Consider the following 57,671-nt stretch of genomic DNA (forward strand, 5'->3'; position numbering starts at 1 on the left):
AGATTTTCTCCGTCGAGATCGGCATCGTCTCGCTGATCGACGCCCACCGGCAATGGTACAAATCCTGCATGGGCCTTGCCGCCGAAGAGGTGCCGCGCGAAGACACGTTCTGCCGCTATGTCATTGATATCGAAGAACCTATCGTCGTCCAGGATGCCACGAAGGACTCGCGGTTTTCGGAGCATCCGGCCGTCACCGGCGAAAGCCATATCCGCTTTTACGCAGGCGTACCCTTGCGCACCAGGGCTGGGCATGTGATCGGCACAGTCTGCGCCATCGATCGGCGGCCGCGGTCGTTCGGCAATCGCGATCTGACCATCCTGACCGGGCTCGCCGGTGTCTCGATGGACCGTATTACCCTGTTGCAGTCTGCAGCGACCGATAGCCTGACCGAGGCGCTGACCCGGCGCGCCTTCAAGCAGGAAGCGGATCAGCTGATCTCGCTGGCGCTGCGCCACCAGCATGACATCGCCTGCATCGTCCTCGATGTCGATGATTTCAAGTCGGTCAATGACACGCATGGTCACGCAGCGGGTGACGAGGTTCTGAAGAACGTTGCAGCGACCTGCAAGGGCGCGCTGAGGGCGGGCGATCTGCTGGGCCGTCTCGGCGGCGAAGAGTTTGCCATCCTGCTGCCGCATGTGGACCGGGAAGGGGCGCTGGCGGTTGCCGAAAAGGTGAGGGCGCTAATCGCCGCGCAAACTGTCAGGGCCGGGGACCATAAGCTCAACGTCACCGCAAGCTTCGGTGTTTCGGCGCTGTCGATCATCGGCAAGGATATCGAGACGCTGCTCGCCCAGGCGGACGCGGCCATGTACAAGGCCAAGCATACGGGCCGCAACCGCTGTGTTTCCTGGAGTTCGCTGCAGGCGGATCAGGCGGTTGGCACACGGCGGCGCGTCCTGAAGGCAGGATCGATCGTTTTCAACGACCGCCGCTCGACCATCGACTGCACCGTCAAATCGCTCGGCAGCGACAGCGCCGGTCTTACCGTGTCCAACTCCGCCGGCATCCCCACCGAATTTCTCCTGTCGATCAAGGGCGAGGGGTTCGAGACGCGGTGCCAGGTGATCGCCCAGGACCGGCAAAACCTCGAAGTCTCCTTCCGGTAATCGATGCCATCTGACCGGCCGGATTGACATACAGGCCCTGTCTGTTTTATCTGGCCGCATGACCAGTCTGCCGATCAACGCTCTTTCCTGCATGATGATGCCGCTCTCCATCCGAGAAGCGGACCCTTTTGCGTGATCTGAGATAATTTTCGCCAGACGCCCAAGCCGCTTCATCCGAGGCGGCTTTTTTTGTGGAACCGCCTCCCCAGACCATCCAGAGGAGTTCCGCCCATGATCCAGCCCGCCAAATCCGCACCGGTGCGCTACGTCACCACCGCCATCCCGTTCGTCAATGCCGCTCCACATCTGGGGTTTGCGCTCGAGGTGATCCATGCCGATACGCTCGCCCGGTTTTATCGAGAGCGGGGAGATGATGTCCGGCTGCTGGCCGGAACCGATGAGAACAGCATCAAGAATGTTCGCGCGGCCGAAGGGGCAGGAGAGCCGGTCGCCGATCTCGTCGCACGCAATGCCGCCCGGTTCCAGGCTCTGCCGGAAAGCCTCGATCTCTCCTACGATGATTTCATCCGCACCAGCGTCGATCCCCGCCACACCCCGGGGGTCACGAAACTCTGGCAGGCCTGTTGCGATAGTGGGGATATCTACAAGCGCTCCTATACCGGTCTTTACTGCGTCGGCTGCGAACAATTCTACAAGCCGGACGAACTGGTGGATGGCCGCTGCCCCGAACATGATGCGCCGCTGGAAGAAATCGAGGAAGAGAATTGGTTCTTCCGGCTGTCGAAATACACAGACCGGCTGCGCGATCTTTACCGGCAGGGAGCGATCCGGGTCGTGCCGCATGCGAGACAGAACGAGATTTCCGCCCTGATCGAGCGCGGCCTGGAGGACTTCAGCATTTCGCGCACCGCAGAGCGGGCGCGCGGCTGGGGCATCCCGGTTCCGGGCGATCCCGGCCAGGTGATCTATGTCTGGTTCGATGCGCTCGCCAACTACATCACCGCCCTTGGCTATGGCACGGATGAGACGCTGCTTTCGCAGTATTGGACAAATGCCAAGGCCCGTGAACATGTCATCGGCAAGGGCATTACCCGGTTTCACGCGGTCTACTGGCCAGCCATTCTGCTCTCGGCCGGCCTGCCTTTGCCCACCCGCATCCTCGTTCACGGCTATCTGACGACGGAAGGCCGCAAGATCAGCAAGTCGCTCGGAAACGCCGTCGATCCCACCGTCCATGCGAGGCGCTTCGGGGCGGATGCCCTGCGCTATTTTCTGCTCCGCCATATCCGCACCACGGAAGACGGCGATTTTTCGATCGAACGTTTTGAAACTGCCTACAAATCCGAACTGGCGGGACAACTCGGAAACCTCGTTCACCGCACGCTGAGCATGATCGAGCGTTCCTGCGGCGGCATCCTGTCACAGCCTTCGCAGGAATTTGCCGAAAACGACACGCTGATCCGCCAGGCCCACAGCCTTGAGGAAGTCGTCACCGCCCATCTCAATGCCTATGCCTTCGACCGCGCGCTGGATGCGATCTGGAAACTGGTGGCCGCGGCCAACAAATATGTCGCCGATCAGCAGCCATGGGCGCATGCAAAGGCGGTGGCGGCAGCCCGGACGGAGGATGAACGGCAGGCGGCTGTTATCCGCCTCAACGGCAGCCTCTACAGCGTCGCCTGGACGCTGCAGATCATCGCCGAAGCACTCACTCCGTTCATGCCCCTCACTGGCGCGGAGCTGCTGCGAAAGCTGGGATTGGAAGCGGCAGATGACGGTCAGCGGCCAGAACTTGCCGGAGCGAGGATCGCAGCCGGTGCTCCGTTGTTTCCGATGGATTCGTGACGGGCATGGTGCCAAGACGAGCCGCATGGATGGTCGTCGCGAAGGGCGTCATCCATTCGGCCCCATCGTCTCCTACGTAACCCGGTCAAAAAGCAGGACGCCGGCTTGCGAGATGATTTCGGTCGCGTAACAGTGAAGATCTTCGTCCGGGACGCGATGATCGCAGCACTCTCCAACGTGATGCTTATCGAATGTCGCAGTGGCCGCATGCGTATCTCTGCCTCGCACGGCCGGGGATAATTGGTTTGCTGGAATGCAACAATTTCGGGACTTTACGCAGGACTTCTCCCCAATTCATCCCCGCAAATCCCCGGTCTGAAAACCCGTGCCATACTCACGTCGTCCCATCACGGATACACCGGAAAGCGTTGCCGGCGAGATGGGGCCGGTGCCCGGACGGTTTGGCGAAACGCGCGCAAAATCCCCGGGGCTGCGTGAAAGGTGGTTCTCCTTCGGTTCGCAAATGAACCGGGCGTGCCGGGTGGTCACACCGTTCTTGGACGGTCCAGGGCCAAACCCCGCCGGATTGAAAGGCTTGGCGGATAAGCGGCCGGGCTGGGGCATTGGAGGCTTTCCTGTCAGAGAGGAAAGCGCAGAAGAACCTGAGAAGCGCGGCAAAAGACACTGAAACGGGGCACATCGCGTGTCACCTACTTCTACTTACCTGAGGCACCCGATGTGCCCCGGCCGATCCTGCCGACCCCAAAGCCGGCAGACATTGCAGATGCTNGGGGCACATCGCGTGTCACCTACTTCTACTTACCTGAGGCACCCGATGTGCCCCGGCCGATCCTGCCGACCCCAAAGCCGGCAGACATTGCAGATGCTCCAAGCCACGGGCGAAAAGCTGCCGCGTGACTGAAAAACCGTGTCCATCGTTCCGCACTTCCATCCTCAAAAAGGAGACGACCATGCTGCCGATCTGCGGGCCTGAAGAAATACCGCTCCATCCCGTTCTGTTCGAGGCGCTGTGCCGCGCCACCGCAAAGAGGATGGATATCCCCTCCATCTGTCGCGTCCGTCGCTGCAGCCGCCAGGAGGAATGCACGGGTAAGCTGAAACCGCGCGAAATCCCGCCTTGTTTCCGCGGTCCTGGGGATGTCAATGTGCTCTTGCCTTCCTGCATAGCCGGTGCCGACGATGCCTGGTTCCGCGCGTTCGTCCTTGAGTGAATCCTGTGCCGGGAAGATTATTTCGGCCGCGTCCGCCCGCCCGAGGCGGTTCGCAGCCTGCTTGCCCTTGACGAGCAGTGGCCGGTCTCCATCTATGTCGAGGAGCAGGAGGAAACACCGGCCGCTGCAAGCCCTCGCATGAATGTAACGCGCGATCTGCTCGATGCGATGCATGCCTGCGTGGAACGGCGGCATGCGACACCGGTGAAAAAGGCGGATCTCTAGGAGGAGACTGACATGCCCTATGTCGATGGATTTATCGTTGCCGTCCCGAAGGACAATATCGAGGCCTACAAGGAATTGGCCCGCACAGCGGGTACTGTCTGGAAGGAATATGGAGCGCTCTCCTATGTCGAATGCATCGGCGACGATGTGCCGTATGGAGAGCTCACCTCCTTTCCCCGTGCCGTTCAGGCGGCCGATGACGAGGTGGTGATCTTTTCCTGGATTACCTATCCCTCACGCGAGGAGCGCGACGAGATCAACAAGAAGGTCATGGCCGATCCGCGCCTCAGCATGGACAATTTTTCCATGCCGTTCGATGGCAAGCGGATGATCTATGGAGGCTTCAAAAGTTTTCTGGAACTGTAACGCAGCAAACCGGCAACCCCTCAACCCGCGCGATGCTGCGGCATGGAAAGGATTTTATGCCCCAGACCATCATCAGCCTGCCGACGCGCGGCGCCGGCCTCTACGAGTTTACCGGCGAGGCGCAGGATTTCGTGCGGCGCGCCGGTGTGGAGGAGGGGCTGTTGACCGTGTTCGTGCGCCACACGTCCTGCTCGCTGCTGATCCAGGAAAATGCCGATCCGGATGTTAGGCGCGATCTCACCCAGTTCTTCAAGCGCCTTGTGCCGCCGTCCAGCGATTCGTCGATGGCCTGGATTATCCACACCGCCGAGGGCCCGGACGATATGCCGGCCCATATCAAGGCGGCGCTGACGCAGGTGTCGATCGGCATTCCCGTCGGGCAGGGCCGCCTGATGCTCGGCACCTGGCAGGGCCTTTATCTGTTCGAACACCGCGACCGCCCCCACCGCCGCGAGGTGGTGCTGCATCTGAGCGGATGAAAGCGGTGAAGATGTTGCAATTCCGGGAACAAAAACAGCCGTTTGGGCGTTGCATGGTTTCGATTAAGGCGGGGATCGCACCGCTCATACAGGCAAAGGGAAGAGACATTGACCGACGCGCAGACCATTGCCAGCCGCTTCATGCAGGCCCTCAATGAACGGGACTTCGAGACGATCGGCACATTTCTCGACGAGGACGTGGCGCTCGATACCCTGACGGGCCAGCGCACCATCGGGGCGGGTCCGTTGCGTATGGGGGTGATGACCTATTTCCGCCATTTCGACGAAAGTTTCAGCGACATGGTGCTGATGCACGATGCTCTTGGCCAGCGTGTCGCCGTCGATGCCACTGCGCGCGGCCATTACCGCGAAACGATGCCGGGTTTCCCGCAAGCCAGCGGCCAGTCCTATTCGATCCCGAGCGTCTTCGTGTTCGAGTTCGATAATGGCGCCGTCACTCGGCTCAGCCATTATCGCAATATCCGCGTCTTTGAAGAGATGCTCGCCCGCTAAGGCTGCTTTGCGCCTTCTTCCTGCCATTTCAACACGTTCTTGCTTCGGCTGAACCCCGGATGAACGGCAGATTCGGGTTCCGTTCAGCCGCGCCGGATTAGGGTCTCGTCAATGCCCGGAACAACAGGCGGGCGGACGTCTTACGGTTTTAGACCCATAAGGAGAAACAGTCATGAAACAGATTTTTGCAAAGCTGGCCCTTGCCGGCATGATCGGTCTGACCGGCTTTGGTGCCACCCTCGCACCGGCTGCCGCCGACACCCTGACGCTTGGCATTCATTCCGGCGGTGTCGTCGATGTGCAGTACCGTGATCACGGCCGCTACGGCGACGAGCGTGATTGGGATCGCGATCGCCGCTATCGCCCAGGCTGGGGCCATGAGCGCCGTGGCCGCTGCGACCCCTGGCTTGCCAAGGAAAAGGCCCGTGATTTCGGCATGCGCCGCGCCCGTGTGGTCGACGTTTCGCCCCGCCGGGTTATCGTTGAAGGCATGCGCCGCGGCAATTACCGCAGCATCGTTTTCGCCAATGCCCGCGGTTGCCCGGTGATTGGCCGCTAACCACAGCCGGTCGCTCCAATTCTTTCCGTCATGTCTCCCCCGGCCGGCGGAAAGTTTCACCCCTCGCGGTTTTCCGCGGGGGTGTTTTTGTTTTGGGGGCGAAAACCTTATCTCTTGTTTTCCAAACTATGTGCATAAAAAAACCCCGCCGGAGCGGGGTTCGATTGTCCACGGGCCTTGGCGATACGTTATTATTGCTTGATCGCGAAGGTGACGTTGACGGTGACGTTATAGCTGTTTTCTCCCGTGGCGATCGGCACGGCGTCACCGGCATATTCCTTTGCCATGGCGCGCATCATCGGCATCGGTTCGGGCCGGGATGAGTTCTCTGAAATTTCAACGATACGGCCAATCGAGACGCCGGCTGCTTCCGACAGGACCTTGGCCTTGGCGACGGCATCGGTCACCGCAGACTTGCGGGCTTCGGTGATCGTTGCTTCCGGCTTGTCATTGGAAAACTGGATCGAGCCGCCCTGATTGACGCCGAGCGTCACGGACTGGTCGATGATTTCACCGAGCTTGGCGAGGTCACGCACCTTGATGGTCAGCGAATTGGCGACCTGGTAACCGGTCAAAACCGGCTGGCGATTGCCGCCGTCGCTATTGTCCGGATACTGGTATTGCGGATTGACGGCGAAACCGGAGGTCTGCAGGTCTCGATCGGCAATGCCGCCGGCTTTCAGCGCGTTCAAGACATCGGCCATCGCCTTGTTGTTGGCGTCGAGCGCTTCCATGGCGGTCTTTGCATCCTTGACGACGCTGAACGACAGGATCGCCATATCAGGCGCAATGCTTGCTCGGCCTTCGCCGGAAACGGTGATCACGGCTTCACGCGGCGTGTTGTCCTGCGCAAAGGCGGATGCGCCGGCAATCCCCGCAAAAGCGGCAGCCAGAACGACGGTCTTGAGGCGGCGGGGGAAATAGGTGGATGTCATGGATGGGTTCTCTCCAGTTGTGTTTCGTCCCTGTCACCTTATTGATGATTGATTGTGTAGGGATTGCGGCAACGTCTTGTGGGAAAACCAGTTTTCCGCTAGAGCCAGTCCCACCGCGGTCTGCCATTGGCCCGCGGGATCCGGACATGTCCGGCGGGGCCTGTAGCTCAATGGTTAGAGCCGGCGGCTCATAACCGCTTGGTTGGGGGTTCGAGTCCCTCCGGGCCCACCATTTCTTTGTCGATACCGCGTGCAAGCAAACCGGGCCGCGTTTCTGCGGCACCAGTCGCTGTTTCTCGAATGTCAGATTGCCACCTGCTCGCCGAGTTCCACGACGCGGTTGGCCGGGAGTTTGAAGTAGGCCGATGGATCGATACCGAAGTCTGCCAGCGCGATATAGAGCCGTTCCTGCCAGACGGGCAGGTCCGTGTTCGGCGTGCTGATGAGGTTGCGCCGCCCGAGATAGAACGAGGTCTGCATGATCTCGAACTTGAAGCCCTTCTTTTTACAGAGGACGAGAGCTTTCGCCACGTTCGGCTCGTCCATGAAGCCGAAGTGGATATCGACCCGCAGGAACCGCTCGGAAAGCTGCGTGATGTCCACGCGCTGACTGTCGGGAACATGCGGTTTGTCCTGCGTCCAGATCGTCAGGATGACGTTTTGCTCATGGAGGACATGGTTGTGCTTGATATTATGGAGCAAGACGGCCGGCGTCCTGTCCGGCACGCTTGTCAGGAACACGGCGGTGCCGGGGACGGTGACGGGCGCGTGCTCCGACGGGCGTTCGATCGACTTGATGAAAATGTCCAATGGCATGTCGTTCTTGGCCGTCTTCTCCCGCAGGATGCGCGAGCCGCGTGTCCAGGTCCACATGACCGCCATGATGGCGAGCGCAAGGGCTACGGGAACCCAGCCGCCGTCGTGAATTTTGAGGAGGTTCGCTCCGAGGAATACGGCTTCGAGGATCAGAAGCGGCAAAAGGACAGCGGCTGCCTTGATGGTGGACCAGCCCCAGATGGAGCGAAGAAACTGGAACGACATCAGCGTTGTGACGACCATCGCGCCGGTGACGGATATGCCATAGGCCGTTGCAAGCGATTCTGAATCGCCGAACGAGAAGATCAGCACGATGACGCCGATGAACAGCAGCAGGTTCACGGCCGGGACGTAAATCTGTCCGGTGTTCGTTTCCGAGGTGAACTTGATCGCCAGCCGCGGCAGGAAACCGAGATGGACGGCCTGCCGGGCAAGCGAAAACGCGCCGGTGATGACCGCCTGGCTGGCGATGATGGTCGCCATGGTGGCGAGGATGACAACAGGCAGCAGCGCCCATTTCGGGTACATGAGGTAGAACGGGTTTTCGATGGCTTGCGGGTTGGCCAGCACGAAGGCGCCTTGTCCGAGATAGTTCAGCGCCAGCGCCGGGAAGACCAGGATGAACCAGGCCACCTGGATTGGCTTGCGGCCGAAATGCCCGAGATCGGCGTAGAGGGCTTCGGCCCCCGTCACGGTCAGGAAAACCGCGCCGAGGACGATCAGGCCGGCAAAACCGGCATGGCTGATGAACCACAGAGCGTTGATCGGGTTCAGCGCCTGGAGGATCGTCCAGTCGTCGCCGATATGGATCAGGCCGCCCCACGCCATGACCAGGAACCAGACGGCGGTGATCGGGCCGAAGAGCTTGGAGACTGCGGCCGTGCCCTTGGATTGCACGAGGAACAGACCGGCCATGATCGCCGCCGATACCGGCAGGACGTAACCCGCGAACGCAGGTGTCACCAGTTTCAGGCCTTCCAGCGCCGACATGACTGACAGTGCCGGCGTGATCATGGCATCGCCGATGAACAGCGCCGCACCGATGATGCCCGCGAAAAACAGGATGGGAGTGAAATTGCCGGTTTTCTTCATCAGCAGTGCCAGCAGCGACAGCGTACCGCCTTCGCCATCGTTGTCGGCACGCAGAAGGAAGAGAACGTACTTGAAGGTGACGATGATCGTCAGCGTCCAGACCATCAGTGAGATCAGCCCCAGCACCTCGTTTTCATGGACCCCGTCCGCAGCAAAAGGTCTCAACGCCTCGCGGAAGGCATAGAGCGGACTGGTGCCGATATCGCCGTAGACAACGCCGATCGAGCCGAGCAGCAGAACAAGGAATTTGCGCGTCTCGGAGGTGCCGTCAGGGGCTGCGGTAGACGATGTCATGCGATATTGGCTTTCTGGGCGTTTGCGGGCCTTCTGGCCCTTTGACGGCAATATGGTGCAATGCAGCGTCCGTCGCAAACCCCGGATATGATTGTTCATCGTTTCACGGTTAATTGGGCAGCTTTCTGTGAAAACCGGCAGTTTCGCAGTGCGGTTGATGCCGCGTTCCTCTTGCCGTCTCAAGTCAGATCTCGGCTATGGGCTGATCGCGGTTATCCGCGGTTCGGGTCAAGATCACGATTGAAGTATCCTATCCAGGAGGATAGGATATAGGTATGAGCGAAGATAATCACGAACACAGACACGAGACCCACTCCGATATCGTCAAGCGGCTCAAGCGCGTCGAGGGACATTTGAAAAGCGTGATCGCTATGATCGAAGGCGGCCGCTCTTGCGTGGACATTGCGCAGCAGCTTCATGCGGTAGAAAAGGCGATCACCAATGCCAAACGGACGCTGATCCACGATCATCTTGATCACTGTCTCGAAGATACCGTCGGCTCGCTCGGCCGCGAGCAGAGGCAGGCAATGGCCGAGTTCAAGACCATCGCCAAGTATCTTTGAGGATGATTCGTCACCGCAATTTTCAATCCTGATCGAAGCGCGACCGGTGCAGGCATGGGCGGCAGCGGCGATCCAACACGAGATGCAGGGATGACCTGATGCTTTCCGTTCTGAAGAACCGCACCTACCGCCATCTCTTCCTCGCCCAGGTCATTGCCCTGCTCGGCACGGGGCTCGCCACCGTTGCCCTCGGTCTGCAGGCCTTCGAATTCGCAGACGGCAACGCGGGCGCCGTCCTTGGCACGGCGCTGGCGATCAAGATGATCGCCTATGTCGTGGTCGCGCCGGTCGCCACGGCGTTTACCGAGCAACTTCCGCGACGTGCGATGCTGGTCACGCTCGATCTGATCCGCGCCGGGGTGGCCGTCTGTCTTCCGTTCATCACCGGGGTGTGGCAAGCCTATCTGCTAATTTTCGTGCTGCAGGCGGCATCGGCAGCCTTCACGCCGACATTCCAGGCGACCATCCCCGACGTGCTGCCGGACGAAGATGATTACACAAATGCGCTCTCGCTTTCGCGGCTGGCCTACGATCTTGAAAAAGTCGGAAGTCCGCTACTGGCAGCTGCGCTGCTGATGCTGATGAACTATCACAATCTCTATCTTGGGACCGTCGTCGGCTTTTTGGCCTCGGCAAGCCTTGTCGTCTCGGTTCTGTTGCCCGATCCGAAGCCCGCGGAGCCGCGCAGCATCTATGAGCGGACGACGCGTGGTATTCGCCTCTACTTGACAGTCCCACGCTTGAAGGGCCTTTTCGCGCTCAACCTTGCGGTTGCTGCGGGTGGCTCAATGGTGTTTGTCAATACGGTCGTTCTGGTCCAGAGCGTGCTGGCGCTCGGGGAGCGTTACACAGCGATCGCGTTGGCGGCCTTCGGGCTGGGATCGATGCTTGCCGCGTTGCTTCTGCCGCGCCTGCTGAAAAAGGCCGACGACCGTCGGACGATGCTGGCGGGAACGGTGGTGCTCGTCGCCGCCCTCGTGGTTGGGATGTTGACGACGTCCTATGCCGGTATTGTCGTCGTGTGGGCCGTGATCGGCATCGGCTATTCTCTCGTTTTGACACCGTCAGGGCGGATCCTTCGGCGTTCCGCGTCGCCCGAGGATCGGCCTGCATTGTTTGCGGCACAATTCGCCCTTTCCCATGGATGCTGGCTGATTACCTATCCATTGGCGGGATGGCTGGGAGCGACGGCAGGCCTCACAGCAACATACGCGGCCCTTGCCGTCCTAACGGGATTTGGAGCCGTTCTCGCCGCTTGGCTTTGGCCGGCCGCAGAGGAAGACGAACGGCACCTTCATTCGGACCTCCACGCCGACCATCCGCATATCGCGGGAGCGAAGATTGTTGTGGGCGGGCACGAACACGCCCACCCTACGCGCAAGGACCGATATCACGGCTGACCGCGTCTTGCGGACAGTTCACGACCTCTTTTCCATCACAAATGCCGCGACGTATTCGGCGCGGCAGGCCATCGGCTGACGCGATGCTGATACATCCGTTTCAGGTCGGACGTGCATCGAGCGCGTGCAGGATGCCACGTAATTCGGCCAGGCCCCGCAGGCGGCCGATCGAGGGGTAGCCGGGAGTGACGGTCTTTTCGAGGTCGTCGAGCATGCGGTGGCCGTGGTCGGAGCGGAAGACGATGGTGTTTTCCGCTGAGCGGCGGCGGTCCTCCGCGACGAGTTCCTTCAGCACCGCCACCATATCGACGTCGCCGTCGAGATGGGCGCTTTCGTGGAAGCTGCGGCCGTCTCCCTCGCGGGTGGTGGCGCGCAGATGGGTGAAATGGATGCGCGCGGCGAAACGGCGGGCAATGGCTGGCAGGTCGTTGTCGGCGCGCACGCCGAGGCTGCCGGTGCAAAAGCACATGCCGTTGGCTGGCGAGGGTACCGCATCGAACAGGGCGGCGTAGTCGTCAGCGGTCGAGGCGATGCGCGGCAGGCCGAAGAGCGGGCGTGGCGGATCGTCCGGATGCAGGGTCAGTTTGACGCCCCGTGCTTTGGCCGCAGGTGTGACGGCTTCCAGGAACTCGATCAGGTGCTGGCGAAAACGGTTTGCATCGACGCCGCTATAGGCGGCGAGCCGTTCGCGAAAGCCGGGGACCGTCATCGGTTCGGTGGTTGAGCCGGGCAGGGCGGAGGTGATGATGCGGGTGATCTCGGCCATTTCGGCTTCGGGCATCGCATCAAACACGGTTTTGGCGCGCAGGCGGTCTTCTTCTGAATAATCGTTTTCAGCGCCGGGGCGCTTGAGGACGAACAGATCGAAGGCGGCGAAGCGTTCATGATCGAAGCGCATGGCGGTGGCGCCGGTGGGGGTGATGAAATCAAGCTCCGTGCGCGTCCAGTCGACCACCGGCATGAAATTGTAGCAGATGATCTTGATGCCGCAGGCAGCGACGGCCTCGAGGCTGGCAATCCATGCTTCGATTTCGGCCTTGGCCTTGGCCCCGGTGCGCTTGACGGCATCGGGGATGGGGATGCTCTCGACCACGGACCACGTGAGCGGCGAGCGCCCAGGGGGCGTGGTTTCGATCAAAGTCTGGCGCTCGCGGACTTCGCTTTCCGTCCAGGCGCGGCCGATCGGTACCTGATGCAACGCCGAGACGATATTTGTCGCCCCGGTCTGGCGCACATCGTCCAGCGTTACCGGCGCATCCGGCCCGAACCATCTCCATCCCTGACGCATGCCTGCTTCTTCCTCCGGTTCATTCAGTCGTTTTGTTCAGCAAAAATAATTGGGGTGCATGACCCGCAATTCGGCAACGTCGGGAATGACGGCGCTCAAATGGTGCATCATGGCGGCCCGGGCGCTTTCGACGTCATGGGCGGCGATGGCATTGCGGATCGTCACATGCTCTTCGATCACGCTCTCCATGCGGCCGAGCGCCGGCAGGGTCAGACGCCGGGCACGGTCGATCTGGATTTTGACGGTTTTCAGAATGGCCCAGATACCGGGATAGCCGGCAATACCGGCGATCGCCTCGTGAAAGGCTTCGTCCTGTTCGTGAAACAGGGACGTTTCGTTATGGGCGGCATGGACGCGTTGACGGGCGATGATGGCGTCGAGCTTGGCAATGTCGGCGAGGGTCGCAATTGCTGTTGCCGATTCCACCGTTGTTCCCTCCAGCGACTTGCGGATGACCACAGCCTCGGGAATGGCGGCGACCGGAACCAGCGACACGAAGGTGCCGGACTGGGGGAATATGTCGACAAGTCCGGCTTCCGCCAATCGCAGCAGCGCCTCGCGCACCGGTGTGCGGCTGACGCCGAATTCCTCGGCGATCTTTTTCTCCTGCAACGGCATGCCGGGCGGCATCTGCAGCGATGTGATCGCTAAATGCAGCCGCTCATAGATTGCCGAACCGGCCGTGACGCGCCGGAGCTTTGCAGTTGCCGGTTCTGCAAGGAAGGGCGCGACGGCGGTGTTTCGTGGCGATGATGGCATGAGGTTTCTCGAGGCGTTGACACTGTCGTGAATACTAGTATATCAGTTTGCTCACGTTGCCAAGACGTGAAGCGGGAGGAGCGACAAGGAATGGCATTGCACCCCGACAGGCTGTTTCCTGCCGATCCCGGTATACGGGCTATCGCAAGGCAGCTTTACGAAACCGTTGCAGGACTGCCGATCGTATCGCCGCATGGCCATACGGACCCGTCCTGGTATGCGGAAGACAAGCCGTTTCCAGACCCGGCAGCACTGTTCATCACCCCGGACCATTATGCGACGCGCATGCTTTATTCGCAGGGTGTGCGGCTGGAGGATCTGGGTGTCCCCCGGCGTGACGGGGCGGCGGTCGAGACGGATCCCCGCAAAATATGGCGGTTGTTTGCCGCGCATTTTCATCTTTTTGCCGGAACGCCGACGCGCATCTGGTTCGAGCATTCGATGGAGACTGTGTTCGGGATCACCGAGCGCCTGTCGCCAAAGACGGCAGACGCCTTGTTCGACCGGATCGAGGCGGCGATCCCGACGCCGGAGATGCGGCCGCGCGCCCTGTTTGATCGGTTCGGTATTGAGGTGATTGCAACAACGGACGGTGCGCTGGAAGATCTCAGGCATCACGACGCCGTGCGCAATTCGGGATGGCATGGCCGCGTGGTGCCGACATACAGGCCGGATGCGGTGGTCGATCCGCAGGTGCTCGGATTTGCCGGAAACCTCGACCGATTTTTGGCGATGACCGGTGAGGCCGCGACGTGGTCAGGTTACCTGAATGCGCACCGGGCGCGGCGTGAATTCTTCAAACGGCGCGGAGCAACGGCGACGGATCACGGTCATGCCACCGCGCGGACCGAGAATCTGTCTTCCGACGATGCGGCCCGGCTGTTTGATAAAGTGCTTGCCGGCAAGGCGGATGCCGGCGAGGCGGACGCCTTCCGTGGCCAGATGCTGACGGAAATGGCGCGGATGAGCAGGGATGACGGGCTGGTCATGCAGATCCATCCGGGCTCCTACCGCAACCACAATCCGTCGCTATTTGCGGATTTCGGTCCCGACAAGGGCGCGGATATTCCGCAGTCAACCAACTATGTGCAGGCGTTGAAGCCGCTGCTCGACGCTGTTGGTAACGACCCGGCGCTGACGGTGATCCTCTTCACGCTCGACGAAACCGCCTATTCGCGCGAACTGGCGCCACTTGCCGGCCATTATCCAGCCCTGAAGCTCGGACCCGCCTGGTGGTTCTTCGACAGCCCGGAAGGCATGCGCCGCTACCGCGAGACGACGACCGAAACCGCCGGGTTCTACAATACGGTTGGCTTCAACGACGACACTCGCGCCTATCTGTCGATCCCGGCCCGCCACGACATGGCGCGGCGGGTGGACTGCGCCTATCTCGCCCGTCTCGTGGCGGACCACCGCATCGATGAAGACGAGGCTTCCACTCTGGCGCATGAACTCGCCTACGGGTTGGCAAAGAGGGCCTACCGACTGTGACCATCTGGCAGACGGGCGGCTGAGGAGGCGTCCGCTGCACAACAAGGGAGGAGAACGACATGAACGTTACACGCAGGACCTTTGTCGGCGGAGTTGCCGGCCTGACCGGCCTGGGGCTTTTGCCCGGCCGTCTTTTTGCGCAGCTGAAGGCTCCGGCAAGCCCCGTCACCATCACGGTGGTGGATGTCGCCGGCAATCTTGCCCTGACGCAGGGCATGCTCGAGGCCTATGCCGCGGCAAAGCCGGAATGGGTATCGAGCTTCGCCTTCACCAAGGCACCGGCACCGGAACTGCCGGCCAAGATCAAGGCGCAGCAGGCCGCCGGCAAGGTCGATATCGATCTCGTTCTGACGGGCACCGACGTGCTCGCGGCCGGTCTCGACCAGAGCCTTTGGGTCGATCTTGCCGCCCATAAGGGCGACCTGCCCAATCTGGAAAGTATCCTCCTGCCGCAAGCGTTCAAGATGCAGGCGCTCGCCAAGGAGCAGGGCGTCGTCGTCACCTATTATCCATCGGGCCCGCTGATCGAATATATGCCGAACCGGGTTCCGGCACCGCCGAAGACAGCGGCGGAACTGCTGGAATGGTCGAAGGCCAATCCGAAGAAGTTCATGTATGCTCGCCCGGCCAATTCCGGCCCCGGCCGCACGTTCCTGATGGGGCTTCCCTATATTCTCGGCGACAGCGATCCGCGCGATCCGGTCAAGGGCTGGACGAAGACCTGGGAATATCTGAAGGCTCTGGGTGAAAACGTCGAATATTATGGTACCGGCACGACCCAGACAATGAAGGAACTCGGCGAAGGCACCCGCGATATCGTCGTCTCGACGACCGGCTGGGATATCAACCCGCGCGCGCTCGGCATCGTTCCGGCCGAGGCCAAGGTCGGCAAGCTCGATGGCTTTCATTGGGTGACGGATGCGCATTATGCGGTCATTCCGAAGGGCGTTTCGGATGAGAAGGTCGCCGTTCTGCTCGACATCATCAACTTCATGCTGCAACCGCAGCAGCAGGCGATCGCCTACGACCAGGGCTATTTCTATCCGGGCCCGGCAGTCAAGGACGTGACGATCGAGATGGCGCCGCAGGAAAGCCAGGATGCCATCAAGGAATTCGGCCGCCCGGAATATGCCGACTGGATCGCCAACAATCCGCTGGAAGTGCCGCTTGAGCCGGCGCAGATCGTCGATGCGTTCCGTATCTGGGACGAACAGATCGGCGCATCCAAGGGCTGAGCCTGACAGAGCCTGAAACGGCGGCGGTTTTGCCGCCGTTTCAAATTGCCTATCGACGTGGAGGAACGACCTTGAATTTGCCGGTTCAGAACGCAGCGGCGGTGCTTTCGCCCAAACAGTCGGCCCGCCTCGAGCTGGATGGCCTGCGCCGATCGTTCGGTGCCTATACCGCGCTCGATGGCATCGATCTTGCAATCGAGCCTGGCGAGTTCATCGCGCTTCTCGGGCCGTCCGGTTGCGGCAAATCGACGGCGCTGAATTGCGTGGCCGGGCTTCTTGCCCTGTCGGGCGGCGAAATAAGGCTGGGCGGCTACCGCATCGATCAGCTGGAGCCGGAAAAGCGCGGGTTCGGAATGGTGTTCCAGAGCTACGCGCTGTTTCCGCATATGAGTGTGCGCCGCAATGTCGGGTTCGGGCTGACCATGCAGGGCATTCGCGGCAGCGAGGCCGACCGGCGCATCGAGCAGGCCTTGGCGCTGGTGAGGCTGGAAAGCCAGATCGACAAGCTGCCGGGGCAACTCTCCGGCGGACAACAGCAGCGTGTGGCGATTGCCCGCGCCATCGTCATCCGGCCGCCGGTCGTGCTGATGGACGAGCCGCTATCCAATCTTGATGCCAAGCTGAGGCTGGAGATGCGCGCCGAAATCCGCGGCATCCATGACCAGATCGGCTCGACAACCATTTATGTGACGCACGACCAGGACGAGGCGCTGTCGCTTGCCGACCGGATCGTCGTCATGAGCCAGGGGCGGATCATGCAGATCGGCTCGCCGCAGGATCTCTACCAGCGGCCCAATCATATCGACGTCGCCGATTTCATGGGTTTTCGCACGCGCATTGCCGGTCGGGTGACTGGCATATCCGGTGACGAAGCCCGCATCGAGGTGGCCGGGGCGCAGCTGACGGGCACGATGCGCGAGCCGCTTGCCGTTGGGGATCAGGCCGTGCTGTCGGTGCGGCCGGAGGATCTTGTTGCCGTCGAGGATGGCAACGGCATGCCCGCTACGGTCGTCAACATGGAATATCGCGGCCGTGCCTTTTTCGGGCTGGCCAAGTCGGCTGACGGTTCCGATCTCTATTTCCGCGCCGAACAGGCTCTGCCACGCGGTGCATCCGCAACCCTGCAACCAGCGCAAGGCCGGGCGCTATTGTTCAAGGGGAAGGGCGCATGAGCACGCCGTCGCTTCGCTATCGGCTTGCCGCGCGCGGTTTCGATGGCACGACACTGCTGGTCCTGCCGGGGCTCGCCGTCATGCTCGGGCTGTTCATCTACCCGTTTTTCTATGGCCTTGCCGATTCGGTGATGCCGAAGGAGGGCGCCTGGTATGCCAATTATGTGGCCTTCTTCAGCGACCCCTTCCAGTACCGCACGATTGCCTCGACGCTCTGGCTGGCGCTGCCGGTGACGATCGTCAATCTCGCCTTTGCCGTGCCGATTGCCTTCAGGGTCCGGCTGATGACGCGGCAACGGCTGTTGACGACAATCCTCGTCCTGCCGATCACGCTTGGCACGGTATTCGTTGCCGACGGACTTCTGACGTTTCTCGGGCCGCAGGGCTGGTTCAACCGCGTGCTGGTACTTGTCGGCTTGCTGGATGCGCCGGTGAAGCTCACCAACAACTATTGGGGTGTGTTTGCCTCGCTGGTGATCACCGGTTTCCCCTTCGCTTTCCTGTTGACGCTGTCCTACGTGACGGGCATTGACCCGGCGATCGAACAGGCGGCGGCAACGCTTGGTGCCAATGCCCGCCAGCGGTTCATGAAAGTCTTCCTGCCGCTGCTGGTGCCGGGGCTGGCGGTGACCTTCTGCCTGGCCTTTGTCCAGGCCTTCGCCGTCTTTCCCTCAGCCGTCCTGCTCGGAGCGCCAGCCGGCCCGACGCGGGTGATCTCTATTGCCGCCTATCAGGCCGCCTTCGAGCAATATGATCATTCGCTGGGAACGGCGATCGCCATGGTCATGGGCGCGGTGGAACTGGTCGTCGTGCTGATCGTGCTCGGCGCACGCTCGATGTTTTATCGCGGCCCGACCGGGGGGACAAAGGGATGATGACCATGACAAAGCCTGTGCCTCATCACGCATTTTTCCGGGAGATGCCGCTATGATCCGCGATCAGGGCCTCGTGTCGAAAATCTGGCGTTTTGCCGTCTGGGCAGTCGCGGGGCTGTTCATTATCAACCTTATCGGCGTAATCGCCGCCGTGGTGGTCAATTCCTTTGCCACCCGCTGGCTTGGCACCTGGCTGCCGGTTGGCCTGACGACGAAATGGTATTTTAGCGCCTGGAAGGAATTCCAGCTGTCGAGCGTCGTGTTCGTGACATTCCAGATCGTCTTCACCGTGGTCCTCATCTCCGGAATCCTCGGCGTCACCACGGCTTACGCGCTGGCGCGGCGGGACTTTCCGGGCAAGCGTCTTGTCGTGCTGCTATTTCTGCTGCCCTTGCTCATTCCGCCGCTAACCTATGGCATCCCATTGGCGACGGTGCTCTACCAGATCGGCCTCGGCGGTTCCTTCTGGGGCGTCGTGCTGATCAATCTCGTGCCCTCGCTGCCCTTCGTCGTTCTGGTGATGATCCCGTTCATCGAGCAGATCGACCCGCGCATCGAGGCCGCGGCCCGTGTCTTTGGCGCAGGCACCGGCAGCCTGTTTCTGCGCATCCTCCTGCCGCTTCTGTTGCCCGGCATGCTGGCGGCATTGCTTCTGGTTCTGGTGCGGACCATCGCCATGTTCGAGCTGACCTTCCTGATTGCCGGACCGACAAGCCAGACGCTGGTCGTGTCGCTCTACTACGCGGTCTTTGCCGCCGGTGTCCGGGCCGGGCAATCGATCGACGCCATGGCGGTGATCTATATGGTGACGACCCTGTTCTGGCTGATCCTCGCCTTGCAGTTCGTCAACCCGTCGCAGATTGTCGCCCGTGCCAAACAGCAGCCTGCATCATGACCAGATTGTCGAACCAAACACTTCCGGACCTGCCGGCTGCTATTGTAAAGCCCGGGTATGACCGGGCGAAGGTATCCATCGGCATTGTCCATCTCGGGATAGGTGCTTTCCACCGGGCGCATCAGGCGGTGTTTACCGATGACGTTTTGGCACGCGATCCATCCTGGGGAATTTGCGGGGTTTCGTTGCGCAGTGCGGAGACCCGTGACGCGCTGACGCCGCAGGACGGGCTCTATACGTTGAAGGTTCAGGACGGTGAGGGCGAAACGCTGCGCATCATCGGCAGTGTCCTCGAGACCCTTGTCGCGCCGGAGGACCCGCAGGCCGTTCTGCAACGGATGGCTGACCCGGCGACCCGCATTGTCTCGCTGACGGTCACGGAAAAAGGCTATTGCCACAATCCGGCGACCGGCACGCTGGATGAAAACCATCCCGATATTCAGCATGACCTGCAACATCCGGAAAAACCGAAATCGGCTATCGGCTTCATCGTCGAGGCTTTGGCCCGACGGCGGGCGGCAGGCGTGGAGGCCTTTACGCTTCTGTCCTGCGATAATCTTCCATCGAACGGTCATGTGCTGAAATGTGTTGTCCGCCGCTTCGCCGAACTGCGGGATACGGAACTGGGCGCTTTCGTCGCCGGTATTGCCTCTCCATCCACGATGATCGACCGGATCGTGCCGGCAACGACGGAGGCCGATCGCGCTGCCATTGCAACTGCTCTGGGTGTTGATGATGCCTGGCCGGTGGTGACCGAACCGTTCCGGCAATGGGTGGTGGAGGATCATTTTCCGCTCGAGCGTCCGGCATGGGAGGAAGCCGGCGCTATCTTCATTCCCGAGGTTTCCGCCTTCGAGACTATGAAGCTGCGGCTTCTCAACGGCAGCCACTCGACGCTTGCTTATCTGGGGCTTCTCGCCGGGGCCGAAACGGTTGCCGAGGCCATGGCCTTGCCGGGCATGGAGGCGCTGATCGAGGGCTTGATGCGTGAAGAGGTGTCTCCGACGCTGCCGCCGCTCGCCGGGTTTGATCTGGCGGCCTATCGAGGCGATCTCATTCAGCGCTTCAAAAACCCGGCGCTGCGCCACCGCACCTGGCAGATCGCCATGGATGGGTCGCAAAAGCTGCCGCAACGGTTGCTTGGCACGATCCGCGCCCGTAGGCGGGCAGGGACGTCCTGTGACCGGCTGGTGCTCGGAGTTGCCGCGTGGATGTATTACGCGCGTGGCGTCGATGAAGCCGGAAAGGCGATCGATGTCCGTGATCCGCTGGCTGGGCGCATCAGGGCTTTGTCGCAGGGACTGGATGATCCAGAAGAGATCGTTGCGGCGTTTCTCGGTTTGACTGAGGTCTTCGCCGACGATCTCGGCGGCGACGCTAATTTCCGGGTGGGGCTTGTCGATGGCTTGTCGCGGTTGCTCTCAACAGGGGCGGCGGCGGAGCTGGCTAGATGGCAAAGACCACGCGGGTGAGCTTGTTCTTTGCAGCCGTTGCCACGGCGGGCTGCCATCGGCATCCGGCCTGAGCCTGATCGGTGTGCGAGTGATTCACGAAATAGAGAGTAAATTCAGGGTTGAGTCCTGATTTTTATGTTTACTTTTTGTTGTGTTCTCCGAATTGCTATACTTGATTGCCGCGGTTCTTTGTCATCACAAGTCAGATATTGCGTTTTTCTTCACAATGGATCGGTTCCGTCGAAACTTTAATGAAATAACGCTCTGCTGAATTACGTTTCGGTTAACTACTGCTTTTTACCGCCATTTAGAATTTCGCAGCTACTGTCCATTGCCTGGGGAATACATTTACGCCGGGAAGTACCTGGTGCGGGGCAGGGGATCACTGTGCGTCTATTGAAGAAGCTATTTGCCGACCGGGCGGGCAATTTTGCCGTCATCGGGGCCATCGCCATCGTTCCTATCCTTGGCGCTGCCGGGATGGCTGTGGATTTCAGCCGCGCCATGGAACTCAAGTCGCGCTTGCAGAATGCCGCTGATGCAGCGGTGCTCGGCTCGATCGCCGAAAGATCCGCAGGTGTTGCACAAGCTGTCGGCATGACCAGCGATGGTCCCGTGCCCCTCAGTGAGGCGGAGGCGGAGGCTCTTTTTAAGGCTCAAAGCCAAGCCAAAACCAACTCTATAAAAGAGGATGGCATCGAAAAAGAGAAGATCGAATCCGAGGATATGAAGCTCGATCTCGTCAAGGCAACGGTCGTCAAGGACGGCAAAGATATCAAGGCCAAGCTGGCCTATCAGGCAACGTTGAAGACATCTTTCCTGCGTATTCTCGGCAAGGACAGCCTCTCGGTATCCGGTGGCGCCACCGCCGTTTACCAAACACAGTCCTTCATGGATTTCTACATGCTGCTCGACAACACCCCGTCGATGGGCGTGGCAGCGACACCTGCCGATGTCTTAAAGATGGAAGCCGCGACCAAGAACGTCTCGGATGCTGGCTCTAGAAGCTGCGCTTTCGCCTGCCACATCGTCGCAGAAAACGGCACCATCAATACCAACAGCAACTATTTCGTTGCCAAAAACAACGGTATCGAGATTCGCATCGACGTGGTTGCGAAGGCGGTCAAGGCATTGACAAGCGAGGCAGAGCGCCAGCAGAGCTATCCCAATCAGTTTCGGATGGCCGCGTACACATTCGGTGAAAAAGCGGAGGACGTCAAACTGCTGAAGGTGGCGGACCTGACCAGCGACCTGTCCAAGGTGAGGACAGGAACGAAGGATATCAAGCTGATGAGTATTCCCAAACAGGGGTACAACAATGACCAGCAGACGAGCTTCGACGATGCACTGACCGAGATCAATAAGGAAATCAGTGCGCCGGGCAATGGTACGACGTCTACCAATCCCGAGAAAGTCGTGTTCTTCGTTTCCGACGGGGTAGGCGACAGCAAGAAGCCGCAGGGGTGCACGAAAAGGCTCACGGGTACCCGCTGTCAGGAGCCGATCGACATCACCTACTGTCAGACCTTGAAGGATCGCGGCATCAAGATCGCCGTGCTCTATACGACCTATCTGCCTCTGCCCACCAACTCATGGTACAATAGCTGGATCAAGCCATTCCAGTCGGAAATCGGTACGCGGATGGAGGCCTGTGCCTCGCCGGGTTATTATTTCGAGGTGAGCCCGACCGAAGGAATCGAAAAGGCGATGAAGGCACTGTTCAACAAGATTATACGGACGCCGCGGCTGACAAGCTGAGTGTAGCACTATTCCGGATCGCTAACGAATGGCCATGAGTCCTCGGACCGCGTGGCCATTCTGCATTTCAGCGTGTGCCGCAGACCGAAATGCCGCGTTTTTGCAGTGCAGCATCGCGACACCCTGTACAATTGCGCTCAGGCGCAGTATGAGGCGCGCATGTATTGGCTGGCGACGTGCCGGCCGCGGACTGTGCTTACCCTCATCGACCGAGGCGCGCATGACATCCGAATTCCGAAAGATAAACATATGGTAGAGTTAGACGGCATCGCTCCGGCGATCGCTCAGGCATTGAGCAAGCGCGGTTATTCAGAGTTGACGCCGGTTCAGAAGGCTGTTCTGGGGCCTGAACTCGAGGGTCGCGATGCGCTGGTTTCGGCGCAGACCGGTTCGGGCAAGACCGTTGCCTTCGGCCTGGCGCTCGCCTCGACGCTGCTGGATGGCAAGGACCGGTTCGGCCAGGCAGGCGCGCCGTTGGCGCTCGCCGTCGCTCCGACCCGGGAACTCGCCTTGCAGGTCAAGCGCGAACTGGAATGGCTCTATGAACTCACCGGCGCAACCGTTGCTTCCTGTGTTGGCGGCATGGACATGCGCAGCGAACGGCGCGCGCTCGATCGCGGCGCCCATATCGTTGTCGGCACGCCCGGCCGTCTCTGCGACCATATCCGCCGTAGCGGCCTCGATATGTCGCGCCTGAAGGCCGTCGTTCTCGACGAAGCCGACGAAATGCTCGATCTCGGATTCCGCGAGGACCTCGAGTTCATTCTCGAAGCAGCACCGGCTGAACGCCGTACCTTGATGTTCTCTGCGACCGTGCCGCGCTCGATCGCCAATCTGGCCAAAAGCTACCAGCGTGATGCCGTGCGTATTTCGACGCAGGCCGAGCAGAAGCAGCATCTGGATATCGAATACCGGGCGCTGACCGTTGCTCCGTCCGACCGCGAAAATGCGATCATCAACGTTCTGCGTTTCTACGAGGCGAAGAATGCGCTGGTGTTCTGCTCGACTCGCGCTGCCGTCAATCATCTGACTGCGCGCTTCAACAATCGCGGGTTCTCCGTTGTCGCCATGTCCGGTGAACTCAGCCAGAACGAACGGACGCACGCGCTGCAGGCGATGCGCGATGGACGCGCCCGCGTCTGCATCGCCACCGACGTTGCCGCCCGTGGTATCGATCTGCCCGGCCTCGAACTCGTGGTTCACGCCGATCTGCCGACCAACCCGGAAACCCTGCTGCACCGGTCTGGCCGTACCGGCCGTGCCGGACGCAAGGGTGTGAGCGCACTCATCGTGCCGAACAGCGCGCGCCGCAAGGCTGAACGTCTGCTGCGCGATGCCAATATCAATGCCGACTGGGCAAGGCCGCCATCGGCGGACGAGGTTAGCCGCCGTGACGACGAGCGCGTTCTGGCCGATCCGGCGCTGACCGATCCGGTCACGCCGGATGAGGCCGATTTCATCCGCGAACTTTTGGAAAAGCACGGTGCCGAACAAGTGGCAGCCGCCTTCCTGCGGCAGGCGCGTGCCGGCCGCTCTGCGCCGGAAGATCTGATGGACACGCCGTCCTACACACCATCCGGTGATCGTGGCGATCGTCCGGACCGCGGCGAGCCGCGGGCTCCGCGTGGCGATTTTGGCGACAGCGCCTGGTTTTCGCTGTCGGCAGGCCGCAAGCAGAATGTCGAGCCGCGCTGGCTGATCCCGATGCTGTGCCGCATCGGCAAGATCACCAAGCAGGAAATCGGCGCCATCAAGATGCAGACCGAAGAAACCTATGTCGAGATTGCGCGCGAGTGGGTGGATCGTTTCGTCGAGGCGATCGGTCCGAAGCGGGCGCTGGAAAAAGGCATTACCGTAACGCAGCTCGATGGCGCGCCGGACCTATCCGGCCCGCGTGGTGGATTTGCAGGCAAGAAGCCTTACCCGGCCAAGAACGACTGGAAGGGTGAGGGCAAGCCGAAGCGCAAGTTTGAAGGCAAGCCGGATTTTGCTGGTGCTGACAACCGTTCGGCTGAAAAGACCGACAGCAAGCCCTGGACGAAGAAGGCCGGCAAGCCAGGCTTCGACAAGCCCAAGTTTGATAAACCCAAGTTTGACAAGCCGAAGTTTGACAAGCCGGGCACCGAAGGCGCCAAACGCAAGCCGCACAAGAACAAGGCGAACTGAGGTTCGCTCCCTCTTCTCCCCAGCGGGGAGAAGGTGCCCGAAGGGCGGATGAGGGGGCGGCACCCTCAGAATTCGCGGCCCCCTCATCGCCTCGCATCCGCTCGGCTCTTCTCCCCGCCGGGGAGAAGAGGGGCTTCCTGATTTGCTCCCGTTTATTGACGGGAGTAGATGCCGGATGGGGCGAGGTGGACCCGAGCCCGGGCGCAAACCTGAAGACGTTCAGCCTCCAAGTCGCTCAATCTGCCCCACCAGCGTCGAAGCCAGCCGCGTGCTCGCGCCACAGGCGATCACCAATTGCGGCAGGATCATCCATTCCAGGGTCCAGGCTGCGCCCGAGCGTTCCTGTTCATGCACCATCGATTGATGAATGGCGGACAGCTGCACCGCGTTGAAGCGGGCAAGCGACACCAGCGTTTCGGCAGCCACCGGGTTTTGCTTATGCGGCATGGCCGAGGAGCCGCCGCCGCCGGACAGCGCGATTTCGTCTCCGGCTTGAGCGAGCAGGGCGATATCCTGGCCGAATTTTCCAAGACTGCCCGAGATCAATGACAGGAGATGGGCGAGGTCGGCTATGATTGCGCGCTGGCTCTGCCATTGCGGGGTATCGGACAGTTCGAGGTTTCCAGCCAGAGCCGCCCGAACGGCATCGGCTTTGTCACCAAGCTTATCGAGAGTACCGGCGGCGCCGCCGAACTGGAGGGGAAATGCCGTTGCGTTCAGCCTCTTGCGATAATCGGCAAGCGGCCTTGACCACGCGGCGAGGCGATCGGCGACGGTGATCGGGATCGCTGCCTGCATCCGCGTGTGGGCCATCAGGTGGTTGCTGCCGTAATCGGTGTCGAGCTTGCCGAACATATCCAAGAGTTGCGACAACCGATCAGAAAGGACGGCGCTGGCCGCCTTTAGCCGCAGCATCAGGCTGGTGTCGATGACATCCTGGCTGGTGGCGCCGAAATGGACTTTTTCGGCCGCGTCCCCACCAACAGCCTTGCGCAATTGCCGGACAAGTTCCGGGATCACCACGCCATCGGCGGCGACCGCGTGGCGAAGGGCAAGGACATCAGGCTGGAATGTGGCGCAGGTTCCGGCAATACGGGCGGCTGATTGCTTTGAGACAATCCCGTGTTCGGCTTCTGCCTGCGCCAAGGCTGTCTCGAAGGCCAGCATGGCACGGATATCCGTCTCCGCCGAGAAGAAGGCGGATATTTCTTCGTCGCCGAGATGGCCTGAGAGATAGGGGTGGTCGAAAACCGAGGCGGTCATATCTGTCCTTGGTCCCGGGGTTTTGGCAGGCTGCTGAAAAACCCTGAAGATTGATTTGACGAAAGCGGTACCTCACTCTCCGTCTTCCTCGCCCTTGTGGAGGGGGATTCGGCGACCCGACGCCTGTCGGGTCAAAAGACGCTTTCAGCCCAAGGGCTTGGGCTGACTGGTTCCCTGTGACACCCCTCGGGTCAAGCCCGAGGGTAGGGATGACGGAGGATTTGGCAAACGTATAATTTCCAAAATGATCTGCAAATGCCGAGAAAATGACTTTATCAGCAGCCTGCTAGATGTCGAGGAACACGGTTTCCTTCTCACCCTGCAAATGGATGTCGAACGTATAGACCGATCCTTCGCGTGGCGCGACCAGGGTCGCAACACGGTGACGGTGTTCGATGCGTGCAAGCAGCGGGTCTTCAGCGTTGGCCTCAGCCTCGTCGGCAAAATACATGCGGGTATGCAGGCCGATATTGATGCCGCGGGCAACGATCCAGACAGTGATGTGCGGCGCCATCTTGCGCCCATCCTTGTAGGGCGCGCGGCCGGGCTTGATGGTCTCGAACGTGAACATACCGTCGTCGGCACTGGTCGGGCAGCGGCCCCAGCCGGTGAAATTGGGATCTGCGGTGCCGCGCAGTTCCGAGGGGCTGTTGTAGAGGCCAGCGGCATCGGCCTGCCAGATTTCGACGAGTGCATCCTTCAACGGCACACCGGCGCCGTCGATGACGCAGCCGCGCATGGTGATGCGTTCGCCGAGCGTCTTGTCGTTGACCATCGTGCTGCCGAGATCGGTGTCGTAAACGCCGGTGATGCCGGCAAAGTTCGGGGTGCAGCCGATGTGGACATAGGGGCCGGCCGTTTGCGACGGTGATTCTTTCAGGTAGCCGAGATCCTGGACCATCAGTTGCCCTCCATCCGGTTTTCAAACAGCGTCGAGCGGCGTCCACGCAGGACGATGTCGAATTTGTAGGCGCGTGCATCCATCGGGATGGTGTTGGCCCAGTCGAGCGGTGCGATCAACTGTTCGATGGCGCTTTTGTCGGGAATGGTGGTGACGATCGGACACTTCCAGATCATCGGGTCGCCTTCGAAATACATCTGAGTGATCAGGCGCTGGGCAAAGCCGTGGCCGAAGATCGAGAAATGGATATGGGCCGGACGCCAGTCGTTGACGCCGTTCGGCCAAGGGTATGCGCCCGGCCGGATGGTACGGAAGCGGTAGCTGCCGTCATCAGCCGTGATGGTGCGGCCGCAGCCGCCGAAATTCGGGTCGACCGCGGCGAGATAGCTTTCCTTCTTGTGGCGGTAGCGCCCGCCGGCATTGGCCTGCCAGAATTCAAGCAGCGCGCCGGGTACTGGCTTGCCGCGCTCGTCGAGGACGCGGCCATGGACGATGATGCGCTCGCCGATGGCGCTTTCGCCCGGCTTGGCAAAATTGTGAATGAGATCGTTGTCGAGTTCACCAAGCAGGGAATGGCCAAACACTGGCCCGGTGATTTCGGACATCGTGCCGTCAAGCGATAGCAGCGCCTTTTGCGGCGAGCGCAGTACCGAGGTTTTGTAGCCGGGCGTCAGCGCCGGAGCGTGCCAGGCGCGGTCGCGCTGGAAGAAGGCGCCGGTCTCAGGTTTTTTGTTGGAAAGATCAGACATCGTCCTGCCTCATACCGCCTGTCCGGCGTCCATCTGTTCGAAAACCTGCTTGGCGATCTTGATGGCGCGGTTGGCGGCGGGAACGCCGGCGTAGATCGCCACATGCAACAGCGCTTCGCCGATATCCTCGCGGCTGGCGCCGGTATTGGCGGTGGCACGTACATGCATCGCCACTTCCTCATCATGGCCAAGGGCGGCAAGCAGGGCAATGGTGACCATCGAACGCTCGCGTTTTGTCCAGGTTGGCCGGGACCAGACGTTGCCCCAGGCGGCCTCGGTGATCAGTTCCTGAAACGGCTGGTCGAAATCAGTGGTCGTGGACTGCGCCCGGTCGACGTGACGATCGCCCAGCACGGTGCGGCGGGTGGCGAGGCCCTGGCGGTAACGTTCAGTGGGCGCAGTGGCGTCACTCATGGGCTTTCTCTCCAGACAGGACGGTATCGATAAAGGCGCGCAGCACGGCGGTCAGCATTTCCGGTTGTTCAACGCAGGGGATATGGCCTGCATCCTTGATGACCTCGTAGCGGGCACCGGGGATCAGTTTGGCGGTCGACAGGACAACATCGGGCGGTGTCGAGCCATCCTGATCGCCGACGATGCAGATCGTCGGAACGGCGATGCGCTTGGCTGCCTCGGTGAAATCCGCATCGCGGATCGCGGCACAGGTGCCGGTGTAGCCTGCCACTGGCTGGCGGACCAGCATGTTGCGATAGCCGTGCAACGCGTTGTTTTCCGGGCGCCGGAAGGCGGGGGTGAACCAGCGCTCAAGAATGCTGTCGGTAATGCTGGCGATGCCGTTCTCTTCGATGGCGGCAATGCGGGTGTTCCAAAGGTCCGCCGTGCCGATCCTGTGGGCGGTGTCGCAAAGCGCCAAAGCCCGCACGAGATCAGGCCGGGCAGCATAGAGGCCCTGCGCAATCAGGCCGCCGACCGAGAGGCCGCAAATGACAGCCTGCTTGACGGCGAGGAGATCGAGAAGGCCGGTGAGATCCGCAACATGCAGGTCCATCGAATAGGGCATGTCGCCGACATCCGACAGGCCATGGCCGCGCTTGTCATAGAGAACCATGGCAAAGTCACCCGCGAAACGCACGATCACGTCGCGCCAGATGCGAAAATCCGTGCCGAGCGAATTTGCAAAGACCAGCACCGGTTTGTCATTGGCTGCACCAATGATCTGATAGTGAAGCGTGACGTCGTTGATGCGGGCAAACTGCACGGAAATTCTCCTCGGAAACAGATTGGAACTTTAATCTGGTTCGGTAAAATGACATTTTATTGCCTATCATTAACTCTCAGGTTATGAGTTGTCATGATCGACGCCCGTGTGAAATTCCGCCATTTGCAAACCTTTGTCGAGGTTGCCCGCCAGAAGAGCGTAATGAAGGCGGCCGACCTTCTGCATGTCAGCCAGCCGGCGGTGACCAAGACCATCCGCGAACTGGAAGAGGTTCTCGGCGTGTCCGTGTTCGAGCGCGACGGCCGTGGCATCAAGATCACCCGATATGGCGAGGCCTTTCTGCGGCATGCAGGGGCGGCGCTGACGGCGTTGCGCCAAGGGCTGGATTCCGTCTCGCAGGAACGCTCGGGCGATGGACCGCCGGTGCGGATCGGTGCGCTGCCAACAGTCTCGACGCGGATCATGCCGAAGGCGATGGCGAATTTCCTCAAGGAGGAAACCGGCAGCCGCATCAAGATCGTCACCGGTGAAAACGCGGTGCTTCTGGAGCAGTTGCGCGTCGGCGATCTCGATCTGGTCGTCGGGCGGCTTGCGGCACCTGAACAGATGACCGGGTTCTCCTTCGAACACCTCTATTCCGAGCAGGTCGTCTTCGTGGTGCGCGCCGGTCACCCGCTGTTGTCGGCAAAGCAGTCGGTGTTCGACAATCTTGGCGTCTATCCGGTGCTGATGCCGACGCGTGCCTCGATCATCCGGCCGTTCGTCGAACGGTTCTTGATCACCAACGGCATCGCCAGCCTGCCCAACCAGATCGAAACCGTCTCCGATTCCTTCGGGCGGGCCTTCGTGCGGGCAAGCGATGCCATCTGGATCATTTCGACCGGCGTGGTGGCCGGCGATATCGAGGACGGAATGCTGGCGGCACTACCGATCGATACCAGCGAGACCAAGGGGCCGGTCGGGCTGACCATGCGGGCCAACGCCATTCCCTCGATGCCGCTGGCCATCTTGATGCAGACGATCCGCGAGGCGGCGGCTGAGATTTCCGCTGTTTCGGCTGACCATGCAGAGCGGCGGTAAAACTCCACTGCGATGGGTATTCACTTGATGGTTTTCCTGTACGAAATTACCACCGGCTGATAGTCTGCGTTCAACTTCAAGTTTTGGATTTTATTGGCGTATTAGGGGTCAGAGGCAAAGCATGTCGGAAGTAACGGTAGAGCCTGCCGCAAAAGGCCGGCCGACGGTCTGGACCAAGCCGCTGAGATCGCTTTTGGGGCTTGCCATGGCAGCCCTGCTGATCGCCGTTTCGGGTACGCTTATCACCCTTGGCTATGTGCGGGCGCGCGATTCCGCATTGATCAATGCCGAGGCGGACATGCGGGCCTTTTCCGAGCGTTTGATCGACCGGTTGGGTATTCTTTCCGGCAGGACGACGGCGCTCGTGGGGTTCACTGCTTCGATCGCCAATTCCTTTCTCGTGCCGCCGCCCGAGCGCATGAGCGACAAGATCAAACTGCTGCGCGAAATCATTGCTCAATCGACCAATCTGGATGGCATTTATGCCGGCTATCCCGACGGGGAGTTCATCCAGGCCGTCGACCTGAGCGCCCCGGCGTGGCGCAGAGCGCTCGATGCGCCGGAAACCGCGGCGATTGCGGTTCGCTCCATGCAAACAGAGCCGACGGGTGAGCGCAGCAACCGGCTGATCTTCCTCGACAAAGACGGCAATCAGATGCTGGAGCGGCGCCTCCTGACTACCGGTTTCGATCCAAGAAAACGCCCCTGGTATCAGGCTGCAGTCAATGGCACGAGGCCAGCTGCGATCGGGCCGTATACGATGGTGACAACAGGCGCTCTGGGGATGACCATTTCACAGGCACATCACGGTAATGGCGGTATTGTCATTGGCGCGGATATCGATCTTGGCACAATCACCGAATTCATGGCGCGTGAACGCCTGACCGCGGAAACGGTCGCCTTCGTGATGGACGCCGGTGGAAAGCTGATCATGCATTCCGATCGCGGACTGATGGCCCGCATGACAACGGTGAAGGAAAAGGGGGAAACGGATGTTGCCAAGCCTCTCGATCCGCTGCTTTCAGGCATCAAGGCCAACCTTCCAACAGGCAACGGGGTAAGCTTCGCGGATATCAACGGCCGCACCTACATCATCATGGCGACCTCGGTAAAATCCGTTTTGCTGCTTGCCGGGCACCGGACCGTGGTGGCGGCCCCGCTCGACGAACTGACCGCGACCGCCAACCGCAACCTCTATCAGGGGCTTGCCATCGCGGCTGCCATTGTCGTTCTGGGACTGCTTGCGGCGCTCTTCCTGGCGCGGCTGGTTACACAATCGCTGAGCCAGCTGACCGCTAACGCCAAGCGGTTGCAGGATCTCGATTTCACGGCTCCAAGCAACGTGTTTTCACACGTCACCGAAATCTCGACACTTGGCCGGGCAATGAACCGGGCGCGCGATGCGATCTTCACCTTCGCGCTCTATGTGCCGAAAGAACTGGTGCGCAAGGGCATCGAATCCGGGCAGTTTGCTGGCCGCAGCGCGCGACGCCAGGAGGTGACGGCCTGGTTTACCGATATCTACGACTTCACCACGCTCAGCGAGCAACGCATGCCGGAGGAGGTGGTGGCGCTACTCTCCGACTATTTCGACATCTTCAACGAGACTGTCGGCGAGCATGGGGGCGAGATCATCCAGTTTCTCGGGGACTCGGTCTTTGCCATGTGGAACGCGCCGGTTGCCGATGAGCGCCATGCGGAAAACGCCTGCCGCTGTGCGCTGGCGGTGGAACGAAAACTCAGGGTATTCAATGCTGATCTGAAGGCGCGAGGCCTGCCGGAATTGCGCACCCGCTTTGGCATTCATACAGGCGCGGCGGTTGTGGGGAGTGTCGGCGCCAAAGAGCGGCTGCAATATACCGCGATGGGCGATACCGTGAACGTCGCGTCACGTCTCGAAGGCATGAACAAGGTCTATGGCACGACAATTCTTGCCAGCAGTGCTGTCGTCGCCTTGTGCGACAATACGATTGTCTTTCGTCCGCTGGGGGAGGCGCAAGTAAAAGGCAGGGCGACGGCGCTGCAGTTGTTCGAGGTTGTGGGTGAGAAAACCGAAGCGGACTGTCTGCAGACGCAAGTCGCGCTACAAAGCTGACGATCAATCGTCCGAGTAGCGTTGCTCGCGCCAGGGATCGCCAAGCATGTGGTAGCCGTTCTTCTCCCAGAAGCCGGCCTGATCGCCTACCAGGAATTCAATGCGGCGCAGCCATTTGGCGCTTTTCCAGAAGTAGAGATGCGGGATGACGAGGCGCACCGGGCCGCCATGATTGCGTGTCAGCGGTTCGCCTTCCCAGGCCGTTGCGAGAATTCCGTCTTCGGAGGCGAAATCGGCAAGCGGCAGGTTGGTGGTATAGCCGTCATAGCCGGTCAGCATGACGAAATTGGCCTCCGGTCTAGGCATGACCAGATCGAGCAGATCGTGGGTCGAAACACCTTCCCAACGACTGTCGTAGCGCGACCATGTCGTCACGCAATGAATGTCCGACTGCTTACGGCTTTGTGGTAGCCGCCGGAACGTGTCCCAATCGAGTTTGACAGGATTCTCGACGCCGCCGACGATCTGCAGCGTCCATTCCGCCTCCTGGATACGCGGTTGCTGGCCGAGATCAAGCACCGGCCAGTTGGTGACCAGATGCTGGCCCGGTGGCAGGCGGCCGGTTTCCGGGCGGGTTATCCTGCCGGCCAGAAACTTGCCTTGTTCGGCCCAACGCCGCTTGGAGGCCGTCAGTTTTGTTTCCACGGTTTCATCGGTCATGATCGGACCTCGCAGTTTGCACCCTGCCGGATGGCGTCGCATGGTGGAAGTACAGTTTCAATCTGGAAGCGTGTCAAGCGGGCGGCACAAGCACCGGCGTATTTCGAAACGACGAAGGCCGCGCATCTTTCGATGCGCGGCCTTTGTTAGCCTCTTTCAATCCGGTCAGGCCGGAAGCTGGAAGTAGGCGTTGGCGAACAGCACGACGGCAAGGCCTGCTGCAAGGGCAACATAGGGCAGGATGCCGGCTTTCTTGACGCCGAGATCCTGGCCAACGAGCCCCAGATCTTCCATTGCCCCTGCAGGGAACTTGCCGCCGTCACGGACGAAGTGGCGATAGGCAAAGACCGGCAGGATGAGGGCGGCGAAGATGAAGCCAACCCACAGCGCGTTAGAGTAACCCCAGACCTTGGCACCGGCGCCGAGGAACAGCGCGTTGACGAAGGCGAGAACCGTATTGAGACCGATCAGCCAGGTCGGTGCCTTCCAGGGGCGCGGGATGTGGCTGGAGTCCATGCGGTGGATCCAGCCGGCATTGAGGTTGAGGAAGTTGAAGATGATGTAGCCGACATTGGAGACCGCCAGCACAAAGAAGTAGCCGGCCACGTCGGAGGCGATCGCAAGCAGGATCAGGTTGAAGCCGAAGTCGGTCCACATGGCGCGGGTCGGAGCGCCGTGCTCGTTGACGTGATCGAGGTACTTTGGCAGCCAGCCGTCCTTGGACCCCTGGTAGAGGGTGCGCGACGAACCCGCCATCGCGGTCATGATGGCGAGGAACAGGGCCATGATCATTAGGAGAACGAGGATCTGCGTGATGATCTGGCCGCCATGGACGAGGCTTGCCAGGGCTTCCGCAACACCTGTTCCATCAACGATGCCAGGTGCGAGCATGCCCGCATGGCCAAGAACGCCCTGGAAGGTGAATGGGATGAGGAAGAAAAACAGGCAGCAGAGCAGGCCGGAGTAGAAGATGGCCTTGAACGTGTCAGTCTTCGGGTTCTTTAGTTCACGGGTATAGCAGACGGCCGTTTCGAACCCATAAGTCGACCAGGCGGCGATATAGAGGCCGCCGAGGAACAGTGTCCAGCCGCCATTGCTCCAGACGCCGTCGATACCGGAATAACCGGCCGTCGGCGGCACGAGATTGGTGATATTGGCGCTGTCGATCTGGCCGGAGAAGATGGGATAGAGGCCGATGAGCAGCAGCGGCAAGAGAACGATGATGGCAAGCCATTTCTGGACACTGGCCGTTCCCTGGATGCCGCGATGCTGGATCGCAAAGATGATCAGCATCAGGATACCACCAATGACGAAGGTGGCGTTGAGGTTTGCCTTGGCGAGGAAGGGAATATCGAAGGTGATCAGCGACCAGTTGCGGATCGCCGGGGTGAGGGCGGCGATGGCATCGGTCGACAACAGGGCCGAGATGGCGTCCTGCGGTGTCTTGCCGGCATTGGCAGCCAGCCATTCCGCGACGCGCGGGCTTTCGGCCGTCAGCGTTGCCATGTTGGCGCTGATCCATTCCATCACCGCCGGGCTACCGGCGCCGGGAATGGGGAACAGAGCATTCAGGATATAGCCCGCCGCGATGGCGCAGCCGAGCGACAGAACCGGTGACCAGGCGAACCAGTTGCACCACACCGATAGTGGCGCGATGAATTTCGAATAACGCAGCCAGGCGGTGGCGCCATAGATCGATGCGCCGCCGGATTTGTTGCCGAACATGCCGGCGATTTCGGCATAGGTGAAGGACTGCAGGAAGCCCATGACCATGGAAATGATCCAGACGACGAAGGCGAGTTTGCCCGTCGTGCCGGCAATGCCGCCGATGGAGAAGAGCACCAGCGGCGGTACGCCGGCAGCAACCCAGAATGCCCCTTTCCAGTCCAGCGCGCGGATCAGCCCGGTGCCCGAGGCAGCGGTCGACCCGTCGGTCTCAACGATAGATGCCATAAACAGTCTCCTCGACCAGTTTTGTCTTCAAGCGCGCGTGGCGCGTCCCCTTTATTGATGATGCTGGCTGCGGTTTTTATTGCTTGGCGAAGCCTGCATTGAGCAGTGTCATTCACCGTTCCCGTCACTGAAACTCGTGACCGCAGTTATCTTCATAGTGAATTTTTTTTCTTCTCGGTCAAGTCTCTCTTTACTTTCCAAGGGCTCCCATAGGATAGTTTGGCCATATTGCCGGTGCATAACGTGGCGCTTATAGATCGCTGAACCGACTGTGCCTTCGGGTGGGAGCTGAGATGATTGATTCCGGACGATTTGCCGGCACCTTGATGCCGCCGCGGCCCAGTACGATTCTGCGTCCGGGTATTCCGGCGCTTGCGCCTGGCGTCGAGCGTTACCGGGTCAAGGGACGCGGCACGACCGCGGTCAAGGTGATGGCCGGTGACCGGATCAGCATCAAGGATATCGAGGGCGGCCAGTTGTGCGAGGTGAGCTTCATTGATGCCGCAGGGCGTTTCAATGCGGCCGGTCTCGGGGTTGCGTTTTCGCAGCCTGCCCATGGACTTCAGGAAATCCTTGCTCGGGACGAGGAGAGTGCGCGGCGAACGCTGGGGGCTTTGAAACGGCGCAATGTCGATCCTGCCGGGGCGCAGGCGCTGGTCCTGTTTGGCGAAAGCTCGTCACCCGGGGCCGTGGCGGAATTGACCCTTGTCCTTGATGGATTGCTGATCGTCGCTGCCCCGGCACCGGCGATGGACGCCGAGGCGCAGAATACCGCAACGGCGCTCGAACTGCGCGTGACCCGCTCCAAAATCGAGCGTACCTATGAAGAGATGCTGCCGGAACCGATGGCCGATCCGATCCAGGACCTGCGCATCCAGGCGGCAAGAGCGTCGGCCTATTTCGTGCGCGCCGGCGAGTTCATTCAGGTCATCGACGTTTCCGGCCGGCAATGCACCGATTTCCAGGCGTTTTCGGCCCGCAAGGTCGACAAGGGGCTGGATCTGGCGCTCGACGCGACAGTGACCCGGACGCTGCTTGGCCGCAGCTATCCGACGCCGGGTCTGCCGTCGAAGGCGTTCGACCGGGATTTTGAGCCGCTGGTGGAGATCGTGCAGGATACGGTTGGGCGTCATGACGCCTTCGCGACCGCCTGCAATTCACGCTATTACGACGATATGGGCTATCCGGGGCATGTCAATTGCACCGATAACTTCAACCATGCGCTGGCGCCCTATGGCATTGCACCGCGCAAGGGCTGGGAAGCGCTCAATTATTTCTACAACACCAATGTCGACCACCACAACCAGCTCTATCTTGACGAACCGTGGTCGCGGCCGGGCGATTATGTGCTGATGCGGGCGCTGACCGATCTGGTCTGCGTCTCCTCGTCCTGTCCCGACGATATCGATGCGGCCAATGCCTGGAACCCGACCGATATCCATGTCCGCACCTATGCGGACAAGGAGAAATTCGCCCGCGCCGTCGCCATCCGAATGACCCCCGATGCAGAGCCAGAAATGACCCAGGAAACCGCCTTCCATCCGCGCTTGTCGGCACTGACGCGCAACCATACCGAATATCGCGGCTACTGGCTGCCGAACCGCTTCAACAACGAAGGACCGATCGAGGAATACTGGGCCTGCCGCGAGAAGGCGGTGGTGATGGACCTGTCGCCGCTTCGGAAATTCGAGGTGACCGGCCCGGATGCGGAGGCTCTGCTGCAATATTGCGTCACGCGCGATATCCGCAAACTGTCGCCGGGCCAAGTCGTCTATACGGCGATGTGCTACGAGAATGGCGGCATGATCGACGACGGTACTGTATTCCGGTTGGGCGATAACAATTTCCGCTGGATCGGCGGCGACGATGTCAGCGGCATCTGGCTGCGCGAGCAGGCGGAAAAGAAGGGCTACAAGGCCTGGGTGCGCTCTTCCACCGACCAGATGCATAATCTCGCTGTCCAGGGGCCGAATAGTCGCGACCTTATCAAGGAAATCATCTGGACGGCACCCTCGCAGCCATCGATCGGCGAGCTTGAATGGTTCCGCTTTGCCGTCGGCCGCATCGGCCATTTCGAGGGCGCTCCGGTCGTTGTCTCGCGCACCGGCTATACCGGCGAACTCGGCTATGAAATCTTCTGTCATCCGAAGGATGCGCTCGCCGTCTTCGACGCGGTCTGGGAGGCCGGGCAGAAACATGGCTTGAAGCCGATGGGTCTGGAGGCGCTCGACATGGTACGCATCGAGGCCGGGCTGGTATTTGCCCATTATGATTTCTCCGATCAAACCGACCCGTTCGAGGCCGGTATCGGCTTCACCGTGCCGTTGAAATCAAAGACCGAGGATTTCATCGGGCGTGACGCGCTGATCAAGCGCAAAGAAAACCCGCGCTACAAGCTGGTCGGGCTCGATATCGATGCCAATGACGCCGTTGGCCATGGCGATACCGTGCATATCGGCCGCGCGCAGGTTGGCGTCGTTACCAGTGCAACCCGCTCGCCGCTTCTGAAAAAGACGATCGCGCTGGCGCGGATGGATGTGCTGCATTCAGAGATTGGCACGGATGTCGAGATCGGCAAGCTGGATGGCCAGCAGAAGCGGCTACCGGCGAAGATCGTGCCGTTTGCGCATTATGATCCGCAGAAGCTCAAGCCGCGGTCGTAACGCCGCGGTTCAGCTCGATTTCCCTTGGGCCGTTGCGATCTGCCGGGCGACGGCTTCGGAATCGTTGGCGAGGGTGCGCATTTCCGAGGCGAGAACGGCAAAGCCGGCACCGGCTGTACCGGCACGGGCGGCTTCGATACCGGCATTGACGGCAAGCAGTTTCAGGTAGCGCAGGGAATGCAGGATTTCGGCCGTCCGCGAGGCGGTCGCGCGCATGTCGGCGGTCTGTTCGTCGATGCGCTGGTAGAGGGATTCGATGTTGACGATGCTGCCTTCGAGATAGAGCAATTCGCCGTTTGTGTCCCAGACGCCGCCGCCGGTTTCCGTAACCCAGATGAGGTGACCGCTGTTGTGGCGGATGCGGTATTCGAGCGTCCAGTCGGTACGGTTTTCCAGCGCTTTGCCGACCACGGCATCCATGGCCGGAACATCGTCTTCGCACATGATCGACGTGAAGGTACGCACGCGATTGCCGACGATTTCGTCCGCCTTGTAGCCGAAGATACGCTGGATGCCGTCGGTCATATCCAGCATCGTATAGTGTTCGTCGGCCCGGCATCGGTACAGAAACCCGTTCATGCGGCCGAGAACACTGCTCAGAAAATCCATGGCTGATCCGGTGATGCTGGAGGAGGAAAGGGCAGGTGAACTTATTCTTGAAATTCCGGCAATCTGACATCGGAAAGCCGAAGGCCATCAATTGGCCTCCGGCTCCATTATCGGGGAAACGCGGTCAGTTCTTGAGATAGACTTCCAGCGTGTCGTCCATGGCTTCCAGCCAGGGCGTATGGTGCTTCGGTGCCATGGTGCCGGTCATCAGCGATTTGTAGGCGTTGTCGCGGAAGCCCATGATGTTTTCGGCCTTGTGATGCTCCCATTCCATGAAGGTCTGGTTGGTGCCTTCGACATCGAACTTGGGATAATCGGTGTCTTCGAGAAGCTCGATGACGTAATCGCCCTGGAACCAGATCATCTGTTCGGCATCCTCGAGCGTTTCCTCGCGGGCGCGCCATTTGTCGAAATGCGCCTGCATCTCCGCCTTCGGCGGCAGCTTGATGCGGTTCATAATCACATCGCGGGCATACCAGGCCTGGGCGTCGAACATGTTGAAGGTGTAGAACTGGTCCTGCATGCCGATATACATCAGCTGCGGATTGTCCTCGTAGACGACGCCCTTGTAGAGGCTGTCCGACCAAAGGCGGTTGGCGGTCTTCAGGCGCAGGTCGTCGGGCAGGAACGGGAAGTGGTGGAGATAACCGGTGCACAGGATCAGTGCATCGACCTCCTTGGTCGAGCCATCGGCAAAATGCGCCGTCTTGTTGACGAGCTTTTGCAACAGAGGCCGCTCTTCGAAACGCTCCGGCCACTTGAAGCCCATCGGCTTGGAGCGATAGCTGGTGGTCACCGATTTCGCGCCGTATTTCCAGCATTGCGAGCCGATATCCTCGGCCGAATAGGAGCGGCCGACGATCAGCACGTCCTTGTCCTTGAATTCCAAAGCATCGCGGAAATCATGGGCATGCAGGACGCGGCCGCCAAAGGTTTTCACACCTTCGAAATAGGGGACGTTCGGCGTGGAGAAATGGCCGGAGGCGACGACGACATAATCGAAGATCTCGTCATACATGACGTCGTTGACGCGGTCGTGTGCGGTGACGGTAAAGGTCTTGGATTCCTCATCGAAACGGACCATGCGCACCGGCGTGGAGAAGCGCACCCATTTGCGCACATCGGCCTTTTCGACACGGCCCTTGATATAGTCCCAGAGCACGGCGCGGGGCGGGTAGGAGCCGATCGGCTTGCCGAAATGCTCCTCGAACGAGTAGTCGGCGAATTCCAGGCATTCCTTCGGACCGTTCGACCAGAGATAGCGGTACATGCTGCCATGAACCGGCTCGCCATATTCATCAAGCCCGGTGCGCCAGGTGTAGTTCCAAAGGCCGCCCCAGTCGGCCTGTTTTTCGAAGCAGACGATTTCGGGGATTTCTGCGCCCTTCTGGGCGGCGGACTGGAAGGCTCTCAACTGGGCAAGGCCCGAAGGTCCTGCGCCGATCACGGCTACTCTGGTCATGTCTGTTTGTTCCCTTTTTATGTCGTTGTGTGCTTTGTGAAGAACCCCTCCCCAACCCTCCCCACAAGGGGGAGGGAGCAGATCGCGTGTGCCTCGCCCTCATTATCCTGTGACGATGGAGCGGCCGCATGCCGTGTTAACTCCCTCCCCCTTGTGGGGAGGGTTGGGGAGGGGCCTTAAATCTCAATCCGGATAAATCCCTGCACTGGTCGGCGCCCCATCGTCATATTTCGCCAGCCAGTCGATCATGATCGGGCGGTTGCGGGTCAGGCCCTTGTAGTCGACGATTTCCGGTGGCAGGCTTTTGAGCACACGCGGCAGGCGGCGGCCCCATTTGGGGACGGTCACCAGTTCGTCGAGGCTGATCAGGTAGCAGCGGATGACGAAGAGGATGGCGTTGGAGCGTGGCAGGCGCCAGAGGCTCTGCAATTCGACGCGCAGATGCATCTTTTCGCCGACGTTTTCCGGTGTCACCGTCGTGCGGTCTGGTCCCCATTTGTGGTAGTTTTCCGGGGAGGTATCGAGCCGCGGATTGACCGTCATCGTCCAATTGAGGCGGCGGGTCGGCTTTCCCTGTTGCAGGTTCAAGAGGAACTTCAGCGCCCGGTCGAACACGCCGATCTGGTGGGCGAGCGGCACCGGCCCATGCCATTCCATGAAGTTCATGCCGATGTCGAAATCAAGCGACCAGTCGGCCTGGGTGGTGACCATGCCGGCATCCATCCAGAGATTGTTGTCGCGCTGGTCGACGATGCAGAAATCGCCCTGGGCCTGCCGGGTGATATATTCCATCGGCGGATAGGGCAAGGTCGATGGATCGCCGAACGTAAAGGTGTCGTCGATACCCATCGGCCGGTTGATCCAGCGCCAGCGGTCACCGTTCTTCTCCAGCGTGAAGTGCTCGGGATAATCCTGTGCCTGATGCTCCATCAAAAGCTCCAGCACATCCCATTGCGCCGCCATCATATGCGGCAAGGCCTGGCAGCGCAGCGGATCTTCCTTCAAGACCATCGCCCGGTCCTGCATCTCGGCAACATAGTGCTCGTCGACGTCGATCAGGTTTTCAAAGACGCTGTCCGCCTTGCCGCGGATATGCGGCTCCATGTTGACCGAATACATGTATTCGTCGCGGTCGAAGGGGAAGGGGAAACGCCTGATATTGTAGAGGCTGTTACGGAAGGTGAAGTCGTCGCGGAACGTTTCGCTCCTGAACGTGATGGTCATCTGTCCGGTCCCCTTGAGCTAGAGTTGAAGAACGAGTTGCTGGCCCTTGAACCGCGAGACGCAGATCATGACCTTCTTGCCAGACGCCTTTTCCTCGTCCGACAGGTAGATGTCGTTGTGCTGCAGCTTGCCGTCGCAGGAGGAGACTTCAGTCTCACACTGGCCACAGGCGCCGCCACGGCACATGTAGGGAGCGTCGCAGCCATGCGCTTCGGCCGCTTCCAGGATGCTCTGGTGCTCGCCGACAGTCATGTGGATGTTGGATTTTTCCAGGAAGACCTGGAACGGCAGACCAGTCGGCGGCGCCAGGAAACGTTCCGAATGCAGGTTTTCCTTCGGCCATCCTGCTTTCAGCGCGGTCATCAGCACGCCGTCGATCATCCCAGCGGGGCCGCAGACATAGAGATGCGTTCCAAGCGGCTGATTGTCGGCGATTTCGGCGACCGGGATGAAGGACTTCTCCTCGTCGACATAGATCTTGATCCGGCGCGGGCCGTAGCGATCCAGCAATTGCTGCCAATAGGCGCCGTGCGAACGGGAGCGGATGGCGTAGTGCAGTTCAAACGCGATGTTGTCGCGGCTGAACTGTTCCATCATGGCGATGAACGGCGTGATGCCGATGCCGCCGGCAAAGAGAATGTGCTTGCGGCCGCGATGATCCGGCGCGAACAGATTGACCGGTTGGCTGACGGTCAATTGATCGCCGGGCCGGACCTGTTCGTGCATGAAGATCGAGCCGCCGCGCGAATTCGGCACGCGGAGAACGCTGATTTCATAGGCGCTGTTGTCGTCGGGATTCGACATCAGCGAATAGGGATTGCGGCGCAAAAGGCCGTTGTCGTTCATCGAGACGACGACATGGGCGCCGCCGGAGAAGAACGGCATTGGATGTCCGTCCAATCGCTCGAAGCGGAAACGCTTGACCAGATCGGTCACCTGCGTCACCGCAGCGACCCTGACCGGCATATCGGTGTTGAGGCTCATGGGAACATCTCCTCCGGCGCAGGCGCCGTCCCCGGTTCTTCCGCATCGATATTGACGCCCTGGAACGCGCCGAGACGCCGGGAGTAATGATCGCGCACCAGCAGCGGCAGGCCGCAATGGGTGCAGGCGAACGGGCTGGTCGTCACATTATCGGTGATGCCCTTGCAGTGGACACACTGGACGCGCCGTGCTGTCGAGCCGCGATGCTCGGTATGGATCGAGTTGAAATCGATGCCGAATTCCAGCGCTACCTGCATGATCTGGCCAATGAAGCCTTCGGTACCGGCGATGTAGAGCCGCGTTCCCATCTGCGCCTGCTCAAGACAGGCGCGCAGGCGAAACAACAGCGGCTGAAGTGTTGGGGCCTGCCAGAAGACATCGGGTGACAGAGCCGAGAGGACTACGTCGTACGCTTTCGGCGCAGCGCCTGCGGCGAGATAGAGAATTTCTGATTTGGCCAGAAAATCCGTGTCTTTCAGTTCCACCTGAGCGGTGAGGGCCGCTGCCCCTTCGCCCTCGAGGACGAAGAGGTGACGTTTGGCGTGGGGATCGATGTCGAGCCCCTTGTATTCCGGCCGGCTTTTGATCCCTTGTACGAGCATGGCGTCAGCCCTGCGCCGTCCGTTTCGTCTTTTTCGGATCGTCGAAGGTGATCGTATGCGCGATGGCCGGGGCGTTGACGGTCTTTCCCTTCACCTCGAGCTTCGTACCCTGGACGGCATAGGGAACATCGACGCGCATGATCGCCATCGAGCGGTTGGTGAGCTTGGAATAGGACGGGCAGGTGATGACGCCGACCTTCTTGTCGCCGGCCCAGACCTCGTCGCCGAGATCGGTCGGGCCATCGGCTTCGACCAGCAGGCCGAAGATCTTGAAGCGCTCCTTGCCCTTCAGGCGGGCATGTTCCTCGGCGCCGCGGAAGCCGGTCTTGCCGGGGCTGACAGTGAAGTCGAGGCCGAGTTCCCACAGGCTGTCGCCCGGCTGTTCGTTGGCGAAAGGATACATCTGCGAGTTGTCGTAGGGGTAGAACAGCAGGTAGCTTTCGACGCGCAGCATGTCGAGAACGCTGAAGCAGACGGGGATGATGCCCATCGCCTTGCCTTCATCGACGATCCGGTCCCAGACCATGCCGGCATCCTGGCCGCGCACGAAGATTTCATAGCCCCGCTCACCGGTATAACCGGTGCGCGAGATCATCACCGGCGCGCCAAACAGCGTCGTCTGCATATGGTGGAAGTATTTGAGATCGCGAATGCCGGGCACGTATTTTTCGAGATAGTCGACAGCGAGCGGACCTTGCAGGGAGAGGTCGTGCAGGTCGTCATCGAACAGCACGGCGCAATTGCGGCCCTGCGCCTGCTTGACGATTTCCTCAAAGCCCGAGCCCGAGCCATGCACCAGCATCCAGGAGTTCGGGCCAGTGCGGTAGACGATGCAGTCATCGGTGAAATGGCCACGATCGTTGAGCATGCAGGCATAGACCGACTTGCCGGGATAGACCTTCGTCATGTCGCGGGTGGTGATGTATTCCAGGATGGCAATCGCATGCGGGCCAACGAGATGGACCTTCTTCAGGCCGGAGACATCCATGATGCCGGCCTTGGTGCGCACGGCGATGTGTTCTTCATAAATATCCTTGTCATAGGTCCAGGCGGTTCCCATGCCGCTCCAGTCCTCGAGGTTGGATCCCAATGCACGATGTCGGTCGCCCAAGGCGGAGAAACGCCAGCTAAGTGCCATGATTTGTTCCCTTATTTATTTCACTCTGTGGAAATAATTATTCCTGAGTATATTCGCGTTTTTGGGAACGGCAAGCCCGCGATGTGGATTTATCGCCGGAAAGTGCGGTGTCGCGAACGGCGAAAATCATGCCGCATTCGCGCTTCAGTAGGCAGGGCTGTAGGCATTCAACGCCGGAAAACCGCACTTTTCAAGTGGCGCAATCCTGCCGGAGGGCAGAAACGAAAATGCCCGGACAAGCGGTCCGGGCATCATGGGGGCAGGGATAAGGTGAGAATCAGGCAAGCACGCCTTCTTCCTTCATGGCGGCGGTAAACGACGCCCAGGCTTTTTGCGGGCTGAGGATACCATCAAGCGCATCAAGGCAGTGCTGCAGGGCGCGCCGGTAGGCAAGGCCACGGCGTCCCCGCCAACGGCGAAGAAACTCGACGGCATCCCAGGCGGTGGCGATGATATTTTCCTGGCTCTGTTTGATGATCACTCTGACGGGGGTTGGAAAGCGTTTGTAACTCACGTCGTCCTCATGCTGCTTTTAGAAATTGCAGCACCCAAACGCTCCGGATTCGAGAAGGTTCCATGAGGCGATTTATTTTGGAATCTGCTTTCGAAATGATGTTCCGATGCAGCCGATCCTTACCGTGTGCTCAGGAACTGCTCTATCCAGTCCGAGCCGATATTCCAGCGCCGCAAGACATCAAGCGGATCTTCCGCATCCAGCCTCGAACAGATGCGGTAGACCTCCAGAACCTCGGCGCTCATTTCTCCCTGGTGATGCAGGAACGTTGCGGCGGCATAGCGGGTGCGGCCGGACCATTCGATGCCGGGCGGCGTTCGGATCAGCTCCCAATTCCGGCGTGTCTCGTCGTCCATCTTGTGGCCGTCAGAACAGGCCGGGCGGCGCGGCGGCGCGGCGGTCAAGCTTGATGAAGGGACGCGGTACGATGCGGGCGCGTTTCATCATTTTCTGGTATTGCAGCTCGCGCAACGCGTAGATCTCCACCCAAAGGTCTTCGGTGAGGCGCGTGCCATAGGGGCGCGTCAGGCTGGCAATAGCGATATTGCGCTTGGCAAGCGGCGACCAGATGGCAGCGCTGACGAGGCCGGCTTCATGCTTTTTCCGGTGATAGATGATGGCGCCGTCAGCCGGAATATTGCCTTCAATTTCAAGGCCGACGAGCACATGCTTCAGAGTTTGATTCCGCCTTGCTTCAAGTATTGCTTTACGGCCATTGAAGTTGGGTTTCTCAGTATCGACCAGCCATTCCAGCCCGATCTCGTCCGGCATGCGGGCGCGGTCGGCCCGCAGCGCTGTTTCGGCGGTCATGAAATCGGCATTGGCAACGATGAAGCCGGCTTCGATGCGGGCGCGATTGAGCGCCGCATAGCCGATGGCGCGGATGCCATGGAGTTGACCCGCCGTCCAGAGACGATCCCAGAGGCTGAGAGCCGCTTCGGCCGGGACGAAAAGTTCGTAACCGAGGTCACCGGTAAAGCCGGTGCGCGAAATGGTGACCGAGCCATCCTCATGCGGGAAATCGGCAAGCTGGAAAGGTTTTAGCCGTTCGATACAGTCGAAGCCCGCGTTGGACAGGACGGCGAAGGATGTCGGGCCCTGCAAGGCGAGCCCTGCGATCTGCATCGTTTCTTCTTCGATCCCGACATCGAAGCCGATGGCGCTGTCGAGGAGCCAGGGCAGGTGGCGTTCCTGGCAGCAAAGACGGAACGTATCGGCAGACAAGCGGAACAGCGTGCCGTCATCGAGAACGTGGCCGTGGTCGTCGCACCAGGCGGTATAGTGGACGCGGCCGGTGCTGAGCTTGGCGACATTGCGGACGGTCAGGCGGTTGAGGTAACGTTCCGCATCCGGTCCGGCGATGCGGTATTTGACCATTGGCGAAATATCGAACAGCGCTGCCGTCGAGCGTATGGCGAAATATTCGAGTTCCTCGTCGAAAACGGAATGTGGCGCCTTATAGCCTGCCCAGGTGTACCAGTCGCTGGTTTCGCTGATTGCGGCGATGCGCGGATGGAACGGTGTTTCGAAGCGCGGCGTGGCGATATGGCCTTGCAGGGCGCGGCGGGTGTTCATCTCCAGCATCATGGTCTCTCCGAAAGGATGTGGCGAGCGGCCAGAAGTCCCGGCAGGCCGGAAATCCCGCCGCCCGGATGCGATCCGGCGCTGGCCAGATAGAGGCCGGACAATGGAGTCGCATAACCGGCAGCCGCGTTGACGGGGCGGTTTATCAGCAGCTGGTCAGCCTGCAATTCGCCGTGATGCCAGTGGCCGCCGGGAAGATTGTACTGTGTTTCCATATCGGCTGGCGTCATGAGATTGCTGGCGACAACGCTTTTCGACAGGCCGGGTGCATAGCGCTCCAGCGTTTCGAGGATGATCGCTTCGAAAGCCGGTTTGCCGCTCTCCCAGCCACCCTTGAGATCATAAGGTGCGAACTCGGCCAAAGCCGACAGCGTCGCCCCACCGGAGGGTGCGAGATCGGGGTTGGCGAGACTTGGCAGCGTGATCTCCAACACCGGATCGGTTGAGAATTCGCCATATTTGGCCGGATTGAAGGCGTCTTCGACATGGGCGATGGAGCGGGCGATAACGAGGCGGCCGCGATGATCGGCGCTTGAGACACCGGTAAAAGTCGGTGGCCGTTCCAGCGCCAGATCGAGCTTGGCGACATTGCCTTTGGAGCGGACGTTGCTGATCGAGCGCACGAAGCCGGTGCCGAGTTCGGCGGTGTCGCAGAGGCTGAGGAATGTCGCCTGCGGGTGGATGGCCGAGACGATGGCGGAAGCATTCAGTTGTTCGCCGGTGGAGAGAATGACGCCGGTTGCCGCGCCTCGGTCGGCGACAATGCGTGTGACATGGACACCGGTGCGGATGGTGACGCCTGCCGCTGCCGCCGCGTTTTCGAAGGCGGGGGCAAGCGTGGCCATACCGCCTTGCGGCACGTGTTGTGCGCCCGTTGCCCCATCGGTTTCGCCGGTCAGGCGATAATAGAGGCCAAGCAGCGAGGTCGGTGAGCGCGGCCCGAGGTGAATGCCAAGGGTGGCATCGAAGGCAACCAGGCCTTTCAACCGGTCGTCGCTCAGATATTCGTCGGCAACATCGGCGACGTTCATCAACAGCATGCGCAGGAAGTCGCGGCCTTCCTCGCGCCCCTTGGTGATGAGGCTGAAGCCCGCGCCGGCAAAGGTGCTGAGATCGCTCATTCCCACCTTGCCGATTTCCGGCGGACGGCGCTTGAGGAAACGCTTGAGAATTCCGGCCTGAAACACCAGCTTCTTGCGCATCGCCGCAAAGGCTTTCATTTCGGCCTGGCTGATGCCGTCGATGGTTTCGCCATAACCGCCGCGCAGCACGGCGTGTTTGCCGTCTGGCGAGAGCGCCACGGTCGGCAATGTTTCTGCTCTCCGGCCCTTGCTGTCGAGCTTGAGCAGCTTGGCGACATCCGGGTCGAGCCGGTTGACGATGTGGGCCAGGCCGGCCGAGCAGTAGCCCGGGTGGAATTCGAAGCCGCGCATCGCGCCGCCAGTGCTTTCGGCAGCCTCGAGCACAATGACCTTGCGGCCGTTCTGGGCGAGCAGGGTTGCGGCCGTCAGGCCGTTATGGCCGCCACCGATGACGATAGCGTCGAAGTTTGGGGCCTCGAAGGATGCCGGGCTGGTGGAGGCGGATGTCCGGGCTGGATCAGATGACGTCATGGGCCGGGCTCATTTCAGCGGGTTTCAGTTTCAGGTCACGCAGGATTTCAGCGGCGGCATTGCGGCCGGGTGCACCCATGACGCCGCCACCGGGATGGGTGGAGGAGCCGCAGAGATAGAGCCCGGGCACTGGCGAGCGGTATTGCGCGTAGCCAGGCACGGGGCGATTGAACAGCAGCTGGTCGAAGGTGAGTTCGCCCTGGAAGATATTGCCTTCCGTCAGGCCGACTTCCGTCTCGATTTCGTGGGGTGTGCGCACTTCCATGTGCAGGATGCGGTCGCGGAAGCCCGGGGAATAATCGGCGATCTGGCTGACGACCGTATCGGCAAAGGCATCGCGATCGGCGTCCGTCCAGTCGCGGCCTTCGATCTGCGGCGGACAATATTGCACGAAACAGCTCATGAAATGTTTGCCAGGCGGCGCCATGGTCGGATCAAGTGTTGTGGGGATCACCATGTCGACGAAGGGATCGGCGGAATAGCGTCCGGCTTTCCAGTCGTCGTAGGCGCGTTCCATCCGCTCCATCGAATCGGTGAAATGCAGGTCGCCGCGGATGCAGGACGAATTCTTCGGCAGGGCCGGAAATTCCGGCAGGCTGTCGAGCGCGATGTTGAGCTTGCCCGACGAGCCGCGCATCTTGAAATGCTTGACGCGGTGGACGAAGGTTTCGGGCAGGGCGTCTTCTTCGACCAGCTTCAAGAAGGTGCGCTTGACGTCGGCATTGGAGACCACGAGGTTGCCGCGCACTTCCTCGCCATCGGCAAGCACGACGCCGGTGGCGCGGCCGCTGCGGGTCATGACCCTTGCCACATCGGCGCCGGTGCGGATCGTGCCGCCGGATGCCTGGAAGGAGGAGGCGAGCGCTTGCGTCACCGCACCCATGCCGCCGCGGGCATAGCCCCAGGCGCCGACGGAGCCATCGACTTCGCCCATGTAATGATGCAGCAGCACATAGGCCGTGCCGGGCGACATCGCCCCAAGCGCGGTGCCGATGATGCCGGACAGGGCGAGATAGGCCTTGATCACATCGGTTTCGAAATACTCGTCGAGAAAATCGGAGATCGACATCGTCCAGAACCGCAAGGTCTGTGCCATGTCATGGGCCGAAAACTCGCCGAATTTCTTGCCGAGATAAAGCAGTTCGGAAATGTCCCGCGGCTTGAAGGAAAACGGATCGGGGGCTGTGCGCATCAACAGTGGCTGGATGAAGCGGCACTGGCGGGTGACGTCGCGGGCGTAGCGGTCATAGGCCTCCGCATCGCGCTTGGAATATCGGGCGAATTCGCGGCGATGGCTGTCATGATCGCGATAGGAGGCGATGTAATCGCCATCGCGGGTGAAGACGGCGCCGCCCTCATAGGCGATGACCTGCAGGCCATGTTTCGGCAATTCGAGATCGCGCATGATCTCCGGGCGGAACAGCGAGCAGACGTAGGAACAGTTCGAATAGAGGAAACCCGGCGTCAGTTCGCGGCTGGTGGCGGCGCCGCCGACCCAATCGTTCTTTTCAAGCACCAGCACATCGAGGCCGGCGCGCTGCAGATAGCAGGCTGCAACCAGGCCGTTATGGCCGCCTCCGATCATCACCACGTCGCATTTCTTCATAATGCCGTCTCCTTCGCAATGAAAAATCTGGCATGAAAAGCAGAATGTTGTCCAGATATATTGAATGAATATTCAGCAAGTATGTTGCAATCCTCTGATAATGCGATAGGATTTCGTGCCAGAGGTCGGGTAGCGGGAAGTGGGTATGCAGAAGGTTCTTGACATGGGGCGGCATTGTCCCGCTCATCGGTCCGATGAAAAACCGGGTGGGAGCATGTCATGACCGTTGCTCTCAGTCTGAAGGGCGAAAAGGTAACAGTCAGAATGAAGGTAGTGTCTGCGGCGGTGCAAGCTGGAGAGGGCGACAAGCGGGGCCGCAAGGCATCCAAGGAAACACGGCGCCAGCAGCTGGTCGAGGCGACCATCGATTCGCTTGCAAAGCGCGGCTATTCCGAGACGACACTTGCCGATGTTGCCGATGGCGCGGGCCTGTCGCGCGGCATCGTCAATTTTCATTTCGAAAGCAAGGAAAAGCTGCTGATCGCCACGCTGCAGTTCATGGCCGACGAATATGCGGCACATTGGGGTGCGGCGCTCGACAAGGCCGGTGAGGGGGCATCATCGCAGCTCTGGGCGCTGGTGGCGGCCGATTTCGACCGCAAGATCTGCACCAAGCGTAAGCTTGCCGCCTGGTGCGCCTTCTGGGGCGAGGCGAAATCGCGCCCGACCTATCAGGCGCTCTGCGGCGCTCGCGACACCAAGTATCAGGAACTGTTCATCGCGCTCTGCGCGAAACTGAAGGCTGAAGCTTCCTACACCTATGACGCCGAGACCATCGCGCTGGCTCTGAGTGCCATGATGGAGGGCCTGTGGTTCCGGCTGATGATGGGCGACGGGCTGACGCGCGAAAAGGCCCATGCCGCCGCGATCGAATATCTTGTCTCGGTGTTTCCGGGCCATATGACCCATGAGGGTCCGAAATAGGGAACAGCTGAAAACGGCGAAGGAGAACGGCATGCGGATAATGGGAATGGTCAGACATTTGGGCAGGGCCGCGGTGTTGGCTTCGCTACTTTCCGGCACGGCTGCACGCGCCGCCGACAATATAACCGTTTTCGACTGGTCCGGTTATGAAGATCCGGCCTTCCATCCGGCCTACACCGCCAAGCACGGTACGGAGCCGGATTTCAGCTTCTTCGGCGACGAGGAGGAGGCATTCCAGAAGCTTCGGTCCGGTTTCAAGGCGGATCTGGCCCATCCCTGTTCGCAGAGCGTCAACAAGTGGCGCGAGGCAGGTCTGCTGGAGCCGCTCGATACCTCGAAGCTGACCGTCTGGAACGATATCCTGCCCCGCATCAAGGACATGAAAGGGCTGATGACCTCGGACGATGGCAAGGCCTGGTTTCTGCCATTCGAGTGGGGCAACTCGGTCCTGACCTATCGCACCGATACCGTGAAGCCGGAGGAGATCCAGTCGCTGAAGGCATTCGCCGACCCGAAATTCAAGGACCGGGTGTCGATTGGCGACAGTGTTGATGATGCCTATGCACTGGCGAGCCTCGTCATCGGGCTGAAGGACTGGACGAAGATGACGGATGCGCAGTTCGCCGAGGCCTCCGCCTTCCTGCGCGAGGTTCACAAGAATGTCCGGCTCTACTGGACCGATTATACCGAGGTCAATCAGGCGATGGCGAGCGGCGAGGTGGATCTGGCCTGGGCCTGGAACGACACGGCGACCGTGCTGCAGAAGGATGGCATACCCGTGGAGATGAAGCGGGATACGGACGAGGGAATGTCGACCTGGGTCTGCGGCTATGTGCGGCTGAAGGGGGCTGAGGGCGACGAGGCCAAGGAATATGATTTCCTCAACGCGATCAGCGATCCCGCTGTCAGCGCCTATCTGGTGAATGACTGGGGTTACGGCCATGCCAATGCCAAGGGCATGGCGGCGATGGACCCACAAGTGCTGACGGCGAAGGGCTATGCCGATGTCGATAAATTCGTCGACAAGACGCTGTTCCAGTCGCCGATGCCGACCGAGCTTCATCAGAAGATGATTGCCGAATTCGAGAAGATCAAGGCGGGCTATTGAGCGGCTATGATGCAGATGTGATCGTCGCCGGGGCCGGTTTTTCCGGCCTTTCGGCGGCGGATGCGCTGGTTTCGGCCGGGCTCGACGTGATCGTTCTCGAGGCCCGCGATCGTGTCGGCGGCAGGGTCGAGGCGATGGCTTTTGCCGATGGTGTGGCGATCGATACCGGCGGTCAGTTCATCTGTGATGAAATGCCGAACGTGATGGCGCTGACGCGGCGGTTCAGTTTACCCCTGGTGGAAACGCCGCTGGAGGGCAATTTCCTGGTCCAGCCACAGGCTTTCGCCGAGACCGGTTCGTCCTTTGCTGAATCCGGCCGTATCCGCGCCCGGGCCAACCGGATCGACCCACGTGATCCGGGTATTGCCGGGTTGACGGCGGGTGAGTGGCTTGCCCGCCAGAATGATCCTCCGGGTGCGAAGGCCAGCTATCAGGCGATGGTCGAAGGACTCTGGTGCCGGGCGATTGGGGAGATCCCGCTGTGGTACCTGATCGACAATGACCGGCGCACGATCAGCAATGGCAACGAGCTGCAGTATTTCGCTGAGGGTACGATCCATGCGGCAGCCGAGGCTTTGGCCGTTACACTCGGCCAGCGTCTGCGGCTGGAAACGCCTGTGGTTGGCGTGGCGCGCAGAGATGGGGCGGTTTCGGTGACAACCGGTAAGGGCGACGTGCTGACGGCGCGGCAGGTGATCATTGCGGTGCCGCCGGTGATGGCATCGCGTATCGCACATGAACCCGATCTGCCGCAACCGTTGGCCGGGGCTTTGGGTGTTTGGCAGAGCGGCACGGTGATCAAGGCGCTGGTGCGCTATAAGCGGCCGTTCTGGCGGGAGCGCGGTTTGAGCGGCATGATCATGTGGCGCGATACGCTCGGGCTTTTTGCCTGCGATGTCAGCAGCGTGCAGGCAACGGCTCTGGTGATCTTCGCAGGCGGTCCGCTTGCCGCCGCATGGAGTGCGAAAGGGCGGGCGTTCATCGAGGCTGAAATCCGCCGGCGGCTGGTGGAGGCGCTGGGGGCGGAGGCGGCTGATGTAGCGGGCCTGTTGATCCGTGACTGGGTGGACGACCCGTGGAGCGGCGGCGGTTACAGCGATGTGATCAGCGATCTCCAAGCTTATGATGCCGAGGATATTCTCCGCGCCGGTCTGCCGCCGGTGCATTTTGCCTCGTCGGAACTCGCATCGTCATTTCCCGCCTATATTGAGGGCGCGATTGTCGCCGGGCGCGAAGCGGCGGCGCGGGTCATCGCCGCGCTCTAACTGGCCATTGCCACCAACGCATCCGGATCGTAGGCGAGCCGGATGGGCGCGCCGACTGGAATGTCGTCGGCGCCGAAATTGTTGGTCTCCGAAACCGACAACGGTTTTTCCAGCCCGGGTACCTCGACGATCAGGTGGGTGATCTCGCCGAAATAATGCCGGTCGACCACATGGCCGGTGACCTCGCAATCCGCCTTGGCGTCGTCCCAGAGAACCCGCAGGCGTTCCGGCCGGATGCCGATGGTTGCCTGGCCGTTGCTGGCGGTAAAACCCTTGGGCTTGGCGATGGTGACATTGCCGAAGCGGGTGGTTTCGACGGAGAGATTGACGGCGCTTTCACTGGTGATTTTCGCCTGCATGAAATTCATACCGCCCAGGAAGTCGGCGACCTGCCGGGTGAGGGGATGCTGGTAGATCTCCTTCGGCGTCGCCACCTGCGCGATCCGGCCGCCGAACATAACAGCGATCCGGTCCGACATCGCAAGGGCTTCATATTGATCGTGCGTGACCAGGACGAAGGTAATGCCGACGGCCTTTTGCAGGGTACGCAGTTCGACCTGCATTTCCTCGCGCAGCTTCTTGTCGAGCGCAGACAGCGGCTCATCGAGCAAAAGCACTTTTGGCCGCATCACCAGTGCTCTGGCAAGGGCGACACGCTGGCGCTGGCCGCCTGAAAGCTCGTGGGCCTTGCGCTTGCCAAGATGGGCAAGCCGCACCTGTTCCAGTGCATTGCCGATGCGTCGGCGCTCGTCGTCGGCGTCCAGCTTCAGACGCTTCAAACCGTAGCCGACATTTTCCTCGACATTCAAATGCGGAAAGATCGCGTAATTCTGGAAGACCATATTGGTCGGCCGCTTGTTGGGTGGCAGGCCGATGGCCGATTGGCCGTCGATGCGGATATCGCCGGATGTCGGTGTATCGAAACCGGCGATCGAGCGTAAGAGCGTGGTCTTGCCGCAGCCCGAAGGGCCGAGCAGCGAGAAAAATTCGCCAGCGGCAATATCGAGGCTGACATCATCGAGCGCCCGGTAGATGCCGTAGTAGCGGCTGACGGCATCGATCTCTATCATGGGTGTATCAGCCATGGACGGAGGCTCCAGCTTTGAGGCGGTTTTCCGCGCGGCGGCGCAGGATTTCAGCGATGGTGATGAGGATGATTGATAGTGCGATCATCAGGCTTCCAAGCGCCAGAACGCCCGGCAGCTTGGCGGCGAAACGCAGCTGCCCCCAGATATAGACCGGCAGTGTCGGCTCGGTGCCGGACAGGAAGAAGGCGAGGATGAACTCGTCCAGCGAGATGGTGAAAGAGACCAGCAGGCTGGAAATGATCGCCGGCGCCACCACCGGCAGCGTCACCCGGCGGAAGGTGCCGATGGCGGTTTCGCCGAGATCGAGCGAGGCTTCTTCCAGCGAGCGGTCGAAGCCATCGAAGCCGGAGATCAGCACCGACAGCGCATAGGGCAGACAGAAAACGGTCTGGCCGAGAATGACGGTCGCCAGCGATAATTCGATGCCGAGTTGCAGCACGATCATCAGCAGGGATACCGCGACGATGATTTCCGGCAGGAACAGCGGCGCCATCAACAGGCCTGTTGCCGCGTGTTGTCCGCGGAATTTGTAGCGGGTGACGGCGCGGGCGGCGCAGATGGCAAGGCCGGTCGAGAGGACGGAAACGCAGATGCCGACGATCAGGCTGTTGCGCGCCGCCACAAGCATGGCCGTATTGCCCCAGAGCGAGGCGTACCATTTGGTGGTGAAACCGGCGAGCGGGAAAGTGGTGGACGCCGCATCATTGAACGAGAAGATCGGCAGAAGCAGGATCGGCAGATAGAGAAAGCCGAGGTAAACCGTCACGTAAGCCGGGAGCCAGCGGGATTTTCGAATGCCGTGACGACCGCTCATTTGATCCGCCTCACGAAGAGTTTCAATGCCAGCACCATGCAGCCGGCCATCGCCGAGACAATGACCATGGTGGTGACGGACAGGGCGGCGCCGAGCGGCCAGTTGGCGCCCTTGCCGAACTGCGCCTGGATGGCGGTTGCGATCATCACGCCATCCTTGCCGCCCACCAGTTTTGGCGTGACGTAATCGCCGACTGTCGGGATCATCACGATCAGAAAGGCTGAAATGACGCCGGGCAGCGACAGCGGAAGCGTGACGCGCAAGAAGCTCCAGAGCTTGTTGTCGCCGAGATCATGCGCCGCTTCGATCAGCGAACGGTCGATCTTCTCCAGCGACACATAGATCGGGAGGATGGCAAACGCCGCCCAGCTGTGGACAAGCGTGATGATCACGGCGTTGGAATTGTAGAGCAGGGAGGCAACCGGCTTGTCGATGAGTCCGGTTGACATCAGCCCGGTGTTGAGCACGCCCTGATAGCCAAGAATGACCTTCCACGACATGACGCGCAGCAGATAGCTGGTCCAACAGGGCACGGTGATCAGGAAGAGCCAGAGGTTCTTGTGAACACCGCCATGGAAGGAAATGAACCAGGCGACCGGGTAGGAGAAGACAACCGTGATGACGCTGACGGCAAGCGAGATGGTGAGGGAGCGCCAGAGCAGGTCGCGGTAGATCGGCTCCGTCAGCGCGATGCGGTAATTTTCAAGAGTGAAGCTGCGGTCGATGGTGAGATAATCTTGCGACCAGAAACTGTAGGCGATGACGATGAGAACCGGCAGGAAGAGCAGCGCCAGCGCATAGAGCAGGGTTGGTGAGATCAGCGTCAGGCCCTTTGCCTCGTCGCTGGATGTCCATCGGCGGCGGCCGGCAACGGATCGTCTGTTCTCCGTTTCAATGGAGCCCGGCAACGCCACCATCAGCGCCGCCTTTCCGGCGCGATGCCGGTACAACAGTGAAAAGTGAGGGATCGTATCATGCTGTCCGTCCCTGGCGGTTTTCCGCCTGTTCTTTGTTCCCGCTGACAGAATGAGCGCAAAACAGGATTGAACGCAAGTGTTTTTTCTGCCAATATTGATTGAACGGACATTCAAAATAAATGTAATTGATATTTTATATCAGTTACTTGTTTTGAAAATCTCTTTTAAATATTTATGTGGAGATGGCGAATGGCGGCGAAGCGCGAAGACGTGATCAGCTCTTTGGAAGCATCAGAAAGCATGGTTGCGCTGGCCAGGGATCATCTCGTGCAACCCTGGCCGACGGCCGGTGAGATCGGCGCCGAGGCGCGTGGCGGCATCGTCAGCGGCGATGGTATCTATGTCGTCGACAGCGAAGGGCGAAAGCTGATCGATGGCCCGGCGGGCATGTGGTGCGTCAATGCCGGGCATCGGCGCAAGGAGCTTGCCGATGTGCTCTACCGGCAGGCGATGGACCTGTCCTACAATTCGCCCTGGTACACGATGAACGAACCGTCGGTGACGTTGTCGGCGCGGCTTGCCGCGCATGCCCCCGGCGATCTCAGCCACGTGTTCTATACGACGGGCGGTTCGTCGGCGGTCGAGACGGCGCTCCGCTTCATGCAGTTTGCCAACAATGTGAAAGGGCGCCCGGACAAGAAGCTGATCGTGTCGCGCCAGGGCGGCTATCACGGCTCGACCTATCTTTCGGCCTCACTGAACGGCCGGCCGCGTGATCACGACTGGATGGACAGCGCCGGCGAGCAGGTCGTCAAGTTAACCTGCCCCAATCCGTTCCGCCGGCCGGATGGAGTGAGCGAGGCGGAATTCTGTGACGTTCTTGTCGAAGAATTCCGTACAGTCATCGAGGCAAGGGGGGCGGAGCACATCGGGGCGTTCATCGCCGAGCCAGTGATGGCGTCCGGTGGCGTCATCGTGCCGCCGGAAAGTTATCTGCGCCGGATGCGGCAGCTCTGCACCGAAAACGATATCCTGTTCATCGCCGATGAGGTGGTGACGGCCTTCGGGCGGCTTGGGCAGGTTTTCGCGTCCGGCGATGTTTTCGGCATCGAGCCCGATATGATCACCTTTGCCAAGGGCGTGACGTCCGGTTACTTCCCGCTCGGCGGCGTGATGATCTCGTCGCGTTTGTTCGAGGAGTTGCGCCGGTCAAACCATCCGGATGCGATGTTTGCGCATGGGCTGACCTATTCCAGCCATCCAATCGGCTGCGCCGTGGCGCTGAAAAATCTCGACATCCTGGAAGGTGGGTTGCTGGATCATGCGCGCGCTGTTTCCGGACACTTCCAGGCGAGCTTGAAGACGCTCGAGGATCTGCCGCTTGTCGGCGAGGTGCGTGGTGTCGGGTTGATGGCGTGCGTCGAGTGCGTTGCCGACCGGGTGCATAACAATCCGCTGACGCTGGATCTCGAGGTCGGCAAGCGCATTGACAGGCATTGCCAGGAACTGGGCTTGCTGGTGCGGCCGCTGATCCACATGTGCGTGATGTCGCCGCCGCTGACCATTTCCGTGTCGCAGATCGATGAGATGACGGCGATCCTGCGCGCAAGTATCCGCCGGACGATGGATGAGCTGGTGCGCGAAGGGCTCTGGCGCGGCTGAGCATTCTTTTGAGCAGGGCATCCATTCCCCGTCATGCTCAATATTAAAGGGCCGGTTTTCCCGGCCCTTTCTTTTGGCTGGTCAGGAGGTGGCAGACCGCAGCCGGTTGTTCATTCCGGCCATTTCCCGCTCGTCCGGGGCGGCGGGGAGATTCATCACCGGCAATATGCTGCGCAGGTGGTCGTGATGGGTGCGCACGCCATATTCGAGATCGGAGAGGTAAAAGCCGGTGAAGGCCTTCGAGGTCATCGATTCGTTCGACCAGATGGTCAGTTGCACATCCTCGGCCTGCGTGTCGCGATCGATGCGGTGGGCGAGATAGCGGGCGGCACGCTGCTGCCGGTTTTCGTCGCGATGGCGGTAGATGCTGCCCCGCAGGATCGTTTCACCGGTCGAGAGTGGAAACTCCTGATAGAACTGCACCGCTTCCGGCGTCACCGCAATTACCGCATTGGCGAAGATGCCGTAGTAGATCCAGGCCTTGCGCAGGCGCTCCGGCAGATGGGTGGCCTCCGGGGCGATCTTGATATAGTTGCGTACGCTCCAGCGCCGTCCGGCATGCGGATTGTAGGTGGCAAACGAGCGGCAAAGCCCGTTGACGAAGGGTTCGTCGTAATAGGTCGAGCCATAGAGATCCTGAAGTGCTGGATGCGCCATCGCCACGTGGTAGCCTTCGTTGTCGACGTCGCGGACTGATTTCCAGTTGACCGGCGAGGTCTGGGTCCAGATATCGGCGGCGGGGACCATGTCCTGCGTCTTGTATTCGCCGAGTTCGCCCGCAAACGGCTGCATGAGTTCCGCGACGGAAGCTTGAGGTCCGGGGGCAAAGCGGATGAAGACGAAGCCCATCCAGATTTCGAGATCGAGCCCGATCAGTCCAAATTCCTGCTTGTCGAGCGGCGGGAAGGAGCGGGGGCGGGCAGCGCCCCTCAGCGTGCCGTCGAGATTGTAGACCCAGCCGTGAAACGGACAGACAAGCGCGTTGCGGCAAGTTCCCTTGTTGTCGGCGACGACGCGCGAGCCACGATGGCGGCAGATATTTTGGAAGCCGCGCACGGTCCCTTCCTGATCGCGCAGGATCAGCGCACGCTCGCCGACGACATCCATGGTGATGTAGTTGCCTGGCTCCGGAATATCGGAGACATGGCAGGCGATTTGCCAGTGCTCGCGGAAGACATGCTGTTTTTCAAGCTCCAGAAGCGCGTCGCTGTGATAGCACCAACCGGGCAGGCCGCTCCGGTCCCAGTCATTGGGAATGCTGATATTGCGGGTCATTTCGTTCATGAATTCCCCATTTCTTGCTGAACGTTCATTCAATATAACCACATTTTTCTATAAATAGGAATAGTTTGGATTATGAATGAGTCAGCGAAACTTCGCAGAGAGGCTGGCTCTCGCAGACGCGTAACGAGACATTGCCAATGCCCGGTATGTGCTCAAGGCAATCGCGTGCGAGAAACTATTTATCCAGTTCCGGATAGACCCGGTCGAGAAAGCCGGGACGCAGCTTCTCGCCCATCATGCAATCGGTCAGCGGTGCGATTTGCACGGGGATAATCCGCGCCGCCGTCTTCGATCCGCTGACCTC

At 60.5% G+C, this 57,671-nt stretch carries 51 protein-coding genes and 1 tRNA gene (2 of these 52 cut by a window edge); 25 read left to right on the forward strand and 27 right to left on the reverse strand.

Translation table 11 applies throughout. The features are described 5' to 3' along the window. From ASD36_RS19880 to ASD36_RS19910, 7 genes are all read left to right on the forward strand, one after another. On the forward strand, positions 1-1,112 hold the 3' portion of the coding sequence (locus tag ASD36_RS19880) for a sensor domain-containing diguanylate cyclase (RefSeq protein WP_060505039.1). Its footprint begins 142 nt before the window's first position; only the last 1,112 of its 1,254 coding nucleotides appear in the window; the start codon falls outside the window, past its left edge; it ends in the stop codon at positions 1,110-1,112. Positions 1,113-1,343: 231 nt separating this feature from the next. Continuing rightward, on the forward strand, positions 1,344-2,918 hold the full coding sequence (gene metG / locus ASD36_RS19885; RefSeq protein ID WP_060505040.1) for a methionine--tRNA ligase: 1,575 nt from the start codon (positions 1,344-1,346) through the stop codon (positions 2,916-2,918). A gap of 911 nt (positions 2,919-3,829) precedes the next feature. After that, the gene (locus ASD36_RS30720; RefSeq protein ID WP_156393890.1) at positions 3,830-4,090 is read left to right on the forward strand and encodes a hypothetical protein; all 261 of its coding nucleotides are present in this window, start codon (positions 3,830-3,832) and stop codon (positions 4,088-4,090) included. 237 nt (positions 4,091-4,327) lie between these two features. Beyond that, positions 4,328-4,681, forward strand: a complete 354-nt coding sequence (locus tag ASD36_RS19895) for a DUF1428 family protein (RefSeq protein WP_060506617.1) — start codon at positions 4,328-4,330, stop codon at positions 4,679-4,681. A 56-nt stretch (positions 4,682-4,737) separates the two neighbouring features. Continuing rightward, on the forward strand, positions 4,738-5,160 hold the full coding sequence (locus ASD36_RS19900) for a secondary thiamine-phosphate synthase enzyme YjbQ (protein ID WP_060506785.1): 423 nt from the start codon (positions 4,738-4,740) through the stop codon (positions 5,158-5,160). A 108-nt stretch (positions 5,161-5,268) separates the two neighbouring features. After that, positions 5,269-5,673: a ketosteroid isomerase-related protein gene (locus ASD36_RS19905; protein WP_060506618.1), complete on the forward strand. Its 405-nt coding sequence runs from the start codon at positions 5,269-5,271 to the stop codon at positions 5,671-5,673. A gap of 172 nt (positions 5,674-5,845) precedes the next feature. After that, a complete protein-coding gene (locus ASD36_RS19910; protein WP_060506619.1) occupies positions 5,846-6,232 on the forward strand; it encodes a hypothetical protein in 387 nt (128 codons plus the stop codon). 191 nt (positions 6,233-6,423) lie between these two features. Here ASD36_RS19910 and ASD36_RS19915 read toward each other — a convergent pair whose 3' ends face one another. Further along, entirely contained in the window at positions 6,424-7,167 is a 744-nt protein-coding gene (locus tag ASD36_RS19915) for an SIMPL domain-containing protein (protein WP_060506620.1), read from the reverse strand. 156 nt (positions 7,168-7,323) lie between these two features. Between ASD36_RS19915 and ASD36_RS19920 the strand changes: the two genes are divergently transcribed. Next, positions 7,324-7,399: transfer RNA gene (locus ASD36_RS19920), tRNA-Ile, on the forward strand. A gap of 71 nt (positions 7,400-7,470) precedes the next feature. Here ASD36_RS19920 and ASD36_RS19925 read toward each other — a convergent pair. Then, positions 7,471-9,369, reverse strand: coding sequence for a potassium transporter Kup (locus ASD36_RS19925; RefSeq protein WP_060506786.1), 1,899 nt, complete (start codon positions 9,367-9,369; stop codon positions 7,471-7,473). Between the two features lie 275 nt (positions 9,370-9,644). Between ASD36_RS19925 and ASD36_RS19930 the strand changes: the two genes are divergently transcribed. Both ASD36_RS19930 and ASD36_RS19935 read left to right on the forward strand, forming a co-directional pair. Beyond that, entirely contained in the window at positions 9,645-9,932 is a 288-nt protein-coding gene (locus tag ASD36_RS19930) for a metal-sensing transcriptional repressor (protein WP_060506621.1), read from the forward strand. Positions 9,933-10,030: 98 nt separating this feature from the next. Continuing rightward, positions 10,031-11,332 carry an MFS transporter gene (locus ASD36_RS19935; protein ID WP_060506622.1) on the forward strand — a complete coding sequence of 434 codons (1,302 nt, stop codon included), beginning with the start codon at positions 10,031-10,033 and terminating at the stop codon, positions 11,330-11,332. A gap of 100 nt (positions 11,333-11,432) precedes the next feature. On the opposite strand, the gene uxuA is transcribed toward ASD36_RS19935, so the two are convergent. Both uxuA and ASD36_RS19945 read right to left on the reverse strand, forming a co-directional pair. Next, positions 11,433-12,620 carry a mannonate dehydratase gene (gene uxuA / locus ASD36_RS19940; protein ID WP_060511757.1) on the reverse strand — a complete coding sequence of 396 codons (1,188 nt, stop codon included), beginning with the start codon at positions 12,618-12,620 and terminating at the stop codon, positions 11,433-11,435. Positions 12,621-12,656: 36 nt separating this feature from the next. Then, positions 12,657-13,379 carry a GntR family transcriptional regulator gene (locus ASD36_RS19945; RefSeq protein WP_060506624.1) on the reverse strand — a complete coding sequence of 241 codons (723 nt, stop codon included), beginning with the start codon at positions 13,377-13,379 and terminating at the stop codon, positions 12,657-12,659. A gap of 90 nt (positions 13,380-13,469) precedes the next feature. On the opposite strand from ASD36_RS19945, the gene uxaC reads away from it, so the two are divergent. The 8 genes from uxaC (at position 13,470) to ASD36_RS19985 (ending at position 24,425) form a co-directional block, all read left to right on the forward strand. Beyond that, positions 13,470-14,870, forward strand: a complete 1,401-nt coding sequence (uxaC, locus tag ASD36_RS19950; RefSeq protein ID WP_060506625.1) for a glucuronate isomerase — start codon at positions 13,470-13,472, stop codon at positions 14,868-14,870. 59 nt (positions 14,871-14,929) lie between these two features. Beyond that, entirely contained in the window at positions 14,930-16,105 is a 1,176-nt protein-coding gene (locus ASD36_RS19955) for an extracellular solute-binding protein (RefSeq protein WP_060506626.1), read from the forward strand. Positions 16,106-16,176: 71 nt separating this feature from the next. Continuing rightward, entirely contained in the window at positions 16,177-17,277 is a 1,101-nt protein-coding gene (locus tag ASD36_RS19960) for an ABC transporter ATP-binding protein (protein ID WP_060506627.1), read from the forward strand. Further along, positions 17,274-18,152: a sugar ABC transporter permease gene (locus tag ASD36_RS19965; RefSeq protein WP_060506628.1), complete on the forward strand. Its 879-nt coding sequence runs from the start codon at positions 17,274-17,276 to the stop codon at positions 18,150-18,152. Before ASD36_RS19960 ends, ASD36_RS19965 begins: the two co-directional genes overlap by 4 nt. Positions 18,153-18,204: 52 nt before the next feature. Continuing rightward, positions 18,205-19,047 carry an ABC transporter permease subunit gene (locus ASD36_RS19970; RefSeq protein ID WP_060506629.1) on the forward strand — a complete coding sequence of 281 codons (843 nt, stop codon included), beginning with the start codon at positions 18,205-18,207 and terminating at the stop codon, positions 19,045-19,047. Continuing rightward, the gene (locus ASD36_RS19975; protein ID WP_060506630.1) at positions 19,044-20,519 is read left to right on the forward strand and encodes a mannitol dehydrogenase family protein; all 1,476 of its coding nucleotides are present in this window, start codon (positions 19,044-19,046) and stop codon (positions 20,517-20,519) included. The genes ASD36_RS19970 and ASD36_RS19975 overlap by 4 nt, the downstream gene beginning before the upstream one ends. Positions 20,520-20,897: 378 nt before the next feature. Continuing rightward, complete coding sequence (locus ASD36_RS19980) at positions 20,898-22,259, forward strand: Tad domain-containing protein (protein ID WP_112834585.1); 1,362 nt, start codon at positions 20,898-20,900, stop codon at positions 22,257-22,259. A 249-nt stretch (positions 22,260-22,508) separates the two neighbouring features. Further along, the gene (locus tag ASD36_RS19985) at positions 22,509-24,425 is read left to right on the forward strand and encodes a DEAD/DEAH box helicase (protein WP_060506787.1); all 1,917 of its coding nucleotides are present in this window, start codon (positions 22,509-22,511) and stop codon (positions 24,423-24,425) included. 219 nt (positions 24,426-24,644) lie between these two features. Here the strand turns inward: ASD36_RS19985 and ASD36_RS19990 are convergent, their stop codons facing one another. The 5 genes from ASD36_RS19990 to pcaD form a co-directional block, all read right to left on the reverse strand. After that, entirely contained in the window at positions 24,645-25,688 is a 1,044-nt protein-coding gene (locus ASD36_RS19990; protein WP_060506632.1) for a 3-carboxy-cis,cis-muconate cycloisomerase, read from the reverse strand. 286 nt (positions 25,689-25,974) lie between these two features. Continuing rightward, positions 25,975-26,589, reverse strand: coding sequence for a protocatechuate 3,4-dioxygenase subunit alpha (gene pcaG / locus ASD36_RS19995; RefSeq protein WP_060506633.1), 615 nt, complete (start codon positions 26,587-26,589; stop codon positions 25,975-25,977). Then, the gene (gene pcaH, locus ASD36_RS20000) at positions 26,589-27,338 is read right to left on the reverse strand and encodes a protocatechuate 3,4-dioxygenase subunit beta (protein WP_060506634.1); all 750 of its coding nucleotides are present in this window, start codon (positions 27,336-27,338) and stop codon (positions 26,589-26,591) included. Before pcaH ends, pcaG begins: the two co-directional genes overlap by 1 nt. Before the next feature lie 9 nt (positions 27,339-27,347). After that, positions 27,348-27,752, reverse strand: a complete 405-nt coding sequence (gene pcaC / locus ASD36_RS20005) for a 4-carboxymuconolactone decarboxylase (protein ID WP_060506635.1) — start codon at positions 27,750-27,752, stop codon at positions 27,348-27,350. Then, entirely contained in the window at positions 27,745-28,557 is an 813-nt protein-coding gene (gene pcaD, locus ASD36_RS20010) for a 3-oxoadipate enol-lactonase (protein ID WP_060506636.1), read from the reverse strand. The genes pcaC and pcaD overlap by 8 nt, the downstream gene beginning before the upstream one ends. 93 nt (positions 28,558-28,650) lie before the next feature. On the opposite strand from pcaD, the gene pcaQ reads away from it, so the two are divergent. Together pcaQ and ASD36_RS20020 are read left to right on the forward strand one after the other, a co-directional pair. Beyond that, positions 28,651-29,598: a pca operon transcription factor PcaQ gene (gene pcaQ / locus ASD36_RS20015; protein ID WP_060506637.1), complete on the forward strand. Its 948-nt coding sequence runs from the start codon at positions 28,651-28,653 to the stop codon at positions 29,596-29,598. A 121-nt stretch (positions 29,599-29,719) separates the two neighbouring features. Further along, positions 29,720-31,693 (forward strand): adenylate/guanylate cyclase domain-containing protein, encoded by a 1,974-nt coding sequence (locus tag ASD36_RS20020; protein WP_060506638.1) that lies wholly within the window; start codon positions 29,720-29,722, stop codon positions 31,691-31,693. Between the two features lie 3 nt (positions 31,694-31,696). Here the strand turns inward: ASD36_RS20020 and ASD36_RS20025 are convergent, their stop codons facing one another. After that, a complete protein-coding gene (locus tag ASD36_RS20025; protein WP_060506639.1) occupies positions 31,697-32,353 on the reverse strand; it encodes a sulfite oxidase-like oxidoreductase in 657 nt (218 codons plus the stop codon). A 165-nt stretch (positions 32,354-32,518) separates the two neighbouring features. Beyond that, on the reverse strand, positions 32,519-34,306 hold the full coding sequence (locus tag ASD36_RS20030) for an APC family permease (protein WP_060506640.1): 1,788 nt from the start codon (positions 34,304-34,306) through the stop codon (positions 32,519-32,521). 326 nt (positions 34,307-34,632) lie between these two features. Here ASD36_RS20030 and ASD36_RS20035 point away from each other — a divergent pair, with 326 nt between their 5' ends. Next, the gene (locus tag ASD36_RS20035) at positions 34,633-36,969 is read left to right on the forward strand and encodes an aminomethyltransferase family protein (protein ID WP_244489863.1); all 2,337 of its coding nucleotides are present in this window, start codon (positions 34,633-34,635) and stop codon (positions 36,967-36,969) included. A gap of 9 nt (positions 36,970-36,978) precedes the next feature. Here ASD36_RS20035 and ASD36_RS20040 read toward each other — a convergent pair whose 3' ends face one another. The 11 genes from ASD36_RS20040 to ASD36_RS20090 all read right to left on the reverse strand — a co-directional run bounded on the left by ASD36_RS20040 (position 36,979) and on the right by ASD36_RS20090 (position 48,305). Next, positions 36,979-37,578: a PAS domain-containing protein gene (locus ASD36_RS20040; RefSeq protein ID WP_060506642.1), complete on the reverse strand. Its 600-nt coding sequence runs from the start codon at positions 37,576-37,578 to the stop codon at positions 36,979-36,981. A 124-nt stretch (positions 37,579-37,702) separates the two neighbouring features. Beyond that, positions 37,703-39,040 (reverse strand): NAD(P)/FAD-dependent oxidoreductase, encoded by a 1,338-nt coding sequence (locus ASD36_RS20045; RefSeq protein ID WP_060506643.1) that lies wholly within the window; start codon positions 39,038-39,040, stop codon positions 37,703-37,705. Between the two features lie 183 nt (positions 39,041-39,223). Continuing rightward, positions 39,224-40,264, reverse strand: coding sequence for a DUF3445 domain-containing protein (locus ASD36_RS20050; RefSeq protein ID WP_060506644.1), 1,041 nt, complete (start codon positions 40,262-40,264; stop codon positions 39,224-39,226). A gap of 18 nt (positions 40,265-40,282) precedes the next feature. Then, the gene (locus ASD36_RS20055) at positions 40,283-41,248 is read right to left on the reverse strand and encodes a PDR/VanB family oxidoreductase (RefSeq protein ID WP_060506645.1); all 966 of its coding nucleotides are present in this window, start codon (positions 41,246-41,248) and stop codon (positions 40,283-40,285) included. Beyond that, positions 41,245-41,850, reverse strand: coding sequence for a dimethylamine monooxygenase subunit DmmA family protein (locus ASD36_RS20060; protein ID WP_060506646.1), 606 nt, complete (start codon positions 41,848-41,850; stop codon positions 41,245-41,247). Before ASD36_RS20060 ends, ASD36_RS20055 begins: the two co-directional genes overlap by 4 nt. A gap of 4 nt (positions 41,851-41,854) precedes the next feature. Next, positions 41,855-42,988 carry an aminomethyltransferase family protein gene (locus tag ASD36_RS20065; RefSeq protein ID WP_060506647.1) on the reverse strand — a complete coding sequence of 378 codons (1,134 nt, stop codon included), beginning with the start codon at positions 42,986-42,988 and terminating at the stop codon, positions 41,855-41,857. A 277-nt stretch (positions 42,989-43,265) separates the two neighbouring features. Next, positions 43,266-43,502, reverse strand: coding sequence for a DUF982 domain-containing protein (locus tag ASD36_RS20070; protein WP_060506648.1), 237 nt, complete (start codon positions 43,500-43,502; stop codon positions 43,266-43,268). Between the two features lie 119 nt (positions 43,503-43,621). Continuing rightward, on the reverse strand, positions 43,622-43,858 hold the full coding sequence (locus ASD36_RS20075; protein WP_060506789.1) for a hypothetical protein: 237 nt from the start codon (positions 43,856-43,858) through the stop codon (positions 43,622-43,624). Between the two features lie 10 nt (positions 43,859-43,868). Beyond that, positions 43,869-45,086, reverse strand: coding sequence for an aminomethyltransferase family protein (locus ASD36_RS20080; RefSeq protein ID WP_244489864.1), 1,218 nt, complete (start codon positions 45,084-45,086; stop codon positions 43,869-43,871). Further along, the gene (locus ASD36_RS20085; RefSeq protein ID WP_082562845.1) at positions 45,086-46,699 is read right to left on the reverse strand and encodes an NAD(P)/FAD-dependent oxidoreductase; all 1,614 of its coding nucleotides are present in this window, start codon (positions 46,697-46,699) and stop codon (positions 45,086-45,088) included. The genes ASD36_RS20080 and ASD36_RS20085 overlap by 1 nt, the downstream gene beginning before the upstream one ends. Further along, the gene (locus tag ASD36_RS20090) at positions 46,686-48,305 is read right to left on the reverse strand and encodes an NAD(P)/FAD-dependent oxidoreductase (RefSeq protein WP_060506650.1); all 1,620 of its coding nucleotides are present in this window, start codon (positions 48,303-48,305) and stop codon (positions 46,686-46,688) included. The genes ASD36_RS20085 and ASD36_RS20090 overlap by 14 nt, the downstream gene beginning before the upstream one ends. A gap of 264 nt (positions 48,306-48,569) precedes the next feature. Here ASD36_RS20090 and ASD36_RS20095 point away from each other — a divergent pair, with 264 nt between their 5' ends. The 3 genes from ASD36_RS20095 to ASD36_RS20105 are packed head-to-tail and all read left to right on the forward strand — an operon-like array spanning position 48,570 to position 51,602. Further along, positions 48,570-49,229 (forward strand): TetR family transcriptional regulator C-terminal domain-containing protein, encoded by a 660-nt coding sequence (locus ASD36_RS20095; RefSeq protein WP_060506790.1) that lies wholly within the window; start codon positions 48,570-48,572, stop codon positions 49,227-49,229. Between the two features lie 46 nt (positions 49,230-49,275). Further along, entirely contained in the window at positions 49,276-50,337 is a 1,062-nt protein-coding gene (locus ASD36_RS20100) for an extracellular solute-binding protein (RefSeq protein ID WP_112834586.1), read from the forward strand. Continuing rightward, positions 50,334-51,602, forward strand: coding sequence for an FAD-dependent oxidoreductase (locus ASD36_RS20105; protein ID WP_060506652.1), 1,269 nt, complete (start codon positions 50,334-50,336; stop codon positions 51,600-51,602). Before ASD36_RS20100 ends, ASD36_RS20105 begins: the two co-directional genes overlap by 4 nt. Here the strand turns inward: ASD36_RS20105 and ASD36_RS20110 are convergent. From ASD36_RS20110 to ASD36_RS20120, 3 genes are read right to left on the reverse strand one after another with little or no spacing between them, the layout of a single operon-like run. Further along, positions 51,599-52,672, reverse strand: coding sequence for an ABC transporter ATP-binding protein (locus ASD36_RS20110; RefSeq protein WP_060506791.1), 1,074 nt, complete (start codon positions 52,670-52,672; stop codon positions 51,599-51,601). The two genes, ASD36_RS20105 and ASD36_RS20110, sit on opposite strands and share 4 nt — an antisense overlap. A 7-nt stretch (positions 52,673-52,679) precedes the next feature. After that, positions 52,680-53,504: an ABC transporter permease gene (locus ASD36_RS20115; protein ID WP_060506653.1), complete on the reverse strand. Its 825-nt coding sequence runs from the start codon at positions 53,502-53,504 to the stop codon at positions 52,680-52,682. Further along, complete coding sequence (locus ASD36_RS20120; protein WP_082512316.1) at positions 53,501-54,421, reverse strand: ABC transporter permease; 921 nt, start codon at positions 54,419-54,421, stop codon at positions 53,501-53,503. The genes ASD36_RS20115 and ASD36_RS20120 overlap by 4 nt, the downstream gene beginning before the upstream one ends. A gap of 249 nt (positions 54,422-54,670) precedes the next feature. Here ASD36_RS20120 and ASD36_RS20125 point away from each other — a divergent pair, with 249 nt between their 5' ends. Then, positions 54,671-56,083 (forward strand): aminotransferase, encoded by a 1,413-nt coding sequence (locus ASD36_RS20125; protein ID WP_060506654.1) that lies wholly within the window; start codon positions 54,671-54,673, stop codon positions 56,081-56,083. 81 nt (positions 56,084-56,164) lie between these two features. On the opposite strand, the gene ASD36_RS20130 is transcribed toward ASD36_RS20125, so the two are convergent. Both ASD36_RS20130 and ASD36_RS20135 read right to left on the reverse strand, forming a co-directional pair. Next, positions 56,165-57,367: an aromatic ring-hydroxylating dioxygenase subunit alpha gene (locus ASD36_RS20130; RefSeq protein ID WP_060506655.1), complete on the reverse strand. Its 1,203-nt coding sequence runs from the start codon at positions 57,365-57,367 to the stop codon at positions 56,165-56,167. A 175-nt stretch (positions 57,368-57,542) separates the two neighbouring features. Further along, positions 57,543-57,671, reverse strand: partial view of a DUF1194 domain-containing protein gene (locus ASD36_RS20135; RefSeq protein ID WP_060506656.1) — the final stretch only. It continues 669 nt past the right edge of the window; 129 of the gene's 798 nt are visible here — the last part of the coding sequence; the start codon falls outside the window, past its right edge — the gene reads right to left on this strand; the stop codon is at positions 57,543-57,545.

It is taken from the genome of Rhizobium sp. Root1334 (assembly GCF_001426665.1).
Taxonomy (GTDB): Bacteria; Pseudomonadota; Alphaproteobacteria; order Rhizobiales; family Rhizobiaceae; genus Pararhizobium.

Coding starts and splice junctions, on each gene's coding strand:
- ASD36_RS20065 (WP_060506647.1), bottom strand. CDS start 42,988: ATGGCACTTAGCTGGCGTTTCTCCGCCTTGGGCGACCGACATCGTGCA.
- ASD36_RS20045 (WP_060506643.1), bottom strand. CDS start 39,040: ATGACCAGAGTAGCCGTGATCGGCGCAGGACCTTCGGGCCTTGCCCAG.
- ASD36_RS20115 (WP_060506653.1), bottom strand. CDS start 53,504: ATGAGCGGTCGTCACGGCATTCGAAAATCCCGCTGGCTCCCGGCTTAC.
- pcaG (WP_060506633.1), bottom strand. CDS start 26,589: ATGGTCCAGGATCTCGGCTACCTGAAAGAATCACCGTCGCAAACGGCC.
- ASD36_RS19895 (WP_060506617.1), top strand. CDS start 4,328: ATGCCCTATGTCGATGGATTTATCGTTGCCGTCCCGAAGGACAATATC.
- ASD36_RS19985 (WP_060506787.1), top strand. CDS start 22,509: ATGGTAGAGTTAGACGGCATCGCTCCGGCGATCGCTCAGGCATTGAGC.
- pcaC (WP_060506635.1), bottom strand. CDS start 27,752: ATGAGTGACGCCACTGCGCCCACTGAACGTTACCGCCAGGGCCTCGCC.
- ASD36_RS19975 (WP_060506630.1), top strand. CDS start 19,044: ATGACCAGATTGTCGAACCAAACACTTCCGGACCTGCCGGCTGCTATT.
- ASD36_RS30720 (WP_156393890.1), top strand. CDS start 3,830: ATGCTGCCGATCTGCGGGCCTGAAGAAATACCGCTCCATCCCGTTCTG.
- ASD36_RS20055 (WP_060506645.1), bottom strand. CDS start 41,248: ATGAGCCTCAACACCGATATGCCGGTCAGGGTCGCTGCGGTGACGCAG.
- ASD36_RS19990 (WP_060506632.1), bottom strand. CDS start 25,688: ATGACCGCCTCGGTTTTCGACCACCCCTATCTCTCAGGCCATCTCGGC.
- ASD36_RS19970 (WP_060506629.1), top strand. CDS start 18,205: ATGATCCGCGATCAGGGCCTCGTGTCGAAAATCTGGCGTTTTGCCGTC.
- ASD36_RS20020 (WP_060506638.1), top strand. CDS start 29,720: ATGTCGGAAGTAACGGTAGAGCCTGCCGCAAAAGGCCGGCCGACGGTC.
- ASD36_RS20050 (WP_060506644.1), bottom strand. CDS start 40,264: ATGACCATCACGTTCAGGAGCGAAACGTTCCGCGACGACTTCACCTTC.
- pcaQ (WP_060506637.1), top strand. CDS start 28,651: ATGATCGACGCCCGTGTGAAATTCCGCCATTTGCAAACCTTTGTCGAG.
- ASD36_RS20120 (WP_082512316.1), bottom strand. CDS start 54,421: ATGGTGGCGTTGCCGGGCTCCATTGAAACGGAGAACAGACGATCCGTT.
- ASD36_RS20110 (WP_060506791.1), bottom strand. CDS start 52,672: ATGATAGAGATCGATGCCGTCAGCCGCTACTACGGCATCTACCGGGCG.
- ASD36_RS20035 (WP_244489863.1), top strand. CDS start 34,633: ATGCCGCCGCGGCCCAGTACGATTCTGCGTCCGGGTATTCCGGCGCTT.
- uxuA (WP_060511757.1), bottom strand. CDS start 12,620: ATGCGTCAGGGATGGAGATGGTTCGGGCCGGATGCGCCGGTAACGCTG.
- ASD36_RS20100 (WP_112834586.1), top strand. CDS start 49,276: ATGGTCAGACATTTGGGCAGGGCCGCGGTGTTGGCTTCGCTACTTTCC.
- metG (WP_060505040.1), top strand. CDS start 1,344: ATGATCCAGCCCGCCAAATCCGCACCGGTGCGCTACGTCACCACCGCC.
- ASD36_RS19965 (WP_060506628.1), top strand. CDS start 17,274: ATGAGCACGCCGTCGCTTCGCTATCGGCTTGCCGCGCGCGGTTTCGAT.
- ASD36_RS20080 (WP_244489864.1), bottom strand. CDS start 45,086: ATGCTGGAGATGAACACCCGCCGCGCCCTGCAAGGCCATATCGCCACG.
- ASD36_RS20090 (WP_060506650.1), bottom strand. CDS start 48,305: ATGAAGAAATGCGACGTGGTGATGATCGGAGGCGGCCATAACGGCCTG.
- pcaH (WP_060506634.1), bottom strand. CDS start 27,338: ATGTCTGATCTTTCCAACAAAAAACCTGAGACCGGCGCCTTCTTCCAG.
- ASD36_RS20025 (WP_060506639.1), bottom strand. CDS start 32,353: ATGACCGATGAAACCGTGGAAACAAAACTGACGGCCTCCAAGCGGCGT.
- ASD36_RS19935 (WP_060506622.1), top strand. CDS start 10,031: ATGCTTTCCGTTCTGAAGAACCGCACCTACCGCCATCTCTTCCTCGCC.
- ASD36_RS20125 (WP_060506654.1), top strand. CDS start 54,671: ATGGCGGCGAAGCGCGAAGACGTGATCAGCTCTTTGGAAGCATCAGAA.
- ASD36_RS20075 (WP_060506789.1), bottom strand. CDS start 43,858: ATGGACGACGAGACACGCCGGAATTGGGAGCTGATCCGAACGCCGCCC.
- ASD36_RS20095 (WP_060506790.1), top strand. CDS start 48,570: ATGAAGGTAGTGTCTGCGGCGGTGCAAGCTGGAGAGGGCGACAAGCGG.
- ASD36_RS19925 (WP_060506786.1), bottom strand. CDS start 9,369: ATGACATCGTCTACCGCAGCCCCTGACGGCACCTCCGAGACGCGCAAA.
- ASD36_RS20130 (WP_060506655.1), bottom strand. CDS start 57,367: ATGAACGAAATGACCCGCAATATCAGCATTCCCAATGACTGGGACCGG.
- ASD36_RS20040 (WP_060506642.1), bottom strand. CDS start 37,578: ATGGATTTTCTGAGCAGTGTTCTCGGCCGCATGAACGGGTTTCTGTAC.
- uxaC (WP_060506625.1), top strand. CDS start 13,470: ATGGCATTGCACCCCGACAGGCTGTTTCCTGCCGATCCCGGTATACGG.
- ASD36_RS19915 (WP_060506620.1), bottom strand. CDS start 7,167: ATGACATCCACCTATTTCCCCCGCCGCCTCAAGACCGTCGTTCTGGCT.
- ASD36_RS19930 (WP_060506621.1), top strand. CDS start 9,645: ATGAGCGAAGATAATCACGAACACAGACACGAGACCCACTCCGATATC.
- ASD36_RS19955 (WP_060506626.1), top strand. CDS start 14,930: ATGAACGTTACACGCAGGACCTTTGTCGGCGGAGTTGCCGGCCTGACC.
- ASD36_RS19900 (WP_060506785.1), top strand. CDS start 4,738: ATGCCCCAGACCATCATCAGCCTGCCGACGCGCGGCGCCGGCCTCTAC.
- ASD36_RS19945 (WP_060506624.1), bottom strand. CDS start 13,379: ATGCCATCATCGCCACGAAACACCGCCGTCGCGCCCTTCCTTGCAGAA.
- ASD36_RS19910 (WP_060506619.1), top strand. CDS start 5,846: ATGAAACAGATTTTTGCAAAGCTGGCCCTTGCCGGCATGATCGGTCTG.
- ASD36_RS20060 (WP_060506646.1), bottom strand. CDS start 41,850: ATGCTCGTACAAGGGATCAAAAGCCGGCCGGAATACAAGGGGCTCGAC.
- ASD36_RS20085 (WP_082562845.1), bottom strand. CDS start 46,699: ATGACGTCATCTGATCCAGCCCGGACATCCGCCTCCACCAGCCCGGCA.
- ASD36_RS20030 (WP_060506640.1), bottom strand. CDS start 34,306: ATGGCATCTATCGTTGAGACCGACGGGTCGACCGCTGCCTCGGGCACC.